The organism is Bradyrhizobium huanghuaihaiense (assembly GCF_007830635.1).
GTDB lineage: Bacteria > Pseudomonadota > Alphaproteobacteria > Rhizobiales > Xanthobacteraceae > Bradyrhizobium > Bradyrhizobium huanghuaihaiense.
In genome coordinates this window covers 718,132-775,802 of the sequence record NZ_VLLA01000001.1, presented here as the reverse complement: position 1 = coordinate 775,802, position 57,671 = coordinate 718,132, and the positions used below count along the sequence as shown (strand labels likewise).

Here is a 57,671-nt window from a genome sequence, read left to right as displayed (position 1 = left end):
AGGATACGGTCGAGGTCGCGCTCAGAATGCTGAGCAGGGGCTTCGTCGACCTGCATCTTGGCGTTCGGTCCGGGGAGATCGTCGACCCCTTCCAGCTACCCGAGTCCATGGGCACCGGAATGCAAATGCTGTCCCGGCTCTGCCTGACGTCGGCGGTCGGGGACATAGCCGACAGCATCCACTGCCTTTCTGACATGGCGCGTCGGCTTCCCGTAGGCGGTTGGGGTGTACCGGCATTGGCCGCGCCCTTCCGTTTCGCCGAAGTGAAGCTGCTGTCACCCGAACCCGTCGCTCCGACCGAAGAATGCCGGGCGTTGGCGGCGAAGGGGCAACCAGACGACGCCTTCGAGGACATCCATCATCGACAGCTGCGCGAGATCGTGCAGCGGGTGAGGACCGAGCAGCGATTGCAGATCTACTCGATCTTGCGCGAGCGCATCGTCCGCAAGCCCGTGTACGAAAGGCGAGAACTATCGGATTTTCTCGAAGAGAATGGGGTGGTCGTAGCCGACGAGGTTCTGCGTCGCTGGTCCACCGAAATTCCCCTCGGCGCGATGCGTCGTGACGGATCGTTCAACATTTGCGGCAATTGCGGCGGACTTCTCTACCCTCATCGCGACACGACGGCGTTCCCCGAAGGCCGATGCCGGATAGGCCCCTGTCTTGAAGAACTGCCGTCCTCAAGGGCGGGCGCGACGATAGAGAGCGCCTCGGGCTGGCGGGTCTACGCCGACGACATTCTCGCCTATTGGGTCGGGCCCGGCCTTTCGGAAATACAGCTGCATGACGAACTGCGCGAGGCGGGCGTCGATGTCGTCCTCTACCCGCGGGACGACGCCGCCGACGTAGGGCGCTCGCATGAACTGGGAATCGACGTCAAAAGCTATTCCTGCCCACGGCTGCTCGGTGAAACGCTTTCCGAGCGTCTCGGCGGACTTGCGACGTTCAATCGCCGCTACGTCGCCGTCCCCGACGCGATGGTGAACCGAAGGCCGCATTACCTGGAGGATCTTCGGCTCGCCTACCGGGGAAGCACGTCCGTCGTTTTCGCGAAAGTGGGCGACGTGGTGGGGCTCGTCGTCGGATGAGGACGTCTCCCGACGCCTTCGTTCCGGCGCTGCGCGCGCAGTGGCTTGCCTGCGTCATGCACGACATCCTCGGGATGAAGACGCTATCGGGCGCGTCCGCGCTTCTGTCCGGCTATCGATCGATAACCCGCCATCCCGCTCTCGGAAGCGCGCGCATCGCGCTGCGCAATCTCCGTCTGATCGGGATGAATATCGAATCCGACGCGCACCTCCAGGAAGCCGTGATGGAAGCGCGTGTCTGGGAGGAGGATCATGCCTCCGACGACGACTACCGGGAGCCGCCGTTCGAGATCTCGACGGATCCTGCAACGGGCTTCACGATCAGAGAAAGGGTGCGCGCAAGCGACCCGCGGCGCCAGAACATGCTGCAGGAGCTGCTGCGATCTCTGCCGCAAGAAGCCGAAAAACGCTCGGCCGCGGACCATACGCGCCCATTCCGGTTTCGCGCCGACGGCGACAACAGCCCGGACGCGATCTGCGATACACGGGACATCCAGGTTCTGCGGCCCATACTGCCCGTCGCCCCCGACAAGCGCGAGCGCGACCCGATCGCGATCACCCTCGCCGACCTCGAAGCGATCGCGAAGGTGCTCGACGAGGAAGACGCCCGCGACCCGACCCGCCCTCCGCGCAATTTCCTGACCAGGTTGAGATCGGTCGGGGGCGATCCGGTCTTTTCGGTCCTATCGCCGCAAGGAAATCGGCTCGCACCGAATTCCACGATAACGCTCGACGGCGTCAGTCACATGATCGGCCTGCCGGGAGCCGGCAAATCCACATTGATCTTCCTGTTGATAGTCGCGCTCGCCAGGCGGGGGCGGAGGGTCACGCTACTTGTGCCGTCCATCGAGTTCGCCTTGGCGATCGACGCCGACCTAGCGCGTTATTCCGTCCCGACGGCACTTCTGGTCGGGCAGTCGCCCGATGCGCGAAGAAGTCACGCCACCCGGCTGGCCGAACGGATCGCGACGATGGACAGCGGAGGGTTCGGTCAGACCGCGGCGGGAGCCGAACTGCTTGGCACGCGCTGCGCCTTGTCTGGATTTGTTTCCGTCCCACCGCCGTCCTTCGACTTCCCCCACGACAGGCCTCCATGCACTTCGATACGGCAAGCCAAGCTGAAGAAGGACGGCAAGGAAGGGCAGGAGGGCAAACGACTCTGCCCGCTTGCGACTTCCTGCGGCCGGCAGCGTTCCGCGCGCAGATTGGCGGACGCCGAAGCGCTCGTGCACATCGGGCACGTCATCTCCACGGACGTGTCGGTCTCGCCCCACTTCCACGCGGAGCGCATGCGTCACTTCGAGAGAGTCGCGAGAACGAGCGACCTCGTCATCATCGACGAAGTTGACGGAGCGCAGGCGGCACTGGATGGAAAGGGAATCGCCGAACTGGATCTCTTCGGCTCGTCCGAATCCTACGAATCGATGCTTCTCGACGACGTATTCGACCCCGTCGCCTCTGGACGAGGGTTCGGGCTTTCCGCTTCGATCGAGAACTACACGTTGGCGTCCAATCGTTTCATGCGTCTCAACCGGGCCTTGCGCGCTCATCTGCTGGAACGAATGGCAGAAGAGGGCGGAATTCTGGCGAGGTTCAAGGACGCCTTCGTCACGGGCAATTCGATCCTCGCGACGATGTATCTCAATCCGGAAACCGATGAGGACGAGCATAGAAGCGTCCGTTTCGACGGCCTCAGGCGTTTCTTCGAACAGTTGGTACGTTCGGTCCTCACCAACGAGGTGGGGGGCGACGGAGAGGACGATCTGACCGAGCTTAACCTCGAACGGGTGGCCCGGGACCTGGAGGTCGATCGGCGCGAGCTCGACGCGGCCGTGGATAGATTCCGGACGGCACTGTTTCGGCTGCTGAGCGCACGCCTCGTCGAGCGGTTCGAGGAGAATTACGACGAGATGAAGGATGCGTTCTTCGGAATCATTCCACCCCGAGAGGGGCTGGACCCGGAAGAGGCGCGAATCCTTTTCCGCTTCCTAGTCGAAGTGACGACGGTGGTCCTACAATTCCTCGCGCTGGTGCCCGCCCAGTACGCGATGATCGCGGAAGGCGTCCACACAGAGAGGGTCTTCGGCCAGGGGGTGTCGGCTGACTTGAGACGAAATCTGCCGGAATCCCTGATCGGACGGCTGTCCGGAATCCGGTTCTCCTACGAAACGAACGATCGCGGGCAGAAATCCCTGGCCTTGCAGTATCTCTCGTTCGCCGGCGTGCCGCGGCTCCTCCTCTACCACCTATCCGAAATGCTGACGGAGGACGGTATCAAGGGGCCTGCCGTCCTGATGGCATCGGCGACCAGCTATCTTGCGCCGAGCCCAAGTTATCACGTCCCCGTCCGGCCGAATTACATTTTGCGCAGGGAAGGCGAGAGCGAGGCTTGGCGCGAGAGCGTGTACTCCTTCCGCCCCGTGAACGATCCGGACCGGCCCGGCGAATACGTTCGCGTGAGCGGCGCTGGATCCGAACGAGAGCGGCAGCACTCGCTGCGGCTACTGACGGACCACTACTTCGGCGGTGCAGATCCGCTCGTCCGGCAACTGCGCGAAGACCAGTTCGATCCGGGTCGTCGGACAGGCATCGTGGTGAATTCCTACGACCAGGTCACGTTCATCAAGGCGCATCTCAGAAGAACTTCCTCTTCCGCGCACCGCGTGGTCGGCGTCACTTCGGACATCAGGAAGGTTCCGTCGTCTGAACGGGGAGAGTGGGTGTCGGCCAGCCAAGTGGAGACTCTAGGCGCCAGAGACGATTGGGACGCATTGGTGTTTCCCATGAAGGCCATCGGTCGAGGCGTGAACATAGTGTTCTCCGACGGACCTCGGGTCCGGGACGCGGTGTTGGGCAACGTGGCTTTCTTCATCCGGCCCCATCCGACGGCGGACAGCCTCGCATTCACCGGGGGGCTGGCCGGACAATTGGCCCTGAAATTCGACAGACGAACCATCGACCCCAGCGCGGACGTCGCGCAACTCGTCAGGCAATGGCGCGGTGCCCGGGACGAAGCGCTCGACTCGCTGCGGTGGCTGCTCCGCCGGCCGCAGCAGATCAGCAGGCTGGGCCCCATGATACAGCCGTTCGTGGCCGACGGCATGGTCGACCTGCTCCAAACGATCGGGCGCGCCATGCGCAACGGCTGCAAGACGCGCGTGCATTTCGTGGACGCATCGTTCGCACCCAATTCGGCCAAGGAAAAACGCGACGGCAACAGGAGCAGCATGATCGTCGCGATGCGCGACGTATTGGCCGAGCTTCTCGACTCGAACGATGCCGTCGAGCGCGAGATCTATCGCCTGCTCTACGAACCGTTCCTCCACCCTCTTCGCGCCTGTCAGAACGTGATCTTCCCGGAGACGCGACGCGAATGAGCGGGGACGAGGAATTCTACGTAAAGAAGCAGCCGCGCGACAACCAGACGCTGGAATGCGCACTCGTCTGGCGCGGCCTGCCCCCGTCGATCCCGTCGCCCATTCCGCCCGTCCGCTTCGGCTGGACAGAAACGGCCAAGAGCTTGATCGACAGGGTCCGCCGCATCGCTCTCGGCTCCGGACGTCCGGAGGGAAAGGAATTTCCTTATTCCGATTTGAGGGCCGCGCTGCAGGCCCGAGTGATCGGCATGGTCCTTCTCGAAGGGAGGATCCATTCGCGGGACCAAGGCCGTCCGCTGTTCGCCGCAAGCGGAAAACCTGCCGACGTCCAATCCGCAGCCCACAGATCGATCTCCTCCTGGTGTCAGCTTACGCTGCGCCCTTGGGCCGAACGGCTCGGAACGGATTGCGGAGACATCGATCTGCTGGAGACCAGGGCACTGGAAGGAGCGCTGCTCGAACAACTACCGTCTCCGGTCATGCCATCCGAAGGACAAGTGCCGGACGCCCTTCGGACCGATTTTCACGATTTCGCGGATATTCTTTTGGCGATCGCCGCGCCGGAGCTCGAGGGAGCCGAACTCTTCCCCGGTCTCGGACCGGTTCACCGCGTGCTCGACCGCGACTACGGCAATTCGATCGCCTTCGAAACCTGGCCGACGACGTTGCCCGACGCCGGCGACGATCTATTTTCCATGGTCGCTGAAATATCCGTCGAGACCCGTCCATCTTCTCGACTGCCGTACCTCGTCGTCCGAGCCTCCAAACGGATCTGGTGCAACGAATTTCCGGCTGCCAATCAACTGTTCGGCCGCCGCCGCATCTCCGTCCGGGTTGTCAAGCGAGGCGATCGCGTCCGAGCGACGACGCTTTCCGTCAGGCTCGACAGGGGCGTTCCGAAGCCGGATCTGGACGCCTTGCTCTTCGAGGCGCAGCGGGCCTCCGAGGATTCGTTGACGGAAGACCTGCCCGAACTCGTCAGGAATAGGGGGCGGATGCCCGATCTATTCGTCGGGGTTCCGTTCAGATACGGCTACAGGCCCGTTCCGAAGATCCAATTCGGCGTCACGCTGCAGGATCAGGTCGACCTTACCCGTGTCGTGCACCAGCGCATCGCAAGATATGGTTTCACCGAGTCCCGGCTGCGTGTTCTCGACCGAGCCACCGCCCGCCCGGAGGAATTCCGTGTGCAGGCGAACCTCCACAATCTGATCACCCATCACTTCGGGCAGGTGCCGGAAGAAGACGTGCCGACGCGAGTCGAAGAACTATTCGGCTCCGCGGAGAAGAAGGCGCGAGGCAGGCCCAAGCCGATCAAGACCGTCGATCTCGAACCGTTGCGACAGGCGAACCGGGAACTGCTCGACAGGGCTTTCGGACCCCGCACGGGAATAGACCTGATGTTCGTGTGCCGGCGAGAATCCGAGGAGGTCATCTTCCGTTCGGCCGTGTCCCTGCTTTTCGGCGATCGTATCAATGTCGTCCGCCATGCGATCCCCGACGGCGTACACGGCACGCGAAAGATTCTCGACGGCGAGGCCAGATTGACCAGAACGCAGCGCGCGGGTGTGCGACGCGATGCCTGGCTTCCGCTTGCGGAGCAGATCCGCCAAGAATTCCCGAACTCGCCCGTCATTGTCCAGGCTGCCCGGAAGTACGACGGCATCGAAGAGGACAGCGTCAACAAGGATGTCGGGCGGAACACGCTCGCCACCTTCGCAGGATGCAATGTGCAGTATCTGCTGCCGCCCGGAGACGGAGAGGCGGCCGACTACATGCATCGGGTCCAGGCCGCGTTGTACGATCTTCTGTTCGGACACGCTGGATTGGGACCCAATCCGTCGGAGCTCGTGACTTCGACCTTCGACGAGCGCGCCCGTCCCAAGTCGATCATCGGAATTTCGGTCGTCTCCCAATCGGCAAGCCGCGGCGGTCGGCCGGAAGGCGCCGTGCTGGCGGTAGCGACGAAGATCGATGTTGCAACTGGGCGGATTTCCGGGCGCATCGGGCGGCTCAAGAACGGCACCATGGACCGCGGAGCATTTCAGACCCTCTCCCGCACTCTCGTCGAAGTCGCATCGGCGGGTCTGACGTCGCTGGGCGACAAACAACCGGATCGCCGCAAGAATTTCCTTTCGTTCGTCCGGACCGTCATCGACGAGGTCGCCGGCGACGACCCGAATGCGCTGATCCTCGTGGAATCCACCACCGCGAGATCTCTGTGGACCTGGCTCGCCGACGAGAACATCTCGTCGGACGTGTATCTCGAGGATGCGGCCGCAAGACCACCCGCGTCGTGGAAATCCTTGCGGTTCGTGCGCGTCAGGGAGAGGTCGTCCGGCAGATTGGCGACGGAAAGCAGGCGCAATTGGATCCCCGTCACGAAGGAAGGAAACGAGCGTGCGGGCGCGATCGTTGACGAGGTCTACGCCACGGCCATCTCCCGCGTGGTCGAAAGTCTGCCCGAGGGAAACGCCCGGACCCGCCACTACCTAACCGCACATGGCTTCGACGTCCGGAATCAGGGAGCCCGCGGACAATCCGTCTACCGGCGGAAGCCGGGTTTCCTAGGGGCGAACGCGCACACGCCGAAGGGTAAGGCCAAATTCAGCAACAGGGTACTCTCGCGACGCGGAGTGAACGATGTGTGGCGCACGCCTTCGCGGATTCCCGTCACGCTCGAGATAACGGTCCTGCCATCGCAGCTCGGAGACGACGAGGATTCCGCGGCCACGCTCGTCTCGGCTCTTCGCAACGGATATTCCCATACGGCCGACGGTACTTTCCTGCCGGCGCCGCTGTCCTTCCGATCGAAGATTCTCGACTACATGGACCGGTATGCCTCCGCCCCGGAGGACGACGAGCCGGACGACGGCCTGGCCATCGACGAGGATCCGGATCTCCCCAGCGACGAGGAACCGGTCAGAAGCATTCCCAGCTACGGGGAAACGCGGCGTTGGTTCGAAGGCACGTCTGACTTCGGCGAAGCCGACATTCCGCCGTTCGAGGAAGATTCTTCGGACCCGCCGCCGATGACCGGGCCTCCTCAGTGGGCGGCGATTCCGACCGGCACACCAGAAATCGTCACGAACACCGAAACATCGAAATTCCCAATTGAGACCGCGACCATGGCAGTACCGGAGCCGAAAGTGACGATCGAGGAAAACCAAGGTCCGGCATGGGAAGAGGCCGAGGTAGCGGCACTCGTCCGCTTGCTGAGATCACCGTCCGCTCCGCTGCCGTCCTTCGTCGACGAGGAATTCCTCACCGGCGCCATGCATCTCGTCAATTCGGACGCGCGTCGGATGCACGAAAACCGGGAGTGGATCCGGAAAGTGACGGGATTTCCCTGGCCCGAGGAGCGTCCGCTCCTTCAGGAAATTCCGAGCTTGTATCTGGATGCGCTGAGATATCCGGCGTTCGCGATCGTATTCCAGCATCAATTCTTCCCCGACGACAACGGGAGGGGACTGCCCAAAAGGGCGATCATCCAGAAGGTCATGGACTTCTGGTCCCAGTTGCGGAGGAAAAAGCCGCTTCCGAAGGCAGAAGACCAACTCGCCGCCTTGCGAGCACTCCACTCCGCCGACAACGGTGGCGACAAGGACGCTCTCCTTGCGGATGTGCTCGGCTTGCCAGGACAGGCCGCGTGGAGATCTCCCTGCGCGAGAGCTACCGCAGGTCTCGACCGCCTCGAAGCTCGCGAAGGAGAATGGGGCGATCTGGGCCGCTATCTCCGAGCCGTAGTCGGCCAGTTCGAAAGGTTCGGAGACGAGCGGACGATCGGCGAGGTCATCGACGAGATCGTGACTCCGTATGCTCTGAACCACCCGGAAATCGCCTCGATCGGCCCGACGGTCGATCGAGCCTCGGCCGTGGAGGAGGCTCCGCCCGCAGCGGAAGTGACCACAGACATCGCCGATGTCGCGACCCTCTCGCCAAGATCGAGCATGGCCGAAATCAATGAGGCGTGGAGCCGCGAATGCGACCGGCTGCTTGCGCTCGCCGACCTGAGCAAATCCGACGGCCCCACCGGCAATCACGTCTCGGCCATGCGCGAGTCGTTGGAAGTCCTCGAAAATCTCGAGAGATATGCAGCGGAGCTTATGCCTGCCCTCGGCAACACCGCCGATCTGCGGGAGGCGATCCGACGGCTGACGACCAGAATATCTGCGGAATTGAATGCTCTGATCGGCGAGCAGTTGACCGCTCCGTCGATTCTTTCCCGCCTGTTCGAGTTGCCCGAAGAAGCACCACTCGCTGATCTAGAGGAGGCGACCACTCGGCGCGAGATTGCGGAGAGCGCTGTGGCCGACGCGAAAGCCATCGCCATCGAGATCGCAGACCTCGAAGCCACCCTCCCAACCAGGCAGGCCCGAGAGCGGACGACGCCGCTTCTGGATGCCCAGGAGCAGTCGCTCCGTCGCGCACTTCGGTTCGTCGAGGAAGCTCTGGCGATCTTCGCGGCGCCGGCCGAGCCGCCCGACGTGCCACCGCAAACCACCGTTGACGCTCCGGACCCCGTCGAACCCACGGAAGATGTCCTTGCATCGCCGTCACCGACTGGCGAATCGGAGGAAGAAGCGGACCTGCCGGTTGAGGCCACCGAAGATGAGGCACCCGAGGAGGATATCGAGGTCGCGCCGATCGTCCCGGCGCCCGAACAAGGGCTGCCCGATGTTACGCCTAGCGATCCGCTTCGAAACGAGGTTGCCGCCCGTCTCGACCACCTCTTTTCAGTCGGGGAATTCGGATTGGCCTTCCATTTGAGTTCGGCGGTCCTGTCGATGATGCCTCAGGCGAGCGACACCTATACGCCTGTGGAGCTTCGGTTGGCGTCAGCAGGCGGGCGAACCATCGGCCTGTCCTCCCAAGACCTGAGCCTCCTCGCGGAATCGAGGAGCGAAGCTCTCCCCATCGCCCAGTCGCTGGAGGGCCTTGACGATGACCGGTCCGTGGCGCGTCTGTCGCTTCTCATTGCCGGCGCCCTACCGGCGGCGCTCTTCCGGTCCGACGACGTGGCCGCCGTGCTTCTGGTCGAGCGCGCGGGCCGCCAGCCAGGCTTCGAGCATTACCGGAAGCTTCTTTCTGTGGTGGAAGAGAACCGGAAGCTGAATTTCCAGTTGACGCCCGCAAATCTCATGGCGGTCCAAGCCCACTCGCGGGAGGCCAATTTCATCGGCGAGGCCGTCGCGTCGATCAAAGATACCGTCGCGAGTTTACGCTCCGCGCGCTTCCGATTTCAATCCGGCGAGCGCGTCCGACAGGCGCTGCTCCAGCCCGATGGACTGCTGGGCATGCTCGACTCCCGTCTGACCGAGAACGACCAGGCAATCGCGCACGAAGCGAACGAACTCCTTCGCGGGCGGGACAAGGTCGTCGCCTTTATCGCAAAGCTGGTCGAAACAGTCGGCGGCGGAATCGATCTCGACGCGCCGTCGCGCGAGCGCATCTTCGCGCTGCTTTCGCGCGTCGGTCAACAGTGTCACGATCTGGTCCAGTCGGTCGACGGATTCGCCGTTTTGCGCAAGTCGGCTTCACGGGTCGAAGCGGTCAAGCGCCTTCGAGATAATGCCCTGGCCGGGATTTCGGAGGCGATCTCCGGCTTCCACTCGACCAAGTCTGATCCGTTGACCGCTTCCGCGCTGCGCCAAGCGGAAGCCATCTTCGAGATGATGCGTGGCGTGCTGAAGGGCAACGGATCCATCGGTCGGGACGTTCCCCCGCTCGCCGTCGGACTGCACAGCCCGCTTCTCTGGCTGCGGGATCTGACCTGGACAGGCGGCTGGCAGCCCTCTCCCTACGTACCGGAGAAGATCCTTCAAGAAGCCCTCGTCGTTCCCATCCCCCTCATCGGCGACGACCCCGCATCCTCAATTCATGCCGCCTTCGAGGCACGCCGCAGCGAGTCGGCCTTCGTACCGGCCTACATGCTGCTGAACATCGCCCACTGGTTCGGTATCGAGCAGGCAAAATCCGACGCATGGAGAGCGGAGCTCGACGCGGACAAGGAGGCCAAGAAGCACCAGATCAAGAGATTGCTCGAGGAGGCGGAACGCAAGATCGACCGCATGCGACGCATGGCCGTGGGCTCGCTCGAGCAGTCCGCCCGCCTCAGGGAGACCCTGTCGACGGTCAATCCCGAAAACCTTCCCGTCGAGCTCCCGCCGACCTTTCTTCCCGAGACCCTGACCGGCGATCGGATCGAGGATTTCAATGCGGCCCTCGCCCGGATCCACGACGTCGAAACGGAGGCCGAGCGCGAATTCGACAAGTCGATGTCCGAATATACCTCGAGCATCGACCATCTCGAACGCGACACGAGGCTCGAGGCCGAAACGGTCGTCGAGTTGCGTCATCTGCTGGAGGGACGGGAATTCACGACACTGGCCGACCGGCTGAACATGCTGCGGACCGGTCAAACCTGGAAGCCATTGCTACCCAGTGGCTCGATCAATTGGCGGTTGTCTGAGTTCAGATCGATGCTGCCGCAACTGGACAAGGTGGACCTGCTGCAGGTCGCCAGGAACATCGAGCTCGGGACGCAGTACGGACCTCTCAACTACGGCGCACTCGATCCGGAGCACAGGCAACAGGCAGCGACCATCGCCAGATCCTTCACGAAATTGAAGCCCCCGAAGAACGCTTCCGCCGCACAGATTGCACCGAACGTCAGCGAGATCGTCTCCCAGCTCCTCTTCGAGGTCCTGCGCTGCGACGAAGACCCCCTCCTCACCAGGCCGCGGCAACAGATCTTCGTCTTCGACGCGAAGGTATCGATGCCGCCGACGGATCCGGCGTCGCTTCTGCTCCCGGAGTTCGGGAGCCAGACACAGGGGTCGTGGCGCATGTGCGTCGTAACGTCTGCAATCTCGCCGCAGGGCCTGCTGGATCTGGCGGACGGAGCCGGACATAGGGGCGTCCTCGTCCTCTACCGCGGCGTCCTGAACGTGGAGCGGCGCAAGCAGCTTCGGCTGGATCTGATCAAGCGGAAGCAGGCGATGCTAGTGGTCGACGAGGCCGCCTTGGCCTTCGCGATCGCGGACCCCAGCGACCGTCGCCGCGCGATCATCGACATCGCACAGGCATATTCGAGCGCCGATCCCTACAAGGATCACGGCAAATCGGCGGTCCCCGCGGAAATGTTCAAGGGGCGCTCCTGGGAACGAAGCGCCATCGTCGATCCGTTCGGCTCCTACGTCGTGTTTGGCGGACGGCGGCTCGGCAAAACGGCGTTGCTGCAGCAGATCCACGCGACGCAACCCTCGAACGCCATATTCGCCTACGTCGATCTCGACCTCGTCAGCGACGCTTCGGACGCCTTCGAGCAATTCTCGAAAACGATCGGGACCGGCGTGTTCAAGACTCCCGCGCGCTCGGGAGAGGAGTTCGCCGCCGCAGTCGGCGGATGGCTCGATGCGGACGATCGGCGACGTCTTCTCCTGTTGATCGACGAAGCCGACAGATTCGTCCGCAAAGAGGCCGAAACGGAGTTCGTCTGCGTGCAGACGTTGCTCAAGCTGATGGCCGACACGAAGAACCGGTTCAAGTTCGTGCTGGCCGGACTTCACAACGTGTCGCGCATGGTGCGGGTCGAGAATTCGCCGCTGGTGCAGATATCGAACAACCCCCTCCAGATCGGCCCTCTGCTCAACCGCGACGTCGACGATGCCGAGTTTCTGGTCAGGGGTCCCCTGGCGGCCATGGGTTTCGAGTTCGACAAGCGCGAAGACGTTTGGCGAATCCTTACGTTCACCAACTACTATCCCGTGCTGATCCAGGTCTTCTGCAAGGAGCTGCTCTCGCTGATTCACGATCAGGCGCAGAAGACCGGGCAGCTTCCCGGAATCATCGGCACCACGCTTGTGGAGCGCGCTCTGCGCTCAGCCGATATCCGGAACAAACTCTTCGAGACATTCTACAAGACGATCGGTCACATCGAGGGACGATACGAACTGCTGACGTACATCCTGGCCGTTCGCGAACTTCGCGAGCGGGACTCGGGCATGGCCGCGGAGGGGATGACGGCGGCGGAGGTCACGGAACGGGCGATGGAGTGCTGGCCGGCGGCATTTCCAAGGGGGACCGATCCCAACGAACTGGAATATCTGCTCGAGGAGATGGAAGGCTTTGGAATCGCCAGGCGTACGGTCGCCGGATCCTTCGCCTTGCGATCGAGAAGCCTGCTGGAATTGATGGCCGCGACCGAGGCCGATCTGGAACGCCGGCTGGAGAGCTACAAGACGCTGAAGGCCCCGCCGAGGGCGTTCGATCCGAAGAACGTCCGTCGTGCGATAGGAAAACCGCGATCCGGGACGGGCGGTGGCGATCGCATCTCTCCGCTTACCGACGGCCAGGAGGCGGACCTCCTCGCCCCGCTTCAGATCGCCGCCGACAACGCGCATGACGCGACGCCGGCAGGCGGAGTCGGCGTCGTCTTCGGGACCGAATATGCCGGCGTCCGCTTCGTCGAAGCTGCACTGCTGGATGCGCGACGCGTCAAGGACAGACTGGTCGACGTCGAGATCAAGAACTACGAGTCGAAGAAGGACATGCTGGACGACATCAAGAAAGCGATCAAAGGCCAGCGTCTGCTCAAAGTTGTGGTCGTCTCTCCGAAGACCGCCTGGCGGCCCGATTGGGTGGTGGAGGCCGAACGCGTAGGTAGGGTCCGCAAAGGCGAAGTCCGTCTGATCTTCATCGGAGATCCCGGGCATGCCGAGGAATGGTCGAGGGACCGGACGGTGCTTCAGCGCGTGCTTCCTCAGATCAAGATCGTCAAACTACGCCCTTGGGCAAGGTCCTACCTCGGAAGCCGGATCGAGTCGCTGCAATTGGCGGGGGAGCTCGTCGACCGTATCATGCAAGCTACGGGGGGATGGTCCGAGATCGCGGGCCCGCTCCTCTCGCGGATCGTCGACGACACCCGGCATGCACCGGACCTGATCAAGCAGGAGAGAGAGGCTATCCTGACGTCGTCAGATCTGCTCGATCGGCTGGGGATTCCGCAACAGCTGATCGGCTTCTACCGGGATCTCGCCGCTTATGCCGACGGGTCCACCATCACGACGACGGACTTTCAGAGTCTCTGTACGTTCGACGGTCGCAATGTCTCCCCGCGCGTGGTGGGCATCTACAGCGACCTCTTGGGGATCATCTCTTTTCCTCCGGACCAATCAGGACAGGGAATTCGCAAGGTGGACCTGAATGCTCTGGTCCACGCCGCTCTGTTGCGGCCGGAGTGACGCCATGGACCGTCTCGACATCTGGTGGAATCTGGCGGGCCCGTCCAGCATCATCAACAAGATCGTGCAGGCGGTCGGAAACCGCGAGAGGGTGCTGTGCCTGGCGGCGCCGAACCCTCGTCCCGCGGGATTGTCCGGGGCGATCGAACGGAAGCTCAGGAGCGAGCTTTCGCTCGAATGCGCCACGCTGGACGTCTCCCGCGAAGACCAGACGCAACCCATTCCGCATCTCTTGGCCGGATCTCTCGGCGTCCCAGCCGTTGAGATCGGCTCGGTCGGCGAATTCGCGTCGCATCCCGGACTCGCCGACCAGGTCCTCATCGTAGACGGAATAGAGCGCAGCGCCTTGCGACGATGGGGTCTGTTCCTACGGCAGCTTCATCTGTCTCGTTCCGAAGAGATGATCGTCGGCCCCGTTGTCATCGTGCTTGTGCCGACCGGGCTGAACCGCGACGAACTCGCGGTATTGAACGGGTCGGCGAGGTTTCTGTCGACGCAGGGCTCCGTAGGTCGATACGACGCAATCAGTTACGCCGCGCAGATCGGGACCCGACCGTCAGCCGATCTGGTTTCCCGCGTCGGACACGCGACGACGATCGATCTGGCGGCCTGGTCCCGCGAGCTTCTTGAAAACATGCTCGCGTGGGAGGTTTCGGACCAGATCGATCCGTTCGCGCTGCTTGAACGCGCGGCGCAGGCATCGAACCTCCGCTTTCCGTGCTGGGAGAACGGACTCGTCGATTATTGGGACGACGAACCGGCTGTCCACGCCGTCGCCGCCGTCAAATACGGGATGCACGATCATTTGCGCAGGCGGCTATGGAGCGCGCAGGCGGGCGTGCTTCTCCCCTTTGCCTATCGGATACTGCGGTCACTCATCCGGCGTCATGAAGATTTTTTGGCAAAAAAAGTGTCACCCCAGAAGCCTTGGATTAAGAAATACGGAACGAGGGAAGTACCCGTCGTCGACTATTGGAAACTCGAATTCTACGACTTTCAACAGCTTACGGAAAACATCCTGTCGCCCGAGGAAGCTGAATTAAGACGCGTCGCGCACGCCATTCGAAACAAGGTCGCCCACCCGGATCTTGTCAAACCGGATCAGATCGCGAGAATCTCGGACTACTACGAGGCCCACCGCGAACTGGTCGAGGCCGACGTTCCAGGCTGGAATTGGCCCCGATGCGGCCAGTCCATGATACTGACCGTCGGGCCGTCCGGGGGAGGAAAGTCGAGGTGGTCGGCCGCACAGGGCGTCGAGGTCGTTTCTTCGGACGAGATCAGGAAAGAAACGAACCCCGACGGGGAGACGCCGGGCAGCCAGGCGGGCATCTTCCATCGGGTCCGGGCCGCTAGTTCGAAGATACTCGAAGAAGGACGCGACGTCATCGTCGACGCCATGCATGTCGAAGCGGAACACCGACTTCGGCAGATCTCGATCGCGCCTCCGGATGTCGGGATCCGGTACGTGATCATCGACAGGCCCCGTGCGGAAAAGCTGAGGGATGCCGGGTGGCGCGCAGGGCGGGGGATCGTGGAAAAATATGACGATATTTTCCCCGTCAAGGTCATTGCGGCCTTGGATGGAGACGGACGCCCTGACATTCAGGTCGTCGATCTGCGCGCGCAAGTTCCCATCTCCAGCCAATAAGGGTCCCTGCCCTGAACCGAGGAACGCTCTCAAGCCCGCTGCGGCCGCGGAACGTAACCGAGTCTCAAGGATTCGTCCCGGCGAAGGAGCGATCTCGATGCTGATGAGCAAAAAACGGCCGCCGCCGAACCGGACGTCTCGCGGGTGGGCAATCGCCCTGCTGCAGGAAGCCGGTGCCATCCGCGAGTGCGAGGACCATGGCTGGATGCAAGACCGCACCGATCCGCACGCCCGGGAATACGCCTTCGACATTGCCCGCCGATACCCACCGCCAGGTCTTTCTCCGGAATCCGCGGCTGCCGAAATCCGGGAAATCATAGATTCGATCGGCGATACCTGCCCCGAGTGCCCGCCTCGATGACGGCGGCCAGACTCTTTACTTTTTACAGACCAGCTGCTTCTCGACATTCTTGCGGGCGTTACCGACCTTCTTGACTGCCTTCTTCACGGCAGACGCGGACTTCCGGTCTTCTTGGATTCGTACCGGACTTCGTAGCCTTGGTTGCCCGCCACCCGGGCTCGATCCTGCTGCGCCCGCGCCGTCTTCGCCTTTTTCTCTACCGCCATGTATTCCTCCTGGTCAGGTTCGGAGGCAACGCAACAAGGATCGGAGCTCCGGGACAATGCGAACCGGCTAGTTTGGACCGGGTTGTGTGGAGTGTCTGTCGGGGCTTTTACCGCCGCACCCAAGAGGTCAGAGCTGTAATTCGGCTACGCGCAATGCTTCGTCCGTCGCTTTCCGGTTAAGCGTCACAATATGTTGTGTTCGGGCGCTTTGCTTCGTCGCGTCTCCCAACAAACCGAGACGCTTAAGGACATAGAACAACATTGCGTATCGCACTCTCAGTACAGCTCGGTCATTTTTCATTCCGAAGTCCTTGGCGACAACTGCCTTCTGACTCGGCGTCAGATCTGGATGGGGTCCGATTTCGACTTCGAACCTCTCGTTCCATTGCGTATCTTGCGCAGGTGAGCTCCCGGGGGTGCTTGGATCGCGCACACCCAAAATCCGCGGCAGCAGAAAATCTTTGAACTTATGGTCGATGTGACAATAGGCCCGGACATGCCATCGAAAACCGTCGTATCCGAAGGCGTGCGGCGTCATGCGGCGCCAAAGGGGATCTGCTCGTTCCCGGCTCATCGACTGGTACCGAACTTCGAGTGACTGGCTTTTCCGCACCGCTCCGAGAACTGCCTGAAGTACGGCTATGTCGACTTGGCGGCGCGGCGACAGCGCTATGTCGGTTTCGGGCGGACTTGCGATCCAGGACTCAGCGGGCTCGGTGAGTCCTTCTGCCAGCGAGCGAAGGCGGGACAGATAGGCGTCCGGATCAGGTTTCAGGAATATGGGCGAGAATTGCGGACCAGCGACGTAGCGTTTGGCGCTTTTGTCGTAGATGGCGTTTTGCGGAGCACGCTCCTGATAGAGCGTCAGATCTTTTGACGCCTGCGGGACGGACACATCGAACATCGCAATGATGTCGGAGCGGTTGACGCCGCCCTCCCAGAACAGTCGGAACTCGATGAATTCGAGCCGACGCTCGACACCCCATTTCAACACCGTGGTCTCGTCCAACATTGTTATCCACCTCCGTTGTCAAATGGGTATAAAAAGTATATGGACATATTCTTACGACCCGTATATATAGTATCCATATCGCGCCTCTGGTCAAGGTGGCTGGGGCAAATTTGCAAGGAAAAGCAATGCCGAAACGCAGTTCAAATCGCGAAGTTACTAGCAAGAAGGCGGCAAGCGCCGCGTCCAAGGTTATGCGGGACCCCAGGAGCAGCAAAGCTGCGAAGACCGCCGCGGCGTCGGCCCTGACCCAGCGTCCGAACAAGAAGTAACCCTCGGGGAAGATAGAAATGGCCGCCGCACTAAGTCGATCCACCCTAGTCGTCCACGGCCGTCTCGCTATGCGGGAGGGCCGCCTCGCGGCGGCCCGCCGCTCCTGTCATGGCCTTCAGATCATGTCCTTTGAGCAAGCTGCAGTGCGCCTCGCCGGCGGCTTCGCCCGTTCGATCGACGACGAAAGCCTGCGCGCGACGATCCAGGCGGTTTTGCCCACCACCTCGATGGGAGAGCTGGAGAGCATCAAGGCGCTTCCCGGCATGATCGACGCCGCGGCCGACACGCTCCACAAGGCGTGGCGCGCGGGCATCGACTTGGCTGCACGCGCAGCCGACCATCCGCGCATAGATGCCATCGCACGCCTGGAAGCCTCAGTTCTCGGTAAGCTTCCGCCCGGCATGATGCGTCCGGTCGATATTGTCGCCGCTGCAAGCAGCCGCATCGCCCAGGCGCCGAGCGTCCTCGGGCCGATGGAGATCGTCGGCCTGACCGAGTTGTCGCCGTGCTGGCGACCGCTGCTGAAGGGGCTTGCCGCAAACGTTCCCGTGCAGTGGACGGCCGGACCGCGAGTCGTGCCCGCCTGGCTTGCGGACACAGGTGTCGCCATCGCAAGCGGGGTCGCCCAAACACCGGCGCTCAGCGCCATATGCGCAGCGACTGCCTATCACGAAGCCATCGAGGCCTTGCGCTGGGTGCGGTCGCTGCTGGCCTCGGGGGTGGCGCCTTCGGAAATCGCCATCGCCACTGCGTCGCCGGCGGAGTACGACGACCACTTCCTGGCCCTGCGCGCCGACGCGAACTTCGACCTGCATTTCGTCCACGGGGTCAGGACCGTAACAACCCGCGAAGGACAGGCGACCGCAGCGCTCGCCGACATCGTCGTTCGCGGCTTGTCGCAGCCGCGCCTCCGTCGACTTGCCTCACTGTGTCGGGATTCTGCGCCGTTCGAAGCGTTGCCCGAAGGTTGGTTGCGCGTCCTGCCGACGGATGCGCCCCTGTCGACGTTCAGCGCCTGGAACCGTCTGCTTGCCCGGCTGAAGCGTGAAGATTGGCCCGACGGTGTCGATCACAACGCCGGACTACGCACACTGGCTGAACTTCTCGCGAAGGGACCGGAAGCAGCGTCCGAAATCGGCGATACCTTCCTTAAGGGTCGAGCGCTCGCCATCTGGCGCAAGGCGCTGCTCACAGGGCCTGCTGCCTCCATTGACGCAACCCTCGCAGACCTGAAGCAGGATGACGGGTTGGAAGCCTGTGTGTCCGTCGCCTGGATGCCGGCCAGTGCACTTGCTGCCTCTCCTCGTCGATTCGTGCGCCTGATCGGACTCAATTCTTCGCGCTGGCCGCGCGGGATCGCCGAAGACCGGCTGATCCCGGATCACATCATCCGGACCGCCGACCTCGATCCACTTCCGGTGAATGTCGCCGATCGCCGCGACTTCCAGACCATCCTGGCCACTACGTCTAGCGAAGTCGTTCTCTCACGCGCCCGGCGCGACGGCGATGGGCGCCTCCTCGGGCGCAGTCCGCTGCTGGCCGGGCATGGCGTGGAAACGTATCTCCGCCGCAACGCCGTGCCGGAACATGCCTTCAGCGAGACCGATCGCCTCATCGCCCGGCCGCAGGAGTTTGGCGGCCACCCGCAAGCGACAAGCGCGCAAACTTGCTGGCGTGATTGGCGGCGTGCAGAGATCACAGCGCATGACGGCCTCGTCCGGGCCGATCATCCGCTCATTCTCGCGATCCTCGCGCGAACGCAATCGGCAAGTTCGCTGAAGAGCTTGCTGCGCAGCCCGATAGGTTTCGTGTGGAGGTATGCGTTCGGTTGGAAAGCGCCGCAGAGCAGCGCAGACCCTCTGGTGCTCGACGCGCTCGGCATCGGCGATCTGATTCATATGGTGCTCGACCGCGCTTTGCGCGATCTGGAGGTCGTGGGCGGAGTGGCGACCGCCAACGTCGCGGCGATCGAGGCCGCGGTGAACCGAGCAGCGGCTATTGTGGCGGCCGATTGGGAAAGCCAACGCCCGATCCCGCCTGCCGTCATCTGGGGACGCACCCTGGACGACGCCCGACTTCTAGCGGGTCGAGCCCTCACCTATGGTGACGATCGTCTGCCCGACGCTCGATCCTACGGCGAGGTTCCGTTCGGCGGATCCAAGTCGAAGTCGGAGGCCGAGGCGCCTTGGGACGCAAGCGCACCTGTCACAATTCCGGACACGGGGTTCAACATCGCCGGCTACATCGACCGCCTCGACATTTCCGGCGACGGCAAACGCGCGCTCGTCCGTGACTACAAGACCGGCCGCGCCCCGCGAGGCGACATCCGGCTGAATGGCGGTCGCGAGCTTCAGCGCTGCCTCTACGCTTTCGCGGTGAAGGCACTTCTCGGAGACGACGTCGCGATCAGCGCCTCATTGCTGTACCCGCGCGAGCCGGTCGATCTCCAGCTCGGCGATCCCGAAGCTGCGCTCGCCGAAATCACAGAATATCTCCGCGCAGCGAGAACCAGCCTTGCCGGCGGCGCAGCGTTGCAAGGTCCCGACACGGGCGGCGACTATGACGATTTCGCCTTCGCCCTGCCGGCCTACGCCGGCGCCACTTACTGCAAACGCAAGCAACCGGCCGCGGCGGAACGGCTCGGCGAATTCACCCGGATCTGGGAGGCGGAATAATGAGCAGCGTGTCCAAAGTTCTCAAGGATGATGGAGCTCGCCGCGACGCGATCAGCCACCATGATCGCTCCATCCTGGTCGAGGCGGGTGCAGGTTCGGGCAAGACGGCCGTCATGGCCGGGCGCATCGCCGTCATGCTGGCTGAGGGCGTCCCGCCGCGCGAGATCGCGGCCGTTACCTTCACCGAGTTGGCGGCGAGTGAGCTTCTTTCGCGTGTCCACGATTTTGTCACCGACCTTTCGGCTGGCCATGTCGCGCCCGAGCTGCGCGTGGCGCTGCCCAATGGCCTGTCGCAGGCGCAGCGCGACAATCTCGCCGCCGCAAGCGCTGCGATCGACGAAATCACCTGCTCGACCATCCACGGCTTCTGTCAGCGCCTAATCAAGCCCTATCCAGCCGAGGCTGATATCGACCCGGGGGCCGCCGTCATGGATCGCAATCAGGCCGATCTCACCTTCCTCGAAATTGTTGACGTCTGGCTGCGTGAACGCCTCTCCGGCGATCAGGGCGGCATCCTCGCCGAAATGGTCCTGCACAATCCCGGCGAGACCGTATTGCTCATTCACAAAATCGCGGAAAATCTCCGCCGTCGCCGTACCCTCGCAGCGCCGGCTGGACCGCCGCTAAATGGTCAACTGACGGCCTTCCGGCAGGCAACTGCCGATATGGCGGCCTTCATCCGCGGAGCCACGGCCAGCGAGCCGGAGACGGAGGCGATCGCCGCGCGGCTGGCCGAGATGGCCACGGCGTTGGCGGCAGGTCCTGATTGTGCGATACCTTCGGGCCTGGTTCGGCTACTGGTCTCTCGTCCGCACCCGGACCTTTGCACCAAGGCCGGTGCCTTTGCCTCTTATCGCAAGAAGGGCAAGTGGTCGGCTGCCGCAAAGCGGGCAGGTCTTTCCAAGGCCGACGGAGATCGGCTGAACGATGCCGCCGAAGTCCACTACGAAACATGCACCGCTGCCTGGATCTCGCTTCTTCAGGGAGCCGCCAGCCAGGTTCTGGCGGCTCTGATCGACGAAGCGCGGCCGATCCTCGATCGCTATCGCGGCCATAAGCGCGCAAGCGCCCAGCTCGACTTCGACGATCTCATCTTCGCGGCCCGCGATCTGCTGCGCGACCATGACGAGGTCCGGCGCGCGCTGGGACGTCGGTTCGCACGCGTCCTCGTTGACGAGTTCCAGGACACTGATCCCTTGCAAACGGAGATCTTCTGGCGGCTCTGCGGCGATCCTATTAATGCCGACGCAAACTGGACCTCCTTTCGGATTCGGCCGGGCGCGCTTTTTCTTGTGGGCGACCCCAAGCAGGCCATCTACCGTTTCCGCGGTGCCGATATCGGTGCCTATGTGCAGGCGCGTGACGCCTTTCGGATTCGGGATGCCGACAGCCTGCTGTCGATCTCGACCAACTTTCGCTCGTGCGCCTCGATCCTGACCTTCGTCAACGAGCGCTTCGAGTCCGTGCTGTCGGCGGACGGGCAACCCGGCTTTACCCTGCTCGACCCGTTTCATGAAGACCACGGCGAAAACCTGTGCGTCGCGGCGCTCGACGTAGCGGTGGCGGACGAAAACGGAAAGTCCAGCACCGAACAGCAACGCGATGCCGAAGCCGATGCCGTGGCCGAACTCTGCGCGCGGCTGATCGGCAGCCAGTCCATCCTCGACCGACGCAACGGCGCGGAAAGACTTTGCCAGCCGGGTGACATCGGCCTGTTGGCACCGACCGGTGCGGACCTTTGGCGTTATGAGGAGGCGCTTGAACGACGGGGCATTCCCGTGGCAACGCAGGCCGGGAAAGGCCTGTTCCGCCGGCAGGAAGTCCAAGACCTGATCGCGGTGACCCGTGTCCTCGCTGATCGGCGCGACACGCTGGCGCTCGGCGCGCTGCTACGCGGTCCACTGGTCGGACTCACCGAAGAAGAACTGCTGGACATAGTCTGGGCGCTTCCGCGGTCCGAGGAAGAGCCGGACCGATTTCCCCGCCTCGATCTCGGCGTCGACCCGGCGGTTATCAGGCATCCGCTGGCGCGTGACATCCTCGAAAAGTTGCAGGCGCTTTACCGGCGGGGCGGCAGTACGACGCCACACGAACTGCTCTCGCAGGCCGTGGACGCCCTGAGGATGCGGGCTCTCCTGCTTGAGCGGCATCGTGGCCAGGCCGAGCGCGCGCTCGCCAACGTCGATCTCTATCTCAGCCTGTCGACCGGTTATGCGGTCCGCGGTCTCCGCGCTTTCGCCGAAGCGATGACGGCCGCCTGGACCGACGAGACGCGCGCCGTAGAAGGCCGGCCCGACGCACAGGAGGAGGCCGTCGCGCTCTTCACGATGCACGCCGCCAAGGGCCTCGAATGGCCGATCGTCATCCCCGTCAATACGATGACCGGCGTCATGACGCCGGACTCCGCGGTAATCGATCGCCAGACCGATACGCTCTACTGTCCGGTTCTGGGTGTCGCGCCCGATGGTTATGACGCCGCACGCCGGGCCGAGAAGGACGAACTGGATCGCGAACGCGTTCGGCTTTGGTATGTCGCCGTAACGCGCGCGCGCGAGCTCCTCGTCCTTCCCCGGCTCGATACGACGCCCTCAAAGTCGAGCTGGATCGGTCTCGTCGATCTTTCGCTCGCGGATCTGCCGAGCCTCGACGTCTCGCATCTGCCGGTCGACGCAACCGCAGCGATCGCGGGTGCCGGCAATACCCAAACCCGTGACGTATTCGCGGCCGAGGCGGCCGCCATCGCCGATCGCCGGATGCGCCTGACATGGCTCGCGCCCAGCCGGGACGAACGCGCCACCGGGGCACTGTTGCAAGAGGAAGAACCTGATATCTGGACCGGCTCGGCCGAAGGCCCGCCGCCAGATCTCGAAACGAGTATAACCGTCCAAGGTGGTCGCGAGCGCGGGCTCATTCTTCACAAACTCATGGAAGAGGTGCTGACCGGAGAAATCGGCGAAGCGCCGACAGCGCTCCGTGAGCGAGCGATCGAACTCATCCGTGCACTCGGTAGGACCCCGGTCGAGGACGAGGCCGTAGGTCTGTCCGCCGAGGAACTGGCGAAATGTGTCTCGAGAACCCTGGCACTGCGGGAAATCATGGCCTTGCGGCCCCAACTTCTCGCCGAATTCCCCGTCTATGCCATTCGGACCGCAGAGGGCGAAGAGGTTGCAATTGCCGGTATCGCGGACGCGCTTACGGTGAGTCCGGAAGGCCGTCCTGTCGTGGTCGTCGATTGGAAGAGTGACGTCAACGCCGACCCAGAAAAGCTAAATCATTATCGGGCGCAGGTCCGAGACTATCTTGACATGAGCGGCGCCGAGTATGGCCTCATCGTTCTGATGACGACTGGAAGGGTGATTGCCGTCTCTCCGTCAGCGCTGACCTTAGCGGCTTGAAGGACACGGCTGTTTGACTCCAGGTATTCCAAGCAAATTGGCTCAATGAATACGAGTCTAATGTTTCGACAGACCCCGCTTGTCGATTGTTATGCGGAAAGACTACAACCGTCGGCAAGCAGACGAGGCAGCAAATTCGACGCCGCAACTGGAGGTAACATGTCGTCGTTCGGATTTACATTCCTGTCCCGCAAGGCGTTGGGACAGGCTGAGCAATCGATGTTGGGCGGCACCGCCGGAGTACGCGACGAGGTCGGCTTCCTTATCATCCACCAACGCTACGCGGATCACTTCTTTCCGGGCACCTCAGTGCTGCATACGCGTTTGCGCTACGCTCTTCTGATCCCGTGGATTTTCGAAACCCTTCGCGAAAGAAGGCCATCGCCTCGCGACTTCGGCCAGGCGTATATCGATCTGGAGCACGCGATAACGGGGCGTCTGAAATTCAACGGTGAGGCAGGCGAGAAGGACGGAGTCATAGGCGGCGAAGTCTACCCGAAGGCGATCAGCCAACCTCCGGCCTACGTCTACTGGACGGCCCTCGCCAAATGGGGACTCATCGGTACCCGTCCGGACGGGCGCCCCTGGAGCCGCACTGACATAGCACGTCTTCTCGCCGCGTCCAGAAGCCGTACCCTGCTCGACGACGACGGAAGACCGCTCGAGACAGTTCCGTGGCCGATTGCCGGACTGCCCGATCTACCGAGCGACTGGAGCGGAAACGGGAAGATGTCGCTGGCGATGCCGAAGGCCGAACGGCAATTTCTCTTTCGCAAGTTGAAGGCCGTGCGCTCTCCCGCCGATCAGACGCGACCTTCCCTACTCGCGCGGTTGGTCGGTCGAGGCATCGAAGATGCGACATACTGCTGGGACAAATCTATCATAGCGTTGGCGGGTGACGAAGCTCCCATGCTGTCGCGTGCCGGGCAGGCCGCCGCATTGTCCGCGATCGGACGCGCTGTCTACGCGGCCCAGGTCGAGACGATTAAATGCGTTCGCGACAAACGGGCGCCGACCGTCATTCATCGTGATCACTTGCCTGAAACGATCGCGTTGTGGGGCAAGAAGGCGGCGGCCCTGAACCTTGAGGCGTTCCTCGACGATGTCGGCAGCCTGCCCCCGGCGGTCAAGACGGTGCTGGTAGACACGCACGAATGGGTAAAGAAGGGCGGACGGGATCCCATGCAATTGCTAGAGCCCTACGCGCGGGCCGAGCGGAGCAGGAAGCAGGACCGGACCCGGCTGAGCGACAACCAGTTCGGGGTGGACCGACGGTTGGAATGGCAGGCGGCAAAGCACGGCAAAGCAGAGCCGCTGCACTATCGCTGGAACAACGTGAAGCGCCTGCTAGGCGATCTGACGGGCGCCGCATGAGCGAGCGGCACGCGTGGCAAGGGCAGCCCTATCTTGACGAATTGCGCCCAGACCCGTCCGCTTCGGTGCGCATCGCGCTGTTCGCGAGCTATTCAGTGGACGTCTCGGCGGTGGCAGCGACCCTGCTCGCGCTCATCGGCAAGAACAACGAAAAAGGAAGCGGAACGGCGGTCGATTTCGCCCAGGCGATAGACCATCTGGCGGGCAAAGTCCAAATCCTCATCCAGCGCGGGCGTATCGCACGGCCAGTCGCCCTTCCAAAGATCGCCGGCATCCTCGATCAATTCATTATCGAGCAGCCTCACGATGAGCAGACGCGAAGCTGGCATCCAAAGATCGCGCTCGTCGCATACGACGTGCTGTCCGCACCAAGCGGTTGGAAGCTCTGGATCGGAAGTCGAAACCTGACGCGTTCCCGCGATCTGGATGTCGGCGTTCTGCTGACCGGAGGATCGAAACGCGGAAAGAACAAAGTACTTCTTCCCGGAATCGGCTCGGTCGCCGCGAGACTTGCGAACGATGCGGGACGATCCGACGGCGAAACTTTGGCGGCGGAGCTCGAACAAACATGGTGGGAAGCACCGTCCGGATACGCGGTCCGCTCGCTGCTCGACGGCCTCGGCGAGGGCGTCGTCCTCCCGCCGGAACCACCACCGGGTAAGCTCCACGGCGTGACCATCGTAAGTCCCTTCCTATCCCCGGCCTTCGTGAAGACGGCGTCGGGATGGGGACCCGACGGTGCAAGAACTTTGATTTCCACGATGCCGTCGCTAGTCGAGCTGGCAAACCGGGCAGGCAACCCTCTCGCCGGCTTCTCGAAGATTCTCGCTTACGCGGTTCCCGACCCGGCCCTCGATGAAGGAGCGGCTGCGCGAGGCGAAGCGGACGCCACCGCGGAAGACGACGCCGAACCCGCACCGCTGTCCCTACATGCGAAGATCTACAGCTTCGACATGGGCGCGGACTGCATCATCAGGGTCGGCAGCGCGAACGCGACGGATCGGGCCTGGTCAGGCAGAAACTCCGAGATCATGGTAGAATTGGGCGCAGGCGCCGAGTTTCGCCGAGGCCTTCAGTTTCTGACCGGCTTGGCTACTCCCGTCATCGTCGATGAACTCGCAAACATGCGGCCGACCGACAAGAGCGCCGCCGATGCGCTCGAAAAGTCGCGTCGGCGCCTGGTGGCGACGTGGAATCCGCGGCTGTTGCGCGACGGAGAAAAATTCACGCTGGACGCCGGGATCGTGCCGGAGCTCGCGCATGCCGATCACAAGCTCGAGGTCGGACACGCGAACGGCGATCTGCTTCCCTGGCCCATCGGCGCGAGCGTCCTCGAGCTCGGATCCGTTCCGCTCTCGCTCCAAAGCGAATTCGTCCACGTCCGCATCTCAGGACCGACGGACGAGCTCGGATGGATGCAGCGCGTCGAAGTTACCCCGGGGCTGGAAAAGGGCCGCGATCTCGCCGCACTCGCGCGCCACATGGGCCTTCGTGCCTTTCACGAGTGGATGCGCACGAGGCTCAACGGCGACACCTTGCCCTCGGACGACACGCCGTGGGACGAGGAACCGGGCAAGAGGCTCCGGGGAAGGAGTTCTTCCGTCTATGATCGACTTACCCTGGAAGACATCCTGTCTGCGTGGGCAAGAGATAACAGAGCCTTCGAGCGGGTTGATCGCCATTTCGGTCCTTACGTTGAGGCGATCCTTGCGCACGGCGAGAACCTCAGCGATGCGGACAAAGCCGATCTGCATGAATTGTCTTTGATCTGGGCAATGGCACGCGAGCGACTCGCCTCGTGACCGCCCGCGTCAAACCTTTTCAACAAGCGACGGTGGAAGCGGCGACTGCAGCGTTGCGTGGCGGCAATGCCCTCCGCCGTTTTCTAATTGCCGACGAGGTTGGGCTCGGGAAGACGGTTGTTGCTCGGGATACGATCGCTGCACTGACAAACGGCGCCCGCAAGTTCATCGTCTACTACATTACCAGCGGTCTCAAGGTCGCGGACCAGAACAAGTCGGAATTGCTGCGATTTCTGGAAGACGAGGAAGCGAAAGCCGCGCTATCCAACGTCGATCGAGTCGGCCTCATGCCCTTCGAGTCCGCTCCACGGAAAATGCGGCTCTATGCGTTCACGCCAAAGACGTCTTTCTCCGGATCGCGGCGGCTCTACGGTGGAAAGGCAGTCGAGCGTGCCTTCATCGGTTGCCTGCTCGACGAGCGATATCCCGGTTTAAGATCGGAATTCCCGAAAGGCTTCCTCGAACACGGCGCGACATCCAGTTGGCCGTGGGCCCACAGGGAAGCAAGCGAGAGGATGGAGAACGTATCGCGTCGCTTCGTCGACGCATACGGCAGCGCGTTGCGCACGGAATTCGGTCCTTCTGTAAGAGACGCCATCCTTAAGGTTGTTAAGGACGCGAAGCCCGGGCACACGCTCGGACGTCTTCGAAAGGCGCTTGCCCAAGCGGCCCTCGCAGCGACGCCCCCTGACCTTGTCGTGTTCGACGAGTTTCAGTGCTACCGGGAGCTGTTCGATCCGGCCGCGAACAATCAGCTCGCGCGAGCCTTGCTCGACGGCCCGGAAGGCGGAGCGCCTCCACCTCTTTTGCTGCTGTCGGCCACGCCCTATCGCTTTTATGCTGAGCGATGGGAGTCGGGGGCAGGGGCGCAGCCTCATGACGAGTTCTTCGACATCATAGAGTTTTTGGGTGGAAAGTCGGTGCGAACCTCCGCCCAGAATATGTTCCGGAGGTTCGGAGATTTGCTGCATGCGATTGGACGGCTCATGCCCGGCGAAAGGTCGGGACCGATGGCCGAAGCGCGCGAAATCAAGCTTGCGCTGGAGAAGATGCTGACGCCGCTCATGTCTCGGACCGAGAGACCCGTCGCAACGCACGTCGGAGAATTGCCGCGGCCGACGACTATGGAGCCGCACGATCTCGACGTTTACCGACATTTCGCTGAGCACGTTCAGGACAAGTTCAAGGGGTGCGCGATCTCTTACTGGTTGTCCGTGCCACTTCCCGCTCAAGCGCTCGGCGACCGCTATCAGATCTCGCGCGGGGTCGATTTCCCCGTGTCTCGAAGCGTGCCTCGCCTCAACGTCACCAACTGCTTCAAGGCACCGAAGGACGGCTGGGGAAGCGCAAAGCTACGGGCACTGAACGCGCTCGCTCCCGCAAGCGCAATTGCGTTGCCGTGGGTGGCGCCGTCGCTCCCCTGGTGGACCCCTTCCGGGCCTTGGGCGAAGGTCGAGACTTCTTCGAAGATGCTGATCTTCAGTCGGTTCCGTGCGACCCCTCAAAGCGTCGCGGCGCTGACGAGTCTCGAAGTGGAACGTCGTTACGGGGGAAAGAAACATCTGTCCTACGCTCGCGCTTGGAGGAAACGGCATCTCAATCCGAAGCCGGATCAAGGGCCGACGCTGGCCCTTTTCCATCCATCCCCGTTTCTGATCATGTCTGTCGATCCCCTTCGTGCGAGGGAGAACGCGACGATGAAACAGATACGGCTATCAGTGCGCCAGCAAATCGTCAGGGCGCTTCCGAAGTCCATCTCGCCGCAGGCGCCCAATGCGCGCGACAATCGCCGGCGCAGGCCCGCGTGGGCCGTGCTGGCGGCGATCGAGCGCGCGCAGTCGGGTGTTCGGACGCGCGACTACGAGTCCATTCGGAAGGTTTGGAAGAAAGCTGCGGTCACCGATGGCACACTGCAATTGCTTCTGAAGCAACGTCACGAAGCCGAGCCAGTCGCTTGGATCTCCACTTGGGAACTGGATGCGTTGGTCGACCTAGCCCTGGGAGCTCCCGGCAACGTTGTCGGTCGTGCGCTCTTTCGACACCTTCCCGCGCTTTTCGAGTTCGACCATGATCATTACCTGCGCCTCGTCCGTTTCTGCTGGTCTCGTTTCCGACCCTACCTCGACCGCCCAGTCTTTTGGTCCGTGTTACCGGGCGAAAGCGCAACCGAGAAATTCCAGCGTGCTTGCGTCGAGGGGTGTCTGGAAGCGACCCTGGACGAGCACTTCTGGCTGCGAAAATCCAAGGTAGATTCAGAGGCACTGATCGACGATCTCGCAGCCGCACTCGGGGCGAACGTTGGCACATTTGCGTTCAAGGACGTCGGAGAGAAGGACCGGCTCCGAATAAGATGCCACGCAGCAGTGCCGTTCGGCGCGACGGAAAGCGAGACACAGCGACAGGACCGCGGTACCGACGAACCGCCGCCGGCACGAGCCGAAGAAATCCGCGCCGCCTTCAACACTCCGTTCTGGCCGCATGTCCTGGTGACGACGTCAGTCGGGCAAGAAGGCCTTGATTTCCATAGCTGGTGCGATCGGTTGGGTCACTGGGACCTGTGTTCGAGCCCGGTCGATCTCGAACAGCGCGAAGGACGCATCCAGCGGTTCGGCGGCCTGACCGTTCGTAGGCCTCTGGCCGAAGCTCTCGGAAGGACGGCGTTGCGGGAATCGCGTGAACTTGGATCGTCGCCTTGGGATACGATCGCGCGGGAGGCGGACAAGTCCTACGGCGACGAGACGGGCATGAGCCCGTGGTGGACGATGCCGAACGCCGAATTCAAACGTCATCTCTTCGCGCTTCCGCAGAGCCGCGATTTGAATCGGTTCGCGCGATTGCGAAATCAGCGGCTGCTCTATCGCCTCGCGCTGGGACAACCTGATCAGGAGGATCTGGTGGATCTTCTGACCAATCACGATGCCGAAAGCGCGAAGGAGTTGCGAACTCTCACACTGGACCTTTCGGCATTTTCGCATCGCAAACACCGAGAATAGACAGGTGGCGATATGTCCATACCGTATTCAGAAGGATCTTCCGCCGGATTGGCCTAGCGGCGTGATCGAGCTGTGGTTAAAATCGTCGATAGCCCGGGTCTCCGGCGTCCGTACGCTCCCGCTTCTTACGGGTTTGCCGGGCCGTCCGTATCGCAGGTGAGTACGGTCGGCGCGCAGCAATCCACCGCTTTCATCGATGAAAGTTTCTTTTCAAGATGACATTTGCAAGGCTTCCGGTTGCGCCTCTGCAAGAATTCGATCAACTGCCTTTTCGACGCTTGATCGATGGAGTTTCGAACCGCAGGAACTTCTCTGCGACGAGCAAGTCGACCGCAGGCTGGATGGCAGAATTTCCCTCTTAGGCAGCCTTGTCCGACGTTCGTGACCGTCGATCGTTGTGGAGGAACGCCAGAGCTCGCTCGAAGACGTCGTTACCGACCACCCGTTCCACCCGCAGTGCGCTTCCGTGGACGTCGTACGTCGGAAATAGATCCATCCAGGCCGAGGTGACGTCGACCGGAAAGAAGCCGTATTTCTCGCCTTCCATTTTGAACGCGTGTCCCTGGATATAGAGGCGCACCTCGCGGTCCATCGAAATTCGGCGGCACTCGGTTCTGAACCGATGTCTCCATCCGTGGTTGGGCGCAACCGTGCCTTTCTCTATTTCGGCGACCTTGCGCGCCCACTCGGCGAGGCCTTCGGCGCGCGTCTTGTGCACGATGAGGCGCTCGTCCTTCAGTTTTTCGGCTCCGAAAAACAAGGGCATCCCCTCGCGTCGTTCGACGAATTCCAGGAAGCCCTGCTCGACGAGATGGCGGTGGATCGGAACGATGCGCGGTCGACCGTTCTTGCTCTCCTCGATGTCGATCGCCCATGCGCCGGCTTCGAACACGATGTTCCTCGACTCCAGTCGGGTCATCTCGGCGACGCGCGCGCCGGTGTAGGCGAGCAGCCAGGGCACCCAGCGGCGCGTGTTGGCGACATCCTCGGAGACGTCGGCGTGAGACTTGAGGCTGGCCTTCAGGATCGCGTAGACCTCGCCGTCTCGCAGGTCCTTCTCCCTCTTGCGGGGCAGCGGCTCGCCGTCGGGGACGATCGCATCGCACGGATTGACGCGGATAAGGCCCTGCTTTCGCGCAGAATTGAAGATCGTCTTGATTGCGGCGAAGTATCCGTCCTTGATGCGCAGATCGCTCAGTCTCCGCACGATCTTCAGGTGCTCGATCCATTTGCGAAGTTGATCGACCGTCACCTCGGACACTTCGTTGTGTCCGGCGAAGGCAATGAACTGGTCGACGCACGCCTTGAACGAGGCGTGGGTTTCGGGCTTTACGGTCGGCGTCCGCCGGGTCCACGCGGCGCACAGGCCCGACAGCGTGGTGCTCTCGGCGTTGGGCCAATCGGGATAGAGATCTTCGTCCTTATCGGCCCGAAGGTCGCCGCCCGCTTTCCTGATGGCGACGCGACATGCGTGCTTGGCGGCGTCCTGCGCGGCTTCGATCAATCCCCATCGGACGCCGAAGCTCACGATCAGCCCGCGCGCGGCCAGCACGGCGTCGACATGATCGCCGTGGAGGAATTCGAGGCGATCGTCATCGAAACCGGGAGAGGTGAACTCCCGCTCGATCTCGCCGTCGATCTCCTGCATGACGCGCAGCGTATGGCCCGCGCCCTCGCGCGTGTTCGCGTCGCCTGGCGGATAGAGCTTGAGCCAGCGTCGATGGATCTCTCCGGCCAGCGCCTGGATATGGACTCGCGTGAGTTCGGTCGATCGGCCGCTCCGCAATTCCGCCCACCTGGCTTCGACGGCCTGGTCGTGCTTTTCCCACGCCGCCTTGGCGAAGGCCTCGTTTCGCCCGAGGCGCTTCTTTTCCTCACGTTTGTCGCGCTTCGGACCTTTGCCCCCGGAGTTCGCGTCCAGTTCGCGCAGCACGCGTCGGACGTCGTCGGGAATCCGGCGACGGTAATGGTACACGCCGCCGCTGTCGCGGATCGGTCCTCGCTCCTTCTCTTCCTTCTTGTGCACGAGACGCCCACCGGTGCCCGGCGGCGGGTGCCGGCCGGCAGCCGTCCATTTGCGCCCCGATCCGTGAAATATTCCCTAAGCCCGCCCATATCCCTCGACCATCTCGTCGAGGAAGCGTTCTTCCGGCGGTCGATCGTGTTTCCTCCGTCATTTCGGCACCCTCTCCGTTTCGGGAGGGATCTCGGGGCTCGACGCAAGGGCGTCGGACCCTTCGCGGCGGCCGGCGCGATCCCGCTTCCACGGCAGGAGCGGCTCGACGATGGGATCGATCAGGTAGCCGAGGTCGACGGTGTAGTCCTGCACGAGGTCCCATCCGTTCTCGCCGAAGATCAGCCGCATCCAGGACTCCTCGTCGTTCCTTTCGACGAAGAGTTCGATCCGATCGACGTCCAGCAGGATCTCGAGGATCGCCTCCCGGTCGGCGGAGCGTTCGAACTCCTCGTAAGACGCGTCGGTGACGACGTAACCTTCGGCGAGCAACGCATCGATCAGCTTCGTGGCGATCACCCTGTCGAGGCGATGGACCTCCCGCCGCTTCGCGACATGGAGAAGCCGCTTGTCGAACTCGTGGTCGGTTTCGACATGCGCCTTCGAATATTTTCTGCTCTGACGCAGGAACTGATCGACGATCATGGACATGCCGACCGCACGATCGCGAACCCGGTCCGTCGTCTTGACCACGGTGGCGTACAGCGAGTCGGGTTCGCGGCCGTCCTTCGGCCACTGCTTGGCGTGGGGTCGCCACCGGTAGAGCCTGAACGTCTCGTATTCGTCCTCCCAGTCGTGGACGCCCCAGGCTCCGCCGAGTTCGAGCGCGGTCTTGATCGCTTCGAGACCCGAGAGATTGTGGGCGACGACAATGTGGTCGTCGCCGATGTCGGCGGGGGCGAGGTAGACCGTGAACGTGCGCTTATCGGCCTGATCGGTCATTTCAGCATCTTCTCGATCTTGAGGACGTCGTCGGGCGAGTTCAGCACGAGCACGCGGATCCCGTGGTCGCGCTGGTCGGCATCCGGCTGATTCCACGGCAAATACGGTTCGCAGATCGGATCGATGATGCGTTCGAGATCGACGCTGTAGTCGCGAACGACATCCCACCCGTCCTCGTCGAACGTCAGGCTGATGGAGCCGTTCTTTTTTCCCTTGTGGACGGCCAGTTCGGCGCACTCGACCTGCCAGAGATAGTCGAGGATGCCGTCGCGATCGGTCGAATGCTCGAACTCCGGCTCGTCGTCCTGCAGGTCGCAGGTGATCGTGTAGCCGTCCGCCAACAAGGCGTCGACGAGCTTTGTCGCGATCTCGCGGTCGATCCGGCGCACCTCGCGCGCCCTAGCCACCCGGCCGAGGCGTTCGTCGAAGCTCGTGTCGCCGTCGACCCGGCCTTCCCAGTAGAGATGGTTGAACCGGATGACCTGGGCCGCGATCATCTCCATCGCCGCCGCCCTGTCGCGGTCCGCGTCGCCGCCGCGGACGACGGTGGCGTGCAGCCGTTCGTTGAAGGCCCTGTCGGCCCGGCGCTTGTCGGGAAAGGCCGTCAGGACGTAGTGCGTGAAGGTCCCATAATCGCTCTCGTGCACGTTGGTCTTCCAGCCGCTTTCGTAGCCGAAGACGACCTTCATCGCCTCCGTGGCCGACAGCCCCCGTGCGATCACGGTGTCGTCCTTGTCGATGTAGTCCTCGGGAAGGTAGAGAGTGTAGGTCTGCGTCTTGGTCATGATGTCTCGCCGTCGAATTCCAGATTTTCCAGGAACTTCTTCATCTTCTTGTGCCGGAATCCGCCGAAGCTCGGGAGGAAGGTGTCCACGATCGTTCTCTTGGTCATCTCTTTTCCTTTCGTCAGTTCACCGACCTTTTCGGGCCCAGCATGTCGTGCACGGTTTCGTTCGACTCGAGCCCATGCCGGAGCGACTCGCCGAGCGCATGGATCTGGTCGGCGGTGACGCGTCCTCGGGTGAGGTCCCATATCTCGACGCCGCCGACGGTGCACACCGCGAACAAGCCGAGGATCATGGTGGGACCGAACACCGTCATGTCCGTCACGAAGGCGTCGACCGTTCCTCCTTCCAGAGCATCGTAGAGACGTGCGTATCCAGGCATCTCCACTACGGCGCCGGCCCCGACGTCAAACGCCTCGTCGACGATAGCGCCGCCCTGTGCGGCGACGAAGGTCCGACAAAGCTCGCGCTGCTTTTCGACCGACGGCGGGCGCTCGACCTTGCAGTAGGCGAAGAAACGCTTCGCAGGCGCCTCCGCTTTCGTCTTGCTCGTCGTAGTTCCTTCGGTCATGTCGCTTCTCCGTTGACGTCAACCCGGCGCATCGCGCGCTTCGTCGTCCTGGTTAGGCGCCCCTCGAAGAATATGCGCGGGTCGTCCTCCATGATCTCTTCGAAGAATTCGAGCGCGCGGACGTGGTCGGCCGCGACGAGGGCGGTCCGCGGGACCACGCCGCGCAGGACGGGCTCGAAGACGCCGCCGTCCAACCGACGGCGACCGATGACGTACTCACGGAAGTCGGTCCGGTCGCGGTAGAACATGGCGGCGCCGTGCTCGCGGCGATGCTCCAGCGCGATGACGAGAGCCTGAGCGATCGTCACATTGTGCGCGATGGTCTCCTCGCCGCCATCGCGCTTGATGATCATCGCGTACTTCTTGCCGTCCATGCGGCGCGGCGTGGCGATATAGACCGAGCGCCAGGGGTGGTCGATCGACGGGCCGCGTTCGGTTGTCGGTGTCTTGTCCATGTTCGCGCTCCTATGCGTGCCCCGGGCGACCGAACGCGAACGCGTGCTTCTCGCGCCGGCGGCGTTCCTTCGCGGCCCGGTACTTGTTCGGGTCGATCGAGTCCGCGAACGCCTGCGCCGCGGCCTCGACCGAGATCTCCCTGATCGCCTTCTTCTCGATGCCGGGGCTGGCGAACGCGCGCAGCAACTTGCCGACCGCGACGGCATCCATCCTCTCGAGCGCCCGGCTCACCGCCTCGCTCTGGCGCGCGCCCGCCTCCCAGTCGAAGTCCCAAAGCGCCTCGAACTCGCCGGGCCGCAGGCCGTCGAGCGACCGGTGGCGCTTTTCCGCGCAACGGTCGAGGAGCCTGCGCACGGTCCCGAGCGGGACGAGCACCACGATGCGATCGGACGCGGGATCGTACCGGTCGAAGCGGACGCCGTGCGGAATTCCGAGCTTGAGCGCCAGCTGGATCGCGAAGGTCTGGCAGAACGATTTCGCGAGCGTCGCGCACTGCTTGGCGGGGTCGGCCGTTTCCGCGAAGAACTTCAGAAAGTCGTCGCGGTCGAATTCGTCATGCATCTGCAGAAACGCGCTTGCCCCGGCGGCGCGATCGCGCGCACCGGACAGCAGCGGCGCCCAGGCCGGCGACGAGAAGCCGGAGAAGTCGCTCATATAGCCCTCGAGCGTCGGAAGCAGACTCATTTCGATTTCCTCTCTCGCGCTACGCGCGCTGTTCCGGGTGGTGGGGACCGGGCTGTGACGATGCCTTCCGGCGGGTGGAGACGAGGTCCGCGAACCGCGTCCAGTCGACGGCCTCCTCGAACGACAGGCGGACGTCGTCGCCGCCCGTCATCTCGGCGTACAGCCGCTCCTCGATCTCGGGATCGACGAAGCCGGCGAGCAGGTCGCAGAGTTCGACCCGCCCCCAGCGTTCGACGGGTTCGGCGAGCCACTGCTCCACGGCATCCTCGGGATAGGGAACGACACCGTCGTGGGGCGCGAAGCGGTCGCGGATCGACCCGAGGAGCCGTTGGTGCCCCTCTTTCGCGCTGCGTTCGAGCAGCTTGCCGGCGCTGCCGATCGGCATCGTGGCGAGGATGAAGTCGGTGGTGCCGCCGCCCGCGGCCGCCGGGATGTCGAATTCGGAGAACGTCAATCCGAGCTCGAACCCCAGCCATCGCGAAATGTCCGCGTCGAAGCGGCGGCAGTAGCGCGTGGCGAGCGCGGCGAAGAAGCGCGAGGCCTCGCTGGTCTCGCGCAGGATCGCATCGAGATCGGCGGCGGTCAGTTCGTCGGCGCCCTCGTACCTCGCGAAGCGCTCCGCGCACCTGTCCAGCGAAAACGGGAACAGATTCTCCCAGCGGGTGCCGTGGAAGCCGCCGAAGCCCGGCAGGAACGTCGTCAATCTCGTCGTCCCGGTCATGTCATGCGCTCCCTGCGGTATGCCGGCGCGCGAAATCTTCGTCGGTCACGACGCGGCCGTTCCAGAACTGGTAAGGATGCTGCAGCAGCACCTGCTCGAAGACCTCCATCGCCCGATCCGCATCGAGACCGGGAGAGCCCGAGCGGCGCACCATGGTGTACGTCGCGCATTCGAAGTCGCCTCCGCCTGCGGGGCGTCGTCCGATCGCGAATTGGCGCAAGGGACCGATGTCGCTGTGGACGATCGTGGCCCTGCCCTTGCCTCCATATTCCAACGCGAGGACCAGCGCACGGGGCAGCGGCACGCCGCACGCCACGACGGCGGCGGCACCGTCGCCGTTGTCGATGAACATGGTGTAGGTGACTTTCGACATCGCGATTCCTCTAGACCACGTAACGGGGCAGTTTCTCGATCTCGCGGAGCGCGACGAGCGGCCAGGTCTCGCCGTAGTCGTCGGCGACCTTCGCCCCGGCGTGACCCTGGATGATGTTGCGGACGTCCTCCGGCATGCCGACGAAGCGGGCGACGCTGGAGAAGCGGTGGCGCCAGCCGTGGGACGGCGCGACGCCGGCGTCGATGCCGAGCGAGCGCACCCATTCCGCGATGCGCTCCGCGACCTTCTTATGGTGCGGATTCGCATCCTTGCCGCCGCGGCCGCGGCCGGGGTCGTAGAACAGCGGCCGCTTGCCGCGCGACTTCGCGTAGTCGAGCAGTCCCTGCTCGATCAGGTGGCCGTGCAGCGGCACCTCGCGGAACGTGCGCAACTTGTTGTTGGCGCCGCGGATGCGGATCATCCAGATGCCGTCGCGCTTGACGAACTCGGCGGCCGTCAGCGGCGTCAGTTCGTTGATGCGCGCGCCCGTGTAGGCGCCGATCCAGGGCAGCCAGCGGCGCGCCGCCGCCATCTCCTCGCTGATCAGGTGCGAGAACGGCCGCAGCGTCGCGGTCAGGATCTTCGCCGCCTCGACGCCGTCAAAGCCCTTCTCGCGCTCCTTGACCTTCTTCTTGACACGCACCTTCACCTCCTTGGCGGGGTTTCCGGCGAGCAGCCCCTGGTCGACGGCGAACTGAAGCAGCGCCTTGGTCGCGGCGAGGTAGACGTCCCGGATCGTGATGTTCTTCATGCCGCCTTCGAGCAGCGTGTCCTTCCAGGCGACGATGTCGGCGCGCGTGATCGCCGCGGCATCGTCATGACCGAGATGACCGATCAGCCGCTCGACGACCGGGGTCCAGCGCTTGACGGTGGCGGGCGAGAGCTGGGCTTCCTTTGCGTAGGACTTGAAGAGGAGGCGCAGCGGCACCGGCGGCTTCGGCGCGCCTGCGGCCGGCGCCGTGGGCGAGACTGCCGTCACGGACACCGGTGACAAAGCGGGCGCGGCCGGCACCGACGCAGTGTCGGTGGCCGCCGGCTCCGGCTCGCGGCCCGCCGCGGACACGCGCGAGAACTTGGCGTCCAAATAGGAGGCGAAGCGCTCCGAATTCGTGATGCGCGTGCCGTCGATCTCGGCCCATGCGCGCTCGAGCCGCGCCAGCTCTTCGAGGTTGCGGATCCGCGCCATGGCGGGATCGCGCGTCTGCAGCGAGAACTTGATCTCGCTCCTGCCGACGACGTCCTTCAATCGTTCGGGGACGCGTTTCCGGAACAGATAGATTCCGCTTTCCGGATGGCGCTTCGGCGTAAACGATGCGTTAACCATGATCCGTGTGTACCGACGTTGTGTACCAACGGTGGATCCGGAAAACCCTTTGGATTCAAAAGGTCCGCTGTTTTCTAGGGGTTTTCGAGGGGGGTGGCGGAGAGGGAGGGATTCGAACCCCCGATAGGCTTGCACCTATGCCGCATTTCGAGTGCGGTGCATTCAACCACTCTGCCACCTCTCCTGAAGGCGCCATATAGGAGCTGCGGCCCCTGTGGTTGGGGGCGTTAATAGGCGAGGATGGCGGGCCAGACAAGGCGCGAAAGGGGAAAATCCGCTGCCTCTTTCACCTCCATCCCGCCTCCCTGGGAAGGAACTGCCATGGAGCATCTGACGGTCACGGCCAATAGCGCCAAATTCCACGTGGTTCGCGCCGGAAGCGGAAAACCGCTGCTTTTGCTGCATGGATGGCCGGAATTCTGGCTGACCTGGGAGCCGGTGATATCCAGGCTTTCGGACCGCTTCACCCTGATCGCGCCTGACCTGCGCGGCTTCGGCGACAGCGACAAGCCGGATGGGCCTTTTGGGCCGGACGGCCATGCGGCCGACATGCTGGCGCTGATGGAGGGGCTCGGCATCGACCGATTCGGCGTGGTCGGGCACGATGTCGGCGGCGCCGTGATGCAGCCGCTGGCGCGGCAGGCAGCGGGGCGGCTCGCCGGGCTGTTCTTCTTCGATTTCGTCTATCCCGGCATCGGGCCGCGCATGGCGGCGCCTGATCGGCTCAACCACATCTGGTACCAGTCCTTCCAGCAGATGGAGATGGCGCCGGCGCTGGTCGGTGCGAGCCGCGAAAACTGCCGGCTCTATATCGGCCACTTCCTGAAGGGCTGGGCGCATCGCAAGAACGCCTTCGACGACGTCCTCGACGCCTTTGCCGACAATTTCTTCAAAGACGGCAATCTCGTCGGCGGCTTTGCGCATTATCGGGCCTCGCATGCCGGGCGGGTCGCGATGATGAAGGGCGAAGCACCACAGCTTCCACCGATCGACGTGCCGACCTGCGTGCGCTGGGCCGAGCACGATCCGCTGTTTCCCTATGCGTGGACCGATCGGCTCTCCGAGACCTTCAGTGCGCTCGATCTCGCGAAGTTTCCCGGCGTCGGCCACTTCCCGCATCGGGAAGACCCGGATCGCGCGGCGGCGGAGATCGCGGCGTTCTTTCAGCGCATCGGCTGGAGCTGAGACATCGGAAGAACGGGTGGGACCGCCAGACGCGGTAAACACTGGCGGTCCCGTGCCGCTCATTGCAATGCTGGCCGTGAAGGGCGGCTTCGCCGGCCAGGTGAAGCGACGATTCGACCCTAGCGTGCAGCCTGCGCCCCGCAACGCAATCCGGTCCTTAACCTAACCGATCAAGGTTACTCCTTGTCGTTCTTACCTTTTTTCTTCCCGTTCTCCGTAGAATCCCTGTCTTTTCCGTTGCCGTTCTCCTTGCGGCGGTTGGTGAAGCGCGCATTGCCGAGCCCGGTCCCGATGGTGAGCACGCCCCAGCGCTCGACATGCTGCATGAACGGCACCTCGGAGAGGCCCTGAACCACGCCGTCATTGTGCATCAGGATCGCGGTGTCATGCGCGCCGATCTCGGGGATGGCCTCGACGAGGCTTGCCGGCAGGTTGAACTTGCTGCTCTCCCAATTGCCCGGCAGGTTCTGCGCGCCCTTTTCGATCGAGCCGTCCGCGTTGATCACGCCGGGACAGGCAATGCCGATGAAGGGCGCAAGCTTGAAGCCTTCGGCCTCGGCGTCCTCGATCAGGCCTTCGAGCATCTTGACCAGCCGTTTGACTGCGGCTTCGCGGCTCGGCTCGTCATCGGCATGGCGCCATAGATCGGATTTGAAGACCCCCGCCTTGGACAGATCGGGCGCTTTCTTCCAACGCGTCTCGACGATGCCGCAGCGGATGTTGGTCCCGCCGATGTCGACCGCGAGGATGCTGTCATAGGCCTCGAAAATCCAGGACGGCGCGAGATGCAGGGCGCCGATCAGGCCGGCATCATCCGGATCGAAGCGGATCGGCACGAGGTCGACCTTGAAGCCTTCCGATTTCAGGATGATCTCGGCCCGGGCGATGGCGATTTCGCCGAGCCGGCTGGCACGGAAGCCGCCACCGACCACGATGCATTCGGTCTTGGCCCAGGCCTTGGTCTTGAGAAACCGCCGGGTGACATAAGCGAGCTCCTGGGCGAAATCCTCGATCGCACTATGGACGACCGCCGTGGCCTCGGTATCGTCGCCGACCAGAACCGCATCGAGGGCCTTCTTGCTGATCTTGTCGGATGGCTCGTCGCCGAACGGATCCTCGCCGCTCTTGCGCAACGGCTTGCGCCACTGTTCGAGGATCTCGCGAAACGCACCCTTGCTGGCGCGATCGCCGAGAAAACCGTCCTCGTCCTTGATCTCGATGTTGAAGCTGTCGACGTCGACTGACGGCAGGCGGCTCGCCCCGTGCTGGGCGATGCCCGTCGTCTTGACCAGTTCGTCCGTTGCCATGGGAGCCCTTGCCCGCTTATCTGTTCCGGCGGACTAACGGCGGGGGAACCGGTTTGTTGCAAGGCCGGTCGAGATTTGGCGGAAGGCCGGCAGCAGAGCCAAATCCTTCAAATCCGGGCCATTTTCGCCCGCTTTTTCTTGACTTGCGGCTGTTGGCCGCTATAAGTCCCACAGCCGGCGCGGGGCGTTTCTCGCGCTGCTTGTTTTTGCGTGGGTTTTCAAAGGGATAACTCCCACCCGCACAAGACGCACATAAACCCATAGCGACTGACAAAAAGCCGACCCGGACGATGCTCGTCCCGAGGCCGGGATTGAACACGGAGAAAGAACGATGTTCGCAGTCATCAAAACCGGCGGCAAGCAATACCGCGTCGTGCCGGATGATGTTCTCGAAGTTGGCAAGATCGAAGGCGAAGTCGGCTCGATCGTGCAGTTGAATGAAGTTCTGGTGCTCGGCGGCGACACGCCGGTGCTGGGCGTTCCGACGGTCGCAGGCGCGTCCGTTGCGGTCGAGGTGCTCGACCACAAGCGCGGCCCGAAGGTCATCGCGTTCAAGAAGCGCCGCCGCAAGAATTCGCGCCGCAAGCGCGGCTATCGCGACGAGATCACGGTCCTCCGTATCTCCGAGATCCTGGCGGACGGCGCCAAGCCCACCAAGGGCCCGCGTCCGAAGAAGGAGAAGGTGGCCAAGGAGTCCGTAAAGGAAGCCGCCGAATAACGGGATTTGATCACGCCAATTCACGAATTGATGCGTGAGAAATCGTGAAATGATTCCGTCAAGGAATTGATCTAGAAATACGCAGGATTTCGGAGACGAGCCATGGCTCACAAAAAAGCAGGCGGTTCATCGCGTAACGGACGCGATTCGAAGGGCAAGCGCCTCGGCATCAAGGCGTTCGGCGGGGAGATCGTCACTCCCGGCAACATCATTGCGCGTCAGCGCGGCACCACCTGGCACCCCGGCCTTAATGTCGGCATGGGCACGGACCACACTTTGTTCGCCAAGGTTGAAGGTCGTGTTGCATTCCAGGCCAAAGCCAACGGCCGCACCTTTGTATCGGTACTCCCGATCGCAGAGGCGGCTGAATAGACGGTGGATCAAATTGGAGTCCGCCGGGTCCTACCAAACCGGCGGAGTCCTAGAGATCAACAGATCGAAGGCTCCAGGGGAGGCGGGAAACCGGCCTCCCCTTTTCTTTGACTTGCTCACTTTGACTTAGTGACTTTCACGGAGCCGGACATGTTGCAGGACTTCTCGAGCGTGACCTTGCGGGAGGCGAGACCGAGCGTTGTCGCCACCGAGCGGCTGACGTTGCGGCGGCCGACCCTCGCCGACGTCAGGACCATCGCCCGGCTCGCCAACGACCGCCGCGTCGCCGAGAACACGCGCCGCCTGCCGCATCCCTATTCGCAGGACGACGCCGTCGAGTTCATCCGCGCCACGTCCGAGCTCGGCAGCGAGACCGTGTTCCTGATCGAGCACGACAGCGGCCCGGTCGGCATGGTCGGGATCGACTGCTCCAAGCCCGGCAACGCCGAGCTCGGCTACTGGCTCGGCGTCGAGCATTGGGGCCAGGGCTTCGCCACCGAAGCTGCGCGCGGCGCGATCGACTTCTTCTTCGAGGAGTACGAGGACGACCATCTCCATGCCGGCGCGCGCGTCACCAACCCGGCCTCGCGCAAGGTGCTGGAGAAGTGCGGCTTCCAGTGGAGCGGCGTCCAGCTGCACCGCTTCCTGGCGCTGGGCTCCTCCACGCCGGTCGACTGCTTCCGCCTCTCCCGCGGCGTGTGGGCGTCGCTGAAGAGCTGGAGCAGCGCGAGACGGGTGAGGTAGGACGCGGGGCACAGCGGCAAACACAACTGTCGTCCCCGCGAACGCGGGGACCCATAACCACAGGGAGGAGTGTGAGGCAAAGCTCCCACTCCGAGTCTTCGCAAAACGTCTCCCAGTGGGTATGGGTCCCGGATCTGCGCTGCGCTTGTCCGGGACGACAGTGTGGGCGCGGCTATGCCGGCGGATTCACCTCGGCGCTCGCGCGCCCCAAATCCCGTTCACGCAAGTAGATATAGAACCCCGCGCCGCTGATGATCGCCGCGCCGACGATGGTCGCGATCGAGGGGACATCGCCGAACACGACGAAGCCGAAGATCACGGCCCAGACGATCATCGAATATTGATACGGCACCACGACGCTCGCCGGTGCCAGCTTGAGCGAGCGGTTGACGCAGAACAGCGCGGTCACCGAGATGAGCCCGGCCAACGCGAAGATCACCAGGCTGCCCGAGGTCGGCGGCACCCAGTGGAACGTCGACAGCACCGCGCCAAGCGAGAACGTGCCGATGAACTGCGAGGACGCCATGACGATGTCTGGCGTCTTGCGCAGGCTGCGCGTGATCAGCATCAGGGTTGCAAAGGAGAGACTGCCGCCGAGCGCGATCAGCGCCGGCAGGCTGACGGTCTGGGCCGACGGCCGCAGCGCGATCAAGACACCGCAGAAGCCGATCAGGATCGCGGTCCAGCGCCGCCAACCGACCTTCTCGCCCAGAAAGATCGCCGACATCGCGGTGACGAAGATGGGACCTGCGAGATAATAGGTGATGACGTCGGCGAGCGGCAGATAGACCGTGGCGAGGAAGAAGGCGGCGACCTCCAGCGTCGAGAGCACGACGCGAAACAGCTGCAGGCCCGGCCGCTCCAGATGCAGGAACTGATGGCGCTGCTTCCAGATCAGCGGCGACAGCAACAGCAGCGCCGCGCAGGCGCGCAGGAACAAGAGCTGCCCCACCGAATAGGTCCCGACCAGGAACTTGCCCATGGCGTCGCCGAACGAGAACATGAAGATCGACAGCACCATCAGCGCGATGCCGGCCAGGCGCGCGGAGCGGTCGTCGTAGGCGGAGAGGTTCTTGAAGAAGGGCATCGATCGAACTGCGAGGGATCGTCATTGCGAGCGAAGCGAAGCAATCCAGACTGTCTTCGCGGCGGCAGTCTGGATCGCTTCGTCGCTTCGCTCCTCGCAATGACGGGGAGAGAGCATCAGGAATCGGCGAATAGTGTCGCTTGCGGCCGTTTTAATGGCGTGGACGCGCGGGACAAGCCCGCCCCCGCCGAATTGAACGGATTGTCGCACTCTTCGCATCGCGGTAGCGATAGAGGCGGCACCGAGAAAAAGAGCTTTGGCATGACCGATTTCGATCCGAACCAACATCGCATGATCCCCACGCAACGCTGGTTTGAGGATTTCGTGGTCGGTGAGCGCTTCGTGCTGCCGAGCCGCACCCAGACCTCCGCGGTCTTCGCAGCATTCCAGACCGCGAGCGGCGACACCCATCCCGTGCATTACGATGTGGAATATTGCCGCAGCCGCGGCATGCCGCATTTGCTCGCCCACGGCTTCCAGACCCTGATCCACACTGCGCCCGGCGCCGGCCTGTTTCCGTTCATGGTCGAGGACTCCCTCGTCGGCTTCCTCGAGCAATCGAGCCGGTTTCTCAAACCCGTGTACGCCGACGACACCATCTATCCCGCGCTCGAGGTCACCGAGCTGGTGCCGGGACGCACGACGGGCGTGGTCACGCTAGGGAGTACCGTGTTCAACCAGCGCAAGGAGCTGGTGCTGGAGGGCATGCAGAAATTCCTGATCCGGCGCCGGCCGGGATAGCGGAGCCGTCTCGCGGCGCGAGCGGAGCGGGCCGCACCGTGTGAACCGCGGCGGAGAAAGTGCCGACAAAGCCCGTGCACACTCCGCCCGTACGCAAAGGCCCGCGATGGCACTGCTTCCGCCCTGCTCCGAGACATTCAAGCGTTCGCTCCTGCGCGCGACGTCGGCCGCCCGGGCGAAAGGCCGCACGCATCCCGGCCCGCAGGATCTGCTGATTGCCTTGATCGAGGACGAAGACGCATCGCCGGTGCTGCAGGCCTGCGGCATCGACCTGACGCGCTTGCGGCGGGATGTCGAGACCGCAGGCACGACGGACCCGACGACGGGCCTGGGCCATCTGCTCCAGCTTGCCTTCAACGAGGCACAGCTGTCCGAACGGACGGTGGTGACCGGCGCCGACATCCTGGTCGAGCTGTTCGCCGAGCCGGTCGGCCGCTTCCTTCTCGCACAGGGCGCAACCCGCTACGACGCGCTGGTTTATCTGAGCCATGGTATCGTCAAGGGCGCAATTGCGGACGTCGAAGCCGATCGCGGCGAGGCGGCTGACCTGGAGGTCGTCCTGCTGAACGACCCCTATACGCCGGCGGAGTTCGTGACCTTCGTTCTCGAGAACGTCTTCGGGATGAGCCGCGAGCGCGCCACCGCGATCGTGTTTTCCACCCATGCGCGCAAGCGCGGCTCCTGCGGGGTGTTTCCCCGCACCGAGGCTGTGGCCTTTCGTGAAAAAATCCAAAACCTTGCGGCGGCCCGTCAGCACCCACTTCGCTGCGTCCTGCTGCCGGCCGGCGATGCGCCGCCGGCCTGACGGTCTGCACGGAGCGCGCCCCCTGTTTCGATCCGGCTGTATCACATACAAGTCATGCCGGACGGTGCCATCGGGTTAAGCAAGGGCCGAAATTCGCGGAATTTCGGCCGATTTGCGGGTCAATCCGGGTTGCCGGAGGGGGCCGGCTGGCCTACCTATGGCCCATGAAATTCCTCGACGAAGCAAAGGTCTATATCCGCTCCGGTGACGGCGGGAACGGCTGCGTGGCGTTCCGCCGCGAGAAGTTCATCGAATTCGGCGGCCCCTCCGGCGGCAATGGCGGCCGCGGCGGCAATGTCATCCTTGAGGTCGCGGACGGGCTGAACACGCTGATCGACTACCGCTACCAGCAGCACTTCAAGGCCCAGAAGGGCGAGAACGGCATGGGCTCGGACCGCCATGGCGCCAACGGCAAGAACATCGTGCTGAAGGTCCCCATGGGCACGCAGATCTTCGACGAGGATCGCGAGACGCTGATCCACGACTTCACCAAGGTCGGCGAAAAATTCGTGCTGGCCGAGGGCGGCAATGGCGGCTTCGGCAACGCGCATTTCAAGTCGTCGACCAACCGCGCGCCGCGCAACGCCAATCCCGGCCAGCCCGGCGAGGAACGCTGGATCTGGCTGCGGCTGAAGCTGATCGCGGACGCCGGCCTCGTCGGCATGCCCAATGCCGGCAAGTCGACCTTCCTGTCCAAGGTCAGCGCGGCGCGGCCGAAGATCGCCGACTATCCCTTCACCACGCTGCATCCGCAGCTCGGCGTCGTGAACGCCGACGGCCGCGAATTCGTGCTGGCGGACATTCCCGGCCTGATCGAAGGCGCGCATGAAGGCACCGGCCTCGGCGACCGTTTCCTCGGCCATGTCGAGCGTTGCCGCGTGCTGCTGCATCTGATCGACGCGACAAGCGAGCACGCCGGCAAGGCCTACAAGACGGTGCGCAAGGAGCTCGACGCCTATGGCGGACAGCTCACCGACAAGATCGAGATCGTCGCGCTGAACAAGATCGACGCGGTCGAGCCGGATGAATTGAAGAAGCAGAAGGACCGCCTTAAGCGCGCCGCCAAGAAGACGCCGCTCCTGATCTCGGGCGTCACCGGCCAGGGCGTGAAGGAAGCGCTGCGCGCGCTCGCGGATGTGATCGGCGAAAGCCCGGTGTCTGCGAAGGCGAAGAGCGCGGCTGAAGCGGAGCCGTGGTCGGCCTAGTGGTCGTCCCGGCGAAGGCCGGGACCCATAACCACCGAACGCGATTTGGCGACGATTGGTCATTGCCATCTCGCGCAATAACCTCTTCTGAGGAGTATGGGTCCCGGCCTTCGCCGGGACGACACTGAATGTGGGGCGACGAGCTCGCACATTCATTCGGAATGAGGTTGTCATCGCCGTTCCGATATCGCAGCATCAATCACACAAGAAACGGCAGGGACAACGCATGGCGCGCGCGAAAAACGTTCTCTGGATCATGTGCGACCAGCTTCGCTATGATTATCTCGGCTGCACCGGCCATCCCACGCTGAAGACGCCCAACATCGACGCCATGGCGAAGCGCGGCGTGCTCTTCACCAAGGCGTACGTGCAATCGCCGATCTGCGGCCCGTCGCGCATGTCGTTCTACACCGGGCGCTACATGCGCTCGCATGGCTCGCACTGGAACGGCTGGCCGCTGCGTGTCGGCGAGCCCACGCTCGGCGATCATCTGAACAAGATCGGCGTGCGCAACGTGCTGGTCGGCAAGACCCACATGGCGCCCGACCTCGAAGGCATGAAGGCGCTCGGCATCCCGCCGGAATCGATGATCGGCGTGCACGTCGCCGAATGCGGCTTCGAGCCCTATGAGCGCGACGACGGCCTGCATCCGACCGGACGGCCGCGGCCGAAATACGATGAGTATCTGCGCCAGCAGGGTTTTGACGCGACCAATCCCTGGGAGCATTGGGCCAATTCAGCCGTCGCTGAAGATGGCTCCTTGCAGAACGGCTGGCTGCTGGTGCATGCCGACAAGGCCGCGCGCGTGCCGGAGGAGCATTCCGAGACGCCCTACATGACGCGGCGCGCGATGGACTTCATCACCGAGGCCGAGACCGACGGCCGGCCGTGGTGCCTGCACCTGTCCTACATCAAGCCGCACTGGCCCTATATCGCGCCCGAGCCCTACGCCAGCATGTATTCGACGGATGACATGATCCCGGTGATCCGCTCCGAACGCGAGCGGCAAAATCCGCATCCGGTGTTCGGCGCCTATATGGACATGCGCTACTCCCGCAACATGGCGCGCGACGATGCCCGCGAGAAGGTGATCCCGACCTATATGGGCCTGATCACCCAGATCGACGATCAGATGGGCGTGCTGATGAAGTTCCTGGAGGAGCGCGGTCTGCTGGACACCACCATGATCGTGTTCACCTCCGATCACGGCGACTATCTCGGCGATCACTGGATGGGCGAGAAGGACCTGTTCCACGAACAGTCGGCGAAGATCCCGCTGATCATCATCGATCCCTCCCGGGAAGCCGACGCCACGCGTGGCACGCGCAGCGACGCACTGGTGGAGGGCATCGATCTCGCGCCGACCTTCGTCGATTACTTCGGCGGCAAGGTCCCTAGCCACATTCTCGAAGGACGCTCGCTGCTGCCGCTGCTGCGCGGCGAGAAGCCCGAATGGCGCAAGGTGGCGTTCTCCGAATACGACTACGCCATGCAGGACGTGCGGCTGAAGCTGAATCAGCCGATCGAGCGCTGCCGCCTGTTCATGGTGTTCGACGGCCGCTGGAAATACATCCACGCCTCCGGCTTCCGTCCGATGCTGTACGATCTCGAAACCGATCCGGAGGAGTACGTTGATCGCGGCGACGACCCGGATTGTGCCGGCATCATCGCGCGGTTGCAGGCCGAACTGTTCGACTGGGCGCTGCATCCGAGCGGCCACATCACCACGCCACGCGAGAAGATCGCAGCTTATGCCGACAACCAACTCCAGGTGAAGGGCGGGGTCTTGATCGGCATCTGGGATGAGAAAGAGCTCGCCGCGATCAAGGACGGCATCGCGCAGCGCGCGAAGATGTAGGCTGCTCTTCGCGAGTCTGCATCGTCGCTACAATCGAACATCCATCCACGCCGTCATTGCGAGCGCAGCGAAGCAATCCAGTTCTTTCCCCGGAGAGATTCTGGATTGCTTCGTCGCATCAGCGCAAAATTGCTACGCAATTTTGTCGCGAGCTTCTCGCAATGACGGGAGGAGAGACCTAATTCTCGATCTTGTATCCCGTCGCCTTCACGATCGGCTGCCAGAACGCCGTGTTGGCGGCGAGCTCCTTCGACAATCCATCCGCATTGCTGCCGACCGGGATCAACCCGATCGCCGTGAGCTTCTCTTTCACCTCCGGCTTGGCGAGTGCCGCGCTCGCGGCCGCGCCGAGCTTGCTGGCGAAATCCGGCGGGCTGCCGGCAGGAAGCCACATGCCGTACCAGGCGTCAGCGACGAGATCGATGCCGCTCTCCTTCAGCGTCGGGACGTCGGGCGCGAAGGGTGAACGTTCCGCGCTCGAGACCGCGATGATCTTCACGCCCTTGGCACGATGCTGCGGCAGTGCATCGGCCAGCGTGGTGATACCAAATGAGATGTGGCCGCCGACGAGGTCGTTGAGGATCGGCGCGCTGCCGCGATAGGGCACGCGGGTTAGGGGAATGCCAAAATCCTTCTCGAGCCTGGAGCCCATGAAATGCGGAATGGTGCCGTTGCTCGGCACCCCGAACGAGGTCTTGTCGGGATGCGCCTTCAGCCAGGCGACGAATGCCTTGAAGTCCGTCGCATCGATGCCCGGCCCCATCACGAGCGCAAATTCGAATCGCGCCAGCAGCGACACCGGCATGAAATCCTTCGACGTGTCGAAGCTCGGCGTCGTCTCCACCATCGGCAGCAGGTACATGGTGGGCCCCGTCGTCACCAGCACCATGCTGCCGTCGGGGCTCGCGCCCTTGACCGCCTTGATGCCGATCAGGCCGTCGCCGCCGGTGCGGTTCTCGACCACCATGGTCCGTTGCAGCACGGGAGCCATCTCCTGCGCGATCAGCCGGCACAACGTATCGCCGCCAGCTCCCGCCGCGAACGGGAAGATGATCTTCGTCAGCCCGGCCTGCGCTTGCGCCCCTCCTGCCGGCGCCAGCAGCGGCAGCCCAAGTCCTCCTCCAAGACATCCGGCCATGAATGTGCGGCGATCCATTCGTTTCCCCCCAGCCCATTTGATTGGCGGCATTAGAACCGGACCGGCGACCAAGACAAGTCTGAAGGCAGGATCAAAGACAAGCCCGACCCGCGCCGTTTACCATGCCGGCCGCCTTGCGCCGGCCATCGTCCTGCTGCAAAAGCAGGCCTCACCGGCGCCGCTCTCTCGCTCCGCCGTTTCCAACGCAGAGCATTTCGTCACACGCGCCAGCACAGACACACATGGCCAGCCCCGAACTCAGTCAATTCCGCCGCATCGTCGTCAAGGTCGGCTCAGCGCTGCTGGTCGATTCCGACAAGGGCGAGGTGCGGGCGTCCTGGCTCGCCGCGCTCGCCGACGACATGGCCAAGCTGCACAAGGAAGGGCGCGATGTCCTCGTGGTGTCCTCCGGCTCGATCGCGCTTGGCCGCAGCCGCCTGAAATTGCCGCGCGGTCCGTTGAAGCTGGAAGAGAGCCAGGCCGCGGCGGCGGTCGGGCAGATCGCACTGGCGCGGATCTGGTCGGAGGTGCTCGGGGCCCACGGCATCGACTCCGGCCAGATCCTGGTGACGCTTCAGGACACCGAGGAGCGCCGCCGCTATCTCAATGCGCGCTCCACCATCGGCAAGCTGCTGGAGTGGCGCGCCATCCCCGTGATCAACGAGAACGACACGGTCGCGACCACCGAGATCCGCTACGGCGACAACGACCGCCTCGCCGCGCGCGTCGCCACCATGGCGAGCGCCGATCTGCTGGTGCTGCTGTCCGACATCGACGGGCTCTACGACGCCCCGCCGAAGAACAACCCGAACGCAAAGCTCATTCCGGTCGTCGACAGCATCTCCTCGGAGATCGAGGCCGTGGCGGGCGATGCCGAGTCCGAGCTGTCGCGCGGCGGCATGCGCACCAAGGTCGAGGCGGCCAAGATCGCGACGACAGGCGGCACCCACATGCTGATCGCCTCCGGCAAGATCGAGCATCCCCTGCAGGCGATCGCCGATGGCGGCCGCTGCACCTGGTTCCTGACGCCCGCCAATCCCATCACGTCGCGAAAGCGCTGGATCGCGGGCACGCTGGAGCCGAAGGGCACGCTGACGATCGACGCCGGCGCGGTGACCGCGCTGCGCGCCGGCGCCAGCCTGCTGCCGGCCGGCGTGATCAAGGTCGAGGGCCAGTTCGCCCGCGGCGATGCCGTGGTCGTGCGCGGCCCCGACAGCAGCGAGGTCGGCCGCGGCCTGATCGCCTATGACGCCGACGATGCCGAGCGCATCAAGGGCCGCTCCTCCCCTGATGTGATGGCCATCCTCGGCATCAGCGGCCGCGCCGAGATGATCCACCGCGACGATCTGGTGGTGGGCGGGTAAGGCCTGCTACTGCATGTCGTCGGAGGCGATATCCTGTCGACCGTGCATCACGCGGATGATCTCCACACCATCGGACAACGGGATATAGAAAATCACGTAGTTGCCAACCGGGAAGCTGCGCAGGCCGGCCCTCAGTTCCCGACGCTCGCGCCCAGCGAGTGGATTCTCCAGGAGCATTTCGAATATCTCGCCGATGCGCGCGACCTGCTTGTCGGCGGACCTGACGCTGTCCGAAGCAATGAAGTCCCAGATCGAATCGAGATCGAGGTCTGCTTGCGGGGCTTTGCGAAATCTATTTGCCACGTTTGCGCGCGGCCAAACGTTGCCGTCCCCGCGCCTTGATGTCGTTCATCCATTCCTGGACATCGACCTCCTCCATCGGCCCGCTGTCAAAGCCCTTCTGGATTTCCTCCCGCAGCGCCTCCAGCTTGACCTTGCGCCGCTCCTCGCGCTCCTCGACGAGGCGAAGGCCTTCGCGCACCACCTCGCTCGCGGTGGCATAGCGCCCGCTCTCGACCAGGTTGTCGATCAGGTCCTCGAAATGCTTGCCAATGCTGTAGCTGCTCGCCATGGGATGGCTCCATTATCAGATAATGATATTTATTGATATTTGAGCATCCCGCAAGGATCAGTCCGACCTTGGGCATGACCAGGCCATTGGCCGACCCGGCGGCGCCCGCCGGGCCCCTGCCATACCGTCCCCACCCTTCGCAAAAGCGGGATTTCCGTGCTAGGACACCGCCTTAGCAGAAGGTTGAACTCCCATGGCCGCCCCCCTCAAAGCCGTTGACGGCAATGCCGATCTCCAGGCGCTGATGTCCGATCTCGCCGCCAAAGCCCGCGCTGCCGCGCGCGCGCTGGCGCTGGCGCCGCCGGAGCAGAAGAACCGGGCGCTGGAGGCCATGGAGCGGGCAATCCGCGCCAACGCGGCGGCGATTCTTGCCGCCAATGCCGAGGACGTCGCGGAGGCCCGCGCCTCCGGCAACATGACCTCCTCCTTCATCGACCGCCTGACGCTGACGCCGGCGCGGGTCGAGTCAATGGCCGAAGGCATCGGCATCGTGCGCGGCATCGCCGATCCCATCGGCGTCGTCACCGAGAGCTGGCAGCGGCCGAACGGCATGACCATCGAGCGCGTGCGCGTGCCGCTCGGCGTCGTCGGCGTGATCTTCGAGAGCCGTCCCAACGTTGCGGCGGACGCCGGCGTGCTCTGCCTGAAGTCGGGCAACGCCGTGATCCTGCGCGGCGGCTCGGACAGTTTCCGCTCGTGCCGCGCGATCCATGAATGCCTGGTGCAGGGCCTGCGCGAGGCCGGCCTGCCTGAAGCTGCGATCACGCTGGTGCCGACACGCGACCGCGCAGCGGTCGGCATGATGCTGTCGGGCCTGAACGGCGCCGTCGACGTGATCGTGCCGCGCGGGGGCAAGAGCCTCGTCGCGCGCGTCGAGCAGGAAGCGCGCGTGCCTGTGTTCGCGCATCTCGAGGGCGTCAACCACGTCTATGTCGATGCCAGCGCCGACCTCGCCATGGCGAAGTCGATCGTGCTCAACGCCAAGATGCGCCGCACCGGCGTCTGCGGCGCGGCCGAAACGCTGCTGGTCGATCGCGCGGCTGCTGCATCGAGCCTGAAGCCGCTGGTCGAGATGCTGATCGAGGCCGGCTGCGAAGTGCGCGGCGACGACGCCGTGCAGAAGGCCGATGCGCGCGTAAAGCCTGCAAACGACGAGGATTGGGACACCGAATATCTCGACGCGATCATCGCGGCGAAGGTGGTGGACGGCGTCGACGGCGCGATCGCACACATCCAGAATCACGGCTCGCATCATACCGATGCGATCGTGAGCGCTGACGAGCGTGCGGCGAAGAAATTCCTGAGCGAGGTCGATTCCGCGATCGTGCTGCACAACGCCTCGACGCAGTTCGCCGATGGCGGCGAGTTCGGCTTCGGCGCCGAGATCGGCATCGCCACCGGCCGCTTCCACGCCCGCGGCCCGGTCGGCGCCGAGCAACTCACGAGCTTCAAATATCGCGTTCACGGCACCGGGCAGACGCGGCCGTAAGTAACGTTGCAAGGCGCGGGGCATTGAGCAACAAATTCGTCGTGCCGCGTTTTGTGGCGCAAGCGGTCCCGCCCCATACGGAGGGCATGCGCATCGGCCTGCTGGGCGGTTCGTTCAACCCGCCGCATCAGGCGCATCGCGCGATCAGCCGGTTCGCACTTAGGCGATTGCAACTCGATCGCGTCTGGTGGCTGGTCACCCCAGGCAATCCGCTCAAGGAGAATGGCAACCTGCATGAGCTCGGCGCGCGCATGCAGGCCGCACGCGATGTCGCCGATGATCCGCGCATCGAGGTGAGCTGTCTCGAATCCGTCATTCGCACCCGCTATACTATCGACACGATCAACACCTTGCGCCGCCGCTTCTCGGGCTTGCGCTTTGTCTGGATCATGGGCGCCGACAACCTCGCTCAATTCCATCGTTGGCAGGACTGGCGGCGGATCGCCGGCCAGGTGCCGATGGCGGTCATCGATCGCCCGCCGCAGAGTTTTCGCGCCCTCGCCTCGCCCGCCGCCCAAGCGCTATCTCGTTACCGTCTGCCGGAGAGCAAGGCAGCGCTGCTTGCGGACCAGTCGGCGCCGGCCTGGGTGTTCCTGACCGGATTGAAGCTGAATCTGTCCTCGACCGGTCTGCGGAACCCGGACGGGAGCTGGAAAGGTACGAAGTGAGACGGAGTGTCCGGGCGTTGTGGGGACCTTGGCCTCTCTGGCATATTGAAACCCTTAACCCCACATGATGTAGTGTCACCCGTGAGCGCCGGATTCGGCTCTCGCGATACAGTGAAAGGAATGGTCCCTGGCCACATCTGTATTGTCCAAGTCTGTTTTACCCAAGGTTGCTAAGCCTACGCGTAAAACATCGACCAAAGCTGCGGCCTTGAAGGCGCAACCCGACGCCGACAAGACGCTGAGCCTGATCCTCTCCCGCCTCGAGGACATGAAGGCGGAAGAGACGGTCACCATCGACCTTCGCGGCAAATCGGCATACTCCGACTACATGATCGTCACCACCGGCCGGGTGAACCGGCACGTTGGCGCGATCGCGGAGAACGTGACGAAGGGCCTCAAGGAAACCGGCATCAAGAACATCCATGTCGAGGGCTTGCCCAATTGCGACTGGGTGCTGATCGATTCCGGCGATGTGATCGTGCACGTGTTCAGACCCGAGGTCCGCGAGTTCTACAACCTCGAGAGGTTGTACACGCAGGGCCCAGGGGCGGCGAAGGCGATCTAGAGGCTGACGAAGCCGATTTCGAATCGGCTGACGCGCATGCTAGCGTCGTGCGCGCGCCTGATGCGCGCGACCTCGAAAACACGACGCTGAAACCATCATGCGTGTTGCTGTCATTGCGGTGGGCCGGCTGAAGCAGGGCCCCGAACGGGAGCTTGCCGACCGCTATTTCGAGCGGTTCGACGAGGCCGGCCGCAAGCTCGGATTCCGCGAGCTCAGCATTCACGAGATTCCCGAGAGCCGCGCGCGTGACGCCGCGACGCGGATGACTGAAGAGGCCGCGGCGATCTCGGCGCATATTCCGGAAAAATCCATCCTGGTGGCACTGGACGAGCGCGGCCAGAATCTCGACTCCACCGTATTCGCACGGCATCTCGGGCGCTGGCGCGACGAGGGGGCCGGACATACTATCTTCATGATCGGAGGGGCGGACGGACTTTCGCCCGAATTGCGCCGTAAGGCCAAGCTCGCGATCGCGTTCGGCTCTGCGACCTGGCCGCACCAAATGGTCCGCGTCATGCTTCTGGAACAGCTGTATCGGGCCGCCACCATCCTGGCCGGCCATCCTTATCACCGCGCGTGATCCGCGCCACAACGAGCACCTTTGCCTAAAGCGATGCGAGCGCCCGTCCTCAACCTGCTGATTGCAAGCCTCGCAGGCGCAGACCTCGCAGGCACAAGCCTCGCACAAGCTCAGACGGCAGCGCCGGCGCCCCAGACCGCGGCCGTCTCGCCTGACGCCATCAAGCAGCGCGAGCAGGAGCTGGAAGCTGCGCGCGCCAGACAAAAGAGCGCGGAGGAAGCGCAGGCCAAGTTGAAGGCCGAGATCACGGCGCTCGGCCAGGATCGCACCCAGCTCAATCAGCAGCTGATCGACACCGCCACCAATGTGCGCACCGTCGAGACCAAGATCGACGAAACCGAAGCGCGGCTGAAGACGCTGAACGGCCGCGAGCAGCAGATGCGCTCTTCGCTTGATTCGCGCCGCGCCGACATCGTCGAGGTGCTGGCGGCACTGCAACGGGCCGGCCGGCGCACGCCGCCGGCGCTGCTGGTACGACCTGAGGATGCGCTGCAATCCTTGCGCACCGCGATGTTGCTCGGCGCCGTCGTGCCGGAATTGCGCGGCCGCGCGGAGAGGATCGCGGGCGAGCTCGGCGAGCTCGTGGCCCTGCGCAAGAACATCGCGAGCGAGCGCGACCAGCTCGCCGCCGACCGCGACAAGGTCCGGAGCGACCAGACCCGCCTCACCGCGCTGATCGACGAGCGGCAACGCCAACAGGCCGCGCGCGAAAAGGACCTCGACGCCGAAAGCTCGCGCGCGATCGCGCTCTCAAGGCAGGTCGGCGATCTCCAGGGGCTGATCACCAAGATGGAGCAGGACCTGCAGAGCGCCGCCAAAGCGGCCGAGAAGGCCGCCGAGGCCGCAAGGCAGGCCGAGGCCAAGCTGGCAGCGGCAAACGCGGCCGCCAGCGCCAAATCCGGCCCCGCCGCTTTCAAGGACCGGTCCCGGACTACCCCCGCGATCGCCTTCGCCTCGGCCAAGGGCCTCCTGCCCCTGCCGGTTAACGGTAACAAGATCAGGGACTTTGGCGGTTCCGACGGGGTCGGCGGGGTGCAGAAGGGCATTTCGCTGGCGACAAAGCCGGGCTCCCAGGTCACGACGCCGTGCGATGGCTGGGTTGTGTATGCCGGCCCGTTCCGCAGCTATGGACAACTCTTGATCCTCAACGCCGGGGGCGGGTATCATGTCCTGATCGCCGGGATGGAGCGCATTTCGGTCAACATCGGACAGTTTGTGCTCACGGGGGAGCCTGTCGCGACCATGGGGTCGACCTCTCAAGTCGCCTCCATTCTCGCCACGAACGCGAGTCAACCTGTGCTGTATGTCGAGTTCCGTAAAGACGGCACTCCAATCGATCCAGGCCCATGGTGGGCCGCAAATGAAGGCGAGAAGGTTCGCGGATGATGCGCAAGACTTCAGTAATCCTCCTCAGCGCAGCCACCGGTGCGGCGCTGACGCTGTTCGTGACCCAGCCGCGCGCGGTGTTCATGGGCTCCAGCGCGCGAGCCGCGACCGCGGACACCTATCGCCAGCTCAACCTGTTCGGCGACGTGTTCGAGCGCGTGCGCTCCGATTATGTCGAGAAGCCCGACGACACCAAGCTGATCGAATCCGCCATCAGCGGCATGCTCACCGGCCTCGATCCGCATTCGAGCTATATGGATGCCAAGAGCTTCCGCGACATGCAGGTGCAGACCCGCGGTGAGTTCGGCGGCCTCGGCATCGAGGTCACGATGGAAGACGGCCTGATCAAGGTGGTCTCGCCTATCGACGACACGCCGGCCTCGCGCGCCGGCATCATGGCCAACGACATCATCACCAATCTCGACGACGAGGCGGTGCAGGGCCTCACCCTGAACCAGGCGGTCGAGAAGATGCGCGGTCCGGTCAACACCAAGATCAAGCTCAAGATCATCCGCAAGGGCCAGGACAATCCGCTCGACGTGACGCTGGTGCGCGACAACATCCGCGTCCGCTCGGTGCGCGCGCGCGTCGAGGCCGACGACATCGGCTATATCCGCATCACCACCTTCAACGAGCAGACCACCGAAGGCCTGAAGCGCGAGGTCGCCAACCTCTCGAATCAGATCGGCGACAAGCTCAAGGGCTACATCATCGACCTCCGCAACAACCCGGGCGGCCTGCTCGAGGAAGCGGTCACCGTCTCCGACTCCTTCCTGGAGAAGGGCGAGATCGTCTCGACCCGCGGCCGCAATGCCGAGGAGACCCAGCGCCGCACCGCGCATGCCGGCGACCTCACCAAGGGCAAGCCGGTCATCGTGCTGGTCAATGGCGGCTCGGCTTCGGCGTCGGAAATCGTCGCCGGCGCGCTGCAGGACCACAAGCGCGCGACCATCGTCGGCACGCGTTCGTTCGGCAAGGGCTCGGTGCAGACCATCATCCCGCTCGGCTCGGGCAACGGCGCGCTGCGCCTGACCACCGCGCGCTACTACACGCCGTCGGGCAAGTCGATCCAGGCCAAGGGCATCGTGCCCGACATCGAAGTGCTGCAGGACGTGCCGGACGAGCTGAAGTCGCGCACCGACACCAAGGGTGAGGCTTCGCTGCGCGGCCACCTCAAGAACGACGGCGACGAGAAGACCGGCTCGCAGTCCTACGTGCCGCCGGACGCCAAGGACGACAAGGCGCTCAAGCTCGCCGACGACCTGCTCCACGGCATCAAGAACAGCGCCTCCGCCGCGCCCACCCCGGGCACCGACAAGGCTGCGGCCGACAAGCCCAAAGCGGCGAACTGAGTCAGCGCATCAAGCGATCTTCCGAAAAGGGCGGCTCCTCGAGCCGCCCTTTTTGCTTGGAACTCCTGCCGTCTCCGGCCTATCCCGGCCTGCCGCCGCTTGACCCCGCCGTGGTATCGTCGGGGCGAGTGATTCGGGATCGCGCATGACTGAAACGGCCGATGATCTGAGCGCCCCGCTCGGACAGGACAAGCCGCGCCGCAAGCGCCGGCTGCGGCTGCCGTTCACCGCCATGCAGCTCTTGGCCGTGCTGCTCGGCCTGTTCCTGGTCACCTTTGCGGGCTTCGCCATCTTCAACAAGGACCCGCTCGGCGGCGAGCCGATGACGCGGATCGCGATCCGCGAGCCCAAAGCCACGGACGAGAAGCCGGCGGCCTCCGATACCAGGCACGAGAGCAAGCAGGACACCAAGGAAGCGCCGAAGCAGGCTGCCCCCGGTGAGCAGAAGACCGTCACCATGATCGACGGCTCGACCGGCGCGCGGCGCGACGTGGTGATCGGCGCGGGCGATGCCGCCGACAAGGGCGAGGCAGCGTCCGCCCCGCCGCCGGTCATGGCCGGAATCGATCCCAAGCTGCTGGAGAAGTCGCGCTACGGCATGATCCCCGTGGTCGCCGGCGACCTGAAGCCGTTCAACGTCTATGCGGCCGATGCCGACCGCGCCAAGGCCGCCAAGATGCCGGTGGTCGCCATCGTGATCGGCGGCCTCGGCGTCGGCGCCGCCAAGACCACCGACGCGATCATGAAGCTGCCGCCGGCGGTGACGCTGGCCTTCACGCCCTACGGCGCCGATCCCGGCAAGCTCGCCGAGCGGGCCCGCGCCCAGCGCCACGAGATCTTCCTGCAGATCCCGATGGAGCCCTACGACTTCCCGGACAACGACCCGGGACCGCAGACGCTGCTGACCTCGCTCAGCCCCGACCAGAACATGGACCGCCTGTACTGGCACCTCAGCCGGATGCAGGGCTATGCCGGCCTCGCCAATTTCATGGGCGCCCGTTTCATCGCGACGGAGCCGGCGATGCAGCCGATCATCCGCGAGGCGGCCAAGCGCGGCCTCGGCTTCTTCGACGACGGCTCCTCGCCGCGCAGCATCGCGCCCCAGGCCGCGTCAAGCGCGTCGATGCCGTTCGGCAAGGGCGACATCGCGATCGACGTGGTTCCGACCCCGACCGAAATCGACCGCGCCCTGACCAAGCTCGAATCGACGGCCCGCG

Annotated in this window: 41 protein-coding genes, 1 tRNA gene and 1 pseudogene (2 of these 43 only partly in view); 26 read left to right on the top strand and 17 right to left on the bottom strand. The window is 63.7% G+C overall.

Features of this window, described 5'->3' with window-relative positions; genetic code table 11:
• The 5 genes from IQ16_RS03640 to IQ16_RS03625 form a co-directional block, all read left to right on the top strand.
• Window positions 1–1,088: the 3' portion of a restriction endonuclease-related protein gene (locus tag IQ16_RS03640; RefSeq protein WP_145831201.1), read on the top strand. 25 nt of this gene lie to the left of the window's left edge; 1,088 of the gene's 1,113 nt are visible here — the last part of the coding sequence; its start codon lies off the left edge, out of view; its stop codon occupies window positions 1,086–1,088.
• Window positions 1,085–4,465 (top strand): hypothetical protein, encoded by a 3,381-nt coding sequence (locus tag IQ16_RS45000; protein WP_158646904.1) that lies wholly within the window; start codon window positions 1,085–1,087, stop codon window positions 4,463–4,465. Before IQ16_RS03640 ends, IQ16_RS45000 begins: the two co-directional genes overlap by 4 nt.
• A complete protein-coding gene (locus IQ16_RS03635) occupies window positions 4,462–13,710 on the top strand; it encodes an RNaseH domain-containing protein (protein WP_158646903.1) in 9,249 nt (3,082 codons plus the stop codon). Before IQ16_RS45000 ends, IQ16_RS03635 begins: the two co-directional genes overlap by 4 nt.
• A gap of 4 nt (window positions 13,711–13,714) precedes the next feature.
• Complete coding sequence (locus IQ16_RS03630; RefSeq protein WP_158646902.1) at window positions 13,715–15,361, top strand: AAA family ATPase; 1,647 nt, start codon at window positions 13,715–13,717, stop codon at window positions 15,359–15,361.
• Window positions 15,362–15,458: 97 nt separating this feature from the next.
• On the top strand, window positions 15,459–15,722 hold the full coding sequence (locus tag IQ16_RS03625; protein ID WP_145831198.1) for a hypothetical protein: 264 nt from the start codon (window positions 15,459–15,461) through the stop codon (window positions 15,720–15,722).
• 15 nt (window positions 15,723–15,737) lie between these two features.
• Here the strand turns inward: IQ16_RS03625 and IQ16_RS03620 are convergent.
• Both IQ16_RS03620 and IQ16_RS03615 read right to left on the bottom strand, forming a co-directional pair.
• Window positions 15,738–15,928 (bottom strand): annotated as a pseudogene (locus IQ16_RS03620) (DUF3606 domain-containing protein).
• Window positions 15,929–16,055: 127 nt separating this feature from the next.
• Entirely contained in the window at window positions 16,056–16,940 is an 885-nt protein-coding gene (locus IQ16_RS03615; RefSeq protein ID WP_208751619.1) for a BrxR family helix-turn-helix transcriptional regulator, read from the bottom strand.
• Between the two features lie 287 nt (window positions 16,941–17,227).
• Between IQ16_RS03615 and IQ16_RS03610 the strand changes: the two genes are divergently transcribed.
• The 5 genes from IQ16_RS03610 to IQ16_RS03590 all read left to right on the top strand — a co-directional run bounded on the left by IQ16_RS03610 (window position 17,228) and on the right by IQ16_RS03590 (window position 29,449).
• Entirely contained in the window at window positions 17,228–19,885 is a 2,658-nt protein-coding gene (locus tag IQ16_RS03610; protein WP_208751618.1) for a PD-(D/E)XK nuclease family protein, read from the top strand.
• Window positions 19,885–23,280, top strand: coding sequence for a UvrD-helicase domain-containing protein (locus IQ16_RS03605; protein WP_145831197.1), 3,396 nt, complete (start codon window positions 19,885–19,887; stop codon window positions 23,278–23,280). Before IQ16_RS03610 ends, IQ16_RS03605 begins: the two co-directional genes overlap by 1 nt.
• Window positions 23,281–23,439: 159 nt before the next feature.
• Complete coding sequence (locus IQ16_RS03600) at window positions 23,440–24,654, top strand: DUF6361 family protein (RefSeq protein ID WP_145831196.1); 1,215 nt, start codon at window positions 23,440–23,442, stop codon at window positions 24,652–24,654.
• Window positions 24,651–26,456, top strand: coding sequence for a phospholipase D family protein (locus IQ16_RS03595; RefSeq protein ID WP_145831195.1), 1,806 nt, complete (start codon window positions 24,651–24,653; stop codon window positions 26,454–26,456). The genes IQ16_RS03600 and IQ16_RS03595 overlap by 4 nt, the downstream gene beginning before the upstream one ends.
• Window positions 26,453–29,449 (top strand): C-terminal helicase domain-containing protein, encoded by a 2,997-nt coding sequence (locus tag IQ16_RS03590; RefSeq protein WP_145831194.1) that lies wholly within the window; start codon window positions 26,453–26,455, stop codon window positions 29,447–29,449. The genes IQ16_RS03595 and IQ16_RS03590 overlap by 4 nt, the downstream gene beginning before the upstream one ends.
• Window positions 29,450–29,807: 358 nt before the next feature.
• Here IQ16_RS03590 and IQ16_RS03585 read toward each other — a convergent pair whose 3' ends face one another.
• The 10 genes from IQ16_RS03585 to IQ16_RS03540 form a co-directional block, all read right to left on the bottom strand.
• On the bottom strand, window positions 29,808–31,475 hold the full coding sequence (locus tag IQ16_RS03585; RefSeq protein ID WP_145831193.1) for a tyrosine-type recombinase/integrase: 1,668 nt from the start codon (window positions 31,473–31,475) through the stop codon (window positions 29,808–29,810).
• A 147-nt stretch (window positions 31,476–31,622) separates the two neighbouring features.
• The gene (locus IQ16_RS03580) at window positions 31,623–32,405 is read right to left on the bottom strand and encodes a hypothetical protein (protein ID WP_145831192.1); all 783 of its coding nucleotides are present in this window, start codon (window positions 32,403–32,405) and stop codon (window positions 31,623–31,625) included.
• Window positions 32,402–33,190, bottom strand: a complete 789-nt coding sequence (locus IQ16_RS03575) for a hypothetical protein (RefSeq protein WP_145831191.1) — start codon at window positions 33,188–33,190, stop codon at window positions 32,402–32,404. The genes IQ16_RS03580 and IQ16_RS03575 overlap by 4 nt, the downstream gene beginning before the upstream one ends.
• A gap of 121 nt (window positions 33,191–33,311) precedes the next feature.
• Window positions 33,312–33,761 (bottom strand): serine integrase family protein, encoded by a 450-nt coding sequence (locus IQ16_RS03570; protein WP_145831190.1) that lies wholly within the window; start codon window positions 33,759–33,761, stop codon window positions 33,312–33,314.
• Window positions 33,758–34,216, bottom strand: a complete 459-nt coding sequence (locus IQ16_RS03565; protein ID WP_145831189.1) for a hypothetical protein — start codon at window positions 34,214–34,216, stop codon at window positions 33,758–33,760. The genes IQ16_RS03570 and IQ16_RS03565 overlap by 4 nt, the downstream gene beginning before the upstream one ends.
• 10 nt (window positions 34,217–34,226) lie before the next feature.
• Window positions 34,227–34,871, bottom strand: a complete 645-nt coding sequence (locus IQ16_RS03560) for a hypothetical protein (protein WP_145831188.1) — start codon at window positions 34,869–34,871, stop codon at window positions 34,227–34,229.
• 49 nt (window positions 34,872–34,920) lie between these two features.
• Window positions 34,921–35,622 (bottom strand): hypothetical protein, encoded by a 702-nt coding sequence (locus tag IQ16_RS03555; RefSeq protein ID WP_145831187.1) that lies wholly within the window; start codon window positions 35,620–35,622, stop codon window positions 34,921–34,923.
• Between the two features lies 1 nt (window position 35,623).
• Complete coding sequence (locus IQ16_RS03550) at window positions 35,624–35,995, bottom strand: hypothetical protein (RefSeq protein WP_145831186.1); 372 nt, start codon at window positions 35,993–35,995, stop codon at window positions 35,624–35,626.
• Between the two features lie 10 nt (window positions 35,996–36,005).
• Complete coding sequence (locus IQ16_RS03545; protein WP_145831185.1) at window positions 36,006–37,319, bottom strand: DUF6538 domain-containing protein; 1,314 nt, start codon at window positions 37,317–37,319, stop codon at window positions 36,006–36,008.
• Between the two features lie 94 nt (window positions 37,320–37,413).
• Window positions 37,414–37,503 (bottom strand) — tRNA-Ser (locus IQ16_RS03540).
• 137 nt (window positions 37,504–37,640) lie between these two features.
• Between IQ16_RS03540 and IQ16_RS03535 the strand changes: the two genes are divergently transcribed.
• Window positions 37,641–38,504 (top strand): alpha/beta fold hydrolase, encoded by an 864-nt coding sequence (locus tag IQ16_RS03535; RefSeq protein WP_018643859.1) that lies wholly within the window; start codon window positions 37,641–37,643, stop codon window positions 38,502–38,504.
• Window positions 38,505–38,680: 176 nt separating this feature from the next.
• Here the strand turns inward: IQ16_RS03535 and IQ16_RS03530 are convergent, their stop codons facing one another.
• On the bottom strand, window positions 38,681–39,811 hold the full coding sequence (locus IQ16_RS03530; protein WP_018643860.1) for an ROK family protein: 1,131 nt from the start codon (window positions 39,809–39,811) through the stop codon (window positions 38,681–38,683).
• 331 nt (window positions 39,812–40,142) lie between these two features.
• On the opposite strand from IQ16_RS03530, the gene rplU reads away from it, so the two are divergent.
• The 3 genes from rplU to IQ16_RS03515 all read left to right on the top strand — a co-directional run bounded on the left by rplU (window position 40,143) and on the right by IQ16_RS03515 (window position 41,645).
• Entirely contained in the window at window positions 40,143–40,529 is a 387-nt protein-coding gene (rplU, locus tag IQ16_RS03525) for a 50S ribosomal protein L21 (RefSeq protein WP_018643861.1), read from the top strand.
• 102 nt (window positions 40,530–40,631) lie between these two features.
• Window positions 40,632–40,901, top strand: a complete 270-nt coding sequence (gene rpmA / locus IQ16_RS03520; RefSeq protein ID WP_018643862.1) for a 50S ribosomal protein L27 — start codon at window positions 40,632–40,634, stop codon at window positions 40,899–40,901.
• 150 nt (window positions 40,902–41,051) lie between these two features.
• Window positions 41,052–41,645 carry a GNAT family N-acetyltransferase gene (locus tag IQ16_RS03515; RefSeq protein ID WP_026312120.1) on the top strand — a complete coding sequence of 198 codons (594 nt, stop codon included), beginning with the start codon at window positions 41,052–41,054 and terminating at the stop codon, window positions 41,643–41,645.
• 172 nt (window positions 41,646–41,817) lie between these two features.
• Here the strand turns inward: IQ16_RS03515 and IQ16_RS03510 are convergent, their stop codons facing one another.
• Window positions 41,818–42,732, bottom strand: coding sequence for a DMT family transporter (locus IQ16_RS03510; protein WP_018643864.1), 915 nt, complete (start codon window positions 42,730–42,732; stop codon window positions 41,818–41,820).
• Window positions 42,733–42,993: 261 nt separating this feature from the next.
• Between IQ16_RS03510 and IQ16_RS03505 the strand changes: the two genes are divergently transcribed.
• From IQ16_RS03505 to IQ16_RS03490, 4 genes are all read left to right on the top strand, one after another.
• Window positions 42,994–43,473, top strand: coding sequence for a MaoC family dehydratase (locus tag IQ16_RS03505; RefSeq protein ID WP_018643865.1), 480 nt, complete (start codon window positions 42,994–42,996; stop codon window positions 43,471–43,473).
• Between the two features lie 106 nt (window positions 43,474–43,579).
• Window positions 43,580–44,278 (top strand): ATP-dependent Clp protease adaptor ClpS, encoded by a 699-nt coding sequence (locus IQ16_RS03500; protein ID WP_018643866.1) that lies wholly within the window; start codon window positions 43,580–43,582, stop codon window positions 44,276–44,278.
• 164 nt (window positions 44,279–44,442) lie between these two features.
• Window positions 44,443–45,483 carry a GTPase ObgE gene (obgE, locus tag IQ16_RS03495; protein WP_018643867.1) on the top strand — a complete coding sequence of 347 codons (1,041 nt, stop codon included), beginning with the start codon at window positions 44,443–44,445 and terminating at the stop codon, window positions 45,481–45,483.
• Between the two features lie 226 nt (window positions 45,484–45,709).
• Window positions 45,710–47,341 (top strand): alkaline phosphatase family protein, encoded by a 1,632-nt coding sequence (locus tag IQ16_RS03490; RefSeq protein ID WP_018643868.1) that lies wholly within the window; start codon window positions 45,710–45,712, stop codon window positions 47,339–47,341.
• 178 nt (window positions 47,342–47,519) lie between these two features.
• Here IQ16_RS03490 and IQ16_RS03485 read toward each other — a convergent pair whose 3' ends face one another.
• Window positions 47,520–48,497 carry a Bug family tripartite tricarboxylate transporter substrate binding protein gene (locus IQ16_RS03485; RefSeq protein ID WP_026312121.1) on the bottom strand — a complete coding sequence of 326 codons (978 nt, stop codon included), beginning with the start codon at window positions 48,495–48,497 and terminating at the stop codon, window positions 47,520–47,522.
• 224 nt (window positions 48,498–48,721) lie between these two features.
• On the opposite strand from IQ16_RS03485, the gene proB reads away from it, so the two are divergent.
• Window positions 48,722–49,843 (top strand): glutamate 5-kinase, encoded by a 1,122-nt coding sequence (gene proB, locus IQ16_RS03480; RefSeq protein WP_018643870.1) that lies wholly within the window; start codon window positions 48,722–48,724, stop codon window positions 49,841–49,843.
• Between the two features lie 6 nt (window positions 49,844–49,849).
• Here the strand turns inward: proB and IQ16_RS03475 are convergent, their stop codons facing one another.
• Window positions 49,850–50,146: a type II toxin-antitoxin system RelE/ParE family toxin gene (locus tag IQ16_RS03475; RefSeq protein ID WP_018643871.1), complete on the bottom strand. Its 297-nt coding sequence runs from the start codon at window positions 50,144–50,146 to the stop codon at window positions 49,850–49,852.
• Entirely contained in the window at window positions 50,136–50,414 is a 279-nt protein-coding gene (locus tag IQ16_RS03470; protein WP_018643872.1) for a type II toxin-antitoxin system ParD family antitoxin, read from the bottom strand. Before IQ16_RS03470 ends, IQ16_RS03475 begins: the two co-directional genes overlap by 11 nt.
• Before the next feature lie 193 nt (window positions 50,415–50,607).
• Between IQ16_RS03470 and IQ16_RS03465 the strand changes: the two genes are divergently transcribed.
• From IQ16_RS03465 to IQ16_RS03435, 7 genes are all read left to right on the top strand, one after another.
• Window positions 50,608–51,903, top strand: a complete 1,296-nt coding sequence (locus tag IQ16_RS03465) for a glutamate-5-semialdehyde dehydrogenase (RefSeq protein ID WP_018643873.1) — start codon at window positions 50,608–50,610, stop codon at window positions 51,901–51,903.
• A 23-nt stretch (window positions 51,904–51,926) separates the two neighbouring features.
• Complete coding sequence (locus IQ16_RS03460; protein ID WP_018643874.1) at window positions 51,927–52,571, top strand: nicotinate-nucleotide adenylyltransferase; 645 nt, start codon at window positions 51,927–51,929, stop codon at window positions 52,569–52,571.
• A gap of 208 nt (window positions 52,572–52,779) precedes the next feature.
• Window positions 52,780–53,136 carry a ribosome silencing factor gene (rsfS, locus tag IQ16_RS03455; protein WP_018643875.1) on the top strand — a complete coding sequence of 119 codons (357 nt, stop codon included), beginning with the start codon at window positions 52,780–52,782 and terminating at the stop codon, window positions 53,134–53,136.
• 97 nt (window positions 53,137–53,233) lie between these two features.
• Window positions 53,234–53,716: a 23S rRNA (pseudouridine(1915)-N(3))-methyltransferase RlmH gene (rlmH, locus tag IQ16_RS03450; protein ID WP_018643876.1), complete on the top strand. Its 483-nt coding sequence runs from the start codon at window positions 53,234–53,236 to the stop codon at window positions 53,714–53,716.
• A 33-nt stretch (window positions 53,717–53,749) separates the two neighbouring features.
• Window positions 53,750–55,102, top strand: a complete 1,353-nt coding sequence (locus IQ16_RS03445) for a murein hydrolase activator EnvC family protein (protein ID WP_018643877.1) — start codon at window positions 53,750–53,752, stop codon at window positions 55,100–55,102.
• Window positions 55,099–56,454 carry a S41 family peptidase gene (locus tag IQ16_RS03440; protein ID WP_018643878.1) on the top strand — a complete coding sequence of 452 codons (1,356 nt, stop codon included), beginning with the start codon at window positions 55,099–55,101 and terminating at the stop codon, window positions 56,452–56,454. The genes IQ16_RS03445 and IQ16_RS03440 overlap by 4 nt, the downstream gene beginning before the upstream one ends.
• Window positions 56,455–56,599: 145 nt before the next feature.
• Window positions 56,600–57,671 carry the 5' portion of a divergent polysaccharide deacetylase family protein gene (locus tag IQ16_RS03435; RefSeq protein ID WP_018643879.1) on the top strand. The gene runs 140 nt beyond the window's last position, so the window shows 1,072 of its 1,212 coding nt (coding positions 1–1,072); the start codon lies at window positions 56,600–56,602; the stop codon falls past the right edge of the window.

Excerpts from the sequence above, each read along its gene's own strand:
- IQ16_RS45000 (WP_158646904.1), top strand. The coding sequence starts at position 1,085 with ATGAGGACGTCTCCCGACGCCTTCGTTCCGGCGCTGCGCGCGCAGTGG.
- IQ16_RS03635 (WP_158646903.1), top strand. The coding sequence starts at position 4,462 with ATGAGCGGGGACGAGGAATTCTACGTAAAGAAGCAGCCGCGCGACAAC.
- IQ16_RS03630 (WP_158646902.1), top strand. The coding sequence starts at position 13,715 with ATGGACCGTCTCGACATCTGGTGGAATCTGGCGGGCCCGTCCAGCATC.
- IQ16_RS03625 (WP_145831198.1), top strand. The coding sequence starts at position 15,459 with ATGCTGATGAGCAAAAAACGGCCGCCGCCGAACCGGACGTCTCGCGGG.
- IQ16_RS03615 (WP_208751619.1), bottom strand. The coding sequence starts at position 16,940 with ATGTTGGACGAGACCACGGTGTTGAAATGGGGTGTCGAGCGTCGGCTC.
- IQ16_RS03610 (WP_208751618.1), top strand. The coding sequence starts at position 17,228 with ATGGCCGCCGCACTAAGTCGATCCACCCTAGTCGTCCACGGCCGTCTC.
- IQ16_RS03605 (WP_145831197.1), top strand. The coding sequence starts at position 19,885 with ATGAGCAGCGTGTCCAAAGTTCTCAAGGATGATGGAGCTCGCCGCGAC.
- IQ16_RS03600 (WP_145831196.1), top strand. The coding sequence starts at position 23,440 with ATGTCGTCGTTCGGATTTACATTCCTGTCCCGCAAGGCGTTGGGACAG.
- IQ16_RS03595 (WP_145831195.1), top strand. The coding sequence starts at position 24,651 with ATGAGCGAGCGGCACGCGTGGCAAGGGCAGCCCTATCTTGACGAATTG.
- IQ16_RS03580 (WP_145831192.1), bottom strand. The coding sequence starts at position 32,405 with ATGACCGATCAGGCCGATAAGCGCACGTTCACGGTCTACCTCGCCCCC.
- IQ16_RS03575 (WP_145831191.1), bottom strand. The coding sequence starts at position 33,190 with ATGACCAAGACGCAGACCTACACTCTCTACCTTCCCGAGGACTACATC.
- IQ16_RS03570 (WP_145831190.1), bottom strand. The coding sequence starts at position 33,761 with ATGACCGAAGGAACTACGACGAGCAAGACGAAAGCGGAGGCGCCTGCG.
- IQ16_RS03565 (WP_145831189.1), bottom strand. The coding sequence starts at position 34,216 with ATGGACAAGACACCGACAACCGAACGCGGCCCGTCGATCGACCACCCC.
- IQ16_RS03560 (WP_145831188.1), bottom strand. The coding sequence starts at position 34,871 with ATGAGCGACTTCTCCGGCTTCTCGTCGCCGGCCTGGGCGCCGCTGCTG.
- IQ16_RS03555 (WP_145831187.1), bottom strand. The coding sequence starts at position 35,622 with ATGACCGGGACGACGAGATTGACGACGTTCCTGCCGGGCTTCGGCGGC.
- IQ16_RS03550 (WP_145831186.1), bottom strand. The coding sequence starts at position 35,995 with ATGTCGAAAGTCACCTACACCATGTTCATCGACAACGGCGACGGTGCC.
- IQ16_RS03545 (WP_145831185.1), bottom strand. The coding sequence starts at position 37,319 with ATGGTTAACGCATCGTTTACGCCGAAGCGCCATCCGGAAAGCGGAATC.
- IQ16_RS03535 (WP_018643859.1), top strand. The coding sequence starts at position 37,641 with ATGGAGCATCTGACGGTCACGGCCAATAGCGCCAAATTCCACGTGGTT.
- IQ16_RS03530 (WP_018643860.1), bottom strand. The coding sequence starts at position 39,811 with ATGGCAACGGACGAACTGGTCAAGACGACGGGCATCGCCCAGCACGGG.
- rplU (WP_018643861.1), top strand. The coding sequence starts at position 40,143 with ATGTTCGCAGTCATCAAAACCGGCGGCAAGCAATACCGCGTCGTGCCG.
- rpmA (WP_018643862.1), top strand. The coding sequence starts at position 40,632 with ATGGCTCACAAAAAAGCAGGCGGTTCATCGCGTAACGGACGCGATTCG.
- IQ16_RS03515 (WP_026312120.1), top strand. The coding sequence starts at position 41,052 with ATGTTGCAGGACTTCTCGAGCGTGACCTTGCGGGAGGCGAGACCGAGC.
- IQ16_RS03510 (WP_018643864.1), bottom strand. The coding sequence starts at position 42,732 with ATGCCCTTCTTCAAGAACCTCTCCGCCTACGACGACCGCTCCGCGCGC.
- IQ16_RS03505 (WP_018643865.1), top strand. The coding sequence starts at position 42,994 with ATGACCGATTTCGATCCGAACCAACATCGCATGATCCCCACGCAACGC.
- IQ16_RS03500 (WP_018643866.1), top strand. The coding sequence starts at position 43,580 with ATGGCACTGCTTCCGCCCTGCTCCGAGACATTCAAGCGTTCGCTCCTG.
- obgE (WP_018643867.1), top strand. The coding sequence starts at position 44,443 with ATGAAATTCCTCGACGAAGCAAAGGTCTATATCCGCTCCGGTGACGGC.
- IQ16_RS03490 (WP_018643868.1), top strand. The coding sequence starts at position 45,710 with ATGGCGCGCGCGAAAAACGTTCTCTGGATCATGTGCGACCAGCTTCGC.
- IQ16_RS03485 (WP_026312121.1), bottom strand. The coding sequence starts at position 48,497 with ATGGATCGCCGCACATTCATGGCCGGATGTCTTGGAGGAGGACTTGGG.
- proB (WP_018643870.1), top strand. The coding sequence starts at position 48,722 with ATGGCCAGCCCCGAACTCAGTCAATTCCGCCGCATCGTCGTCAAGGTC.
- IQ16_RS03470 (WP_018643872.1), bottom strand. The coding sequence starts at position 50,414 with ATGGCGAGCAGCTACAGCATTGGCAAGCATTTCGAGGACCTGATCGAC.
- IQ16_RS03465 (WP_018643873.1), top strand. The coding sequence starts at position 50,608 with ATGGCCGCCCCCCTCAAAGCCGTTGACGGCAATGCCGATCTCCAGGCG.
- rlmH (WP_018643876.1), top strand. The coding sequence starts at position 53,234 with ATGCGTGTTGCTGTCATTGCGGTGGGCCGGCTGAAGCAGGGCCCCGAA.
- IQ16_RS03445 (WP_018643877.1), top strand. The coding sequence starts at position 53,750 with ATGCGAGCGCCCGTCCTCAACCTGCTGATTGCAAGCCTCGCAGGCGCA.
- IQ16_RS03440 (WP_018643878.1), top strand. The coding sequence starts at position 55,099 with ATGATGCGCAAGACTTCAGTAATCCTCCTCAGCGCAGCCACCGGTGCG.